The organism is Jiangella endophytica (assembly GCF_003427025.1).
Classification (GTDB): domain Bacteria; phylum Actinomycetota; class Actinomycetes; order Jiangellales; family Jiangellaceae; genus Jiangella; species Jiangella endophytica.
Genome location: NZ_QVAI01000020.1, coordinates 57,672 through 115,078, shown reverse-complemented (window position 1 = coordinate 115,078; position 57,407 = coordinate 57,672). Strand labels below are relative to the sequence as shown.

The window sequence follows — 57,407 nt, the reverse complement described above, 5'->3', positions numbered from 1 at the left end:
GTACGCGTTCGCCGGCGGCGACGGAGCCTACGTCGCCGACCTCGACGGCAACCGGTACCTGGACTACCACGCCGCGTTCGGCGCGATTCTGCTCGGGCACAACTCGCCCGTGGTCGACGACCCGGTCCGCGCCGCCGTCGGCACCGTCGACCTGTTCGGCCTCGGCGTCACCGAGCTGGAGGTCGCGCTGGCCAACAGGGTCACCGAGGCGATCCCGTCGGCCGAGATGATGATCGCCACGATGAGCGGGTCCGAGGCGACCGCTCAGGCGGTCCGGCTCGCCCGCGCGGCGACCGGCCGGCAGCTGCTGGTGAAGTTCCAGGGCGGCTTCCACGGCTGGCACGACGCCGTCGCCCGCAACGTCATCTCCCGCCCGGAACTGGCCTACGGCCACGACCCGCTGTCGGCCGGCATCCTCGACTCCGTCCTCGAGTCGACGCTGATCGCCGAGTTCAACGACCTCGACTCCGTGCGGGCGCTGTTCGAGCAGTACCCGGAGCGGATCGCCGCGGTCATCATGGAGCCGATTCCGCACAACGTCGGCGCCCTCGTGCCCACCCAGGAGTTCGTCGAGGGCCTGCGTGAGCTGACGTCCACCGAGGGCGCGCTGCTCATCTTCGACGAGGTCATCACCGGCTTCCGGCACGCACTGGGCGGCTACCAGGAGGTGTGCGGCGTCCGGCCCGACCTCACCACGTTCGGCAAGGGCATGGCCAACGGCTACCCGATCGGCGGGCTGGCCGGGACGCGCTCGCTCATGGAGCGGTTCGACGGCCAGAAGGGCGACGTGCTGCTGGCGGGGACGTTCAACGGCTACGCCCTCGGCGCGACGGCGGCGATCGCGACCATCGACTACCTGCGCGACAACCCGGACTTCTACACCCGCACCCACGCGCTGGGTGCCCGGCTGCGCGACGGGCTGGCGTCGATCGCGTCCGAACTGGGTATCGAGGCGACGGTGGCCGGCTTCGGCGGCGTGTTCTCGCTCTACTTCGCCGCCGGGCCGATCCGCGGGTACCGCGACCTCATGCGCAACGACGACCAGGCCTACGCCGCCTTCCACCGGCGCATGACCGACAAGGGCTTCCTGATGATCCCGATGTCGCTCAAGCGCAATCACGTCTCCGGCGCCCACACCGAGCAGGACGTGGACCGGACGCTCGAGGCGGCCCGCGACGTCATCGCCTCCATGAAGGCCGACGGCACAGCGCGCTAGAACGATCTCGCGGCGCCGGCAACCGTTCGCGGCCGGCGCCGCGGCCGCTCCCGATTCCGCCGCCTGCCGGTTGCGGCTACCACTCGCATAAGACAGGAAGCCTAGGGAGAATGGCTGGGGAGGTGCTCCGGTCGCTCCGGCCACCGCCACGGCGTCCGCCACCAGCCGCGGTCGGGGAACCACGCAAGCACCCCCTGCGAGCTGAACGGGCTGGCAACCCAGAGATGGGTGACCCCCTGTGGAAGTTCCGGATTCGTCCCGGGAAGTCCCTGACCTCGATTCTCCAAGGCGAGCTGAACCGAATTCTCCGTTCGCATGCCGATCCATAGGAACGCATGACCGTGCTCGGTCGGGTGAGCCGCGAGTTTCCGCGGAACATCAGCGTGCTGCTCGAACATCTTTCGAAGCCATCGATCCAGAGACTCGTCCTCTGCTGACCCGCTCCAAGGCTCTGTCATGAGGCGCACCTGCGGGCTGTCCGACTCGCTCAGCCTCGACTCAACGATCCGGAAAATCCCGATCCCGGTGAACTCGTCGGGGACCACGCTGGGCTTGCGGATGATCAAATCACCGCGCTCGACCTGCCGCAGCAGTCCCGGCAGCTTCAGTCGAACTCGCCTGACATCAGCGGTTCGACGCAGCCAAACAAGCCAGTCGTGTGTCAGGCCGGGCACATCGAGCACGCGACCGAACTTGTCCAGCGCGGCCGATTGCCGTCGCTCGTCCGGTGACTCGTCACTGACCACCTCCATCCCCGCAGGGCAAGACGGAAACATGATCTGGGCGTCGACCAGCGAAGGGCGCCGGCCATCGTCGTGACGTCTGACCTCAAGCTCGAGAACGTGACTTACGACCATTCTGGCGAGCGTTTCGCTACGTCGTTCCGCTGGCACGACGTCATTCAAGCACCGACCACCGACATCGATGACCCGCTCCTGCCCTACTGCCCAGGCCACCGCCGATCAGGACTGCTCGACGTCGTCGATGAGGAAGTGGTCGTACTGGCTGGACGTGCCGCTGGAGGAGAACTGGTGGCCGGTCAGCGCGGTCAGGCCGGGCGTCGACGGGCGGACGGTGCCGAGTGAGCGGTCGCCCAGGAAGACCTCCGCGCCGTCGAGGGTGGCCTCGACGCGCAGCTCGTGCCAGACCCGCTGTGGCGCCGTCCCCGCCGGCGCGATCTTCGTCCAGACGCCGGTCTCGTAGGAGTACCAGCCGATGCTGCCGTCGGCGCCGACGTTGAGGTGGTAGGCGGGCACGTCGGCCGCGCCGGACGTGGAGCCCATCGTGGTGAAGGCGAAGCCGCGCGCGTAGCCGATCGAGTTCACCCGGAACGACAGCGTCTGCGCGTCCGCCGGGTCCGACACCCACCGCGCGGTCGCGATCTTGTCGATCCAGGCGTCGGCCAGCCGCATGACGTGGCGGGAGTCGTCGACGTCGAAGTCGGTGACCGTGGCGCCGATCGCGTCGGTGTAGCCACGCGGCACCTGGCCGACGGGGTCGTTCTCGAACGAGTCGACGGTGGAGTAGAGCTCGAGCTCGCCGAGGAACTCCGGGCCCTGGGGATCGGCATCGGCCACGGTGACCCGCACCTGGCTGGCCCGCACGTCGGGCACCGGGTAGTAGCTCTGCGTGTACGACGTGACCGTGCCGGTGTCGACGACTTCGGTCCAGGTGGCGCCGTCCGTCGAGACCTCGACGCGGGCCGCGCCGGGCACGCCGTACTGCAGCGCCAGCCCGACCTGGTCGAGGGTGTACTCGCGGTCCAGGCGCACCGTGTAGACGCCCTCACCACGGGCGGGCCGGAAGACCGCCGCCGACGCCCAGTCCGTGCTGCCGTCGATGGCGCCGAGCCGGTTCGTCTCCGGCAGCCGCGGCGTGGTGTGCGTCATGGTCGTGTCGACGGTGACGGTGCCGGCCTCGACCTTGCCGAGCAGGTCGATCTTGCCGACGTTGGGACGCACGATGTCGACGAACTTCTTCCAGACCCGGTACTCGCCGTCGACGGTGAAGCCGGCGTCGGTCTCGGGGCAACCCCAGCTGGGTGCGCAGTTGTCGCCGACCACCAGGACGCGGTTCGCCCCGACCACCGCGTGGGCGCCGTTGCCGGACGAGCCGTGGTTGCGCTGGAACGCCGCGTTGACCCGCGGGTGGTTCACGTAGGTCGTCTGCGCCTGCTCGAAGCTGTGGCCGAGGCCGTCGGGCGAGATCGCGATCCAGTTGTCCGGGCGGCCGAACGTGAGCGTCATGATGCCGTTGGGCAGCAGCCGCAGCACGGGCATCACACCGGTCGCCGGCGCGGGCTCACCGGACGCGGTCGTCAGCCGCAGCGGCTCCGGGCGCGTCCAGGTGCGGCCGTCGTCGCTGGAGCGGTTGACGTACAGCGGGCCGAAGTTCGCACCGCCGGGGGTGCCGGTGCGGTGGACGGCGACGAGGTCGCCGTTGGCGGCCCGCTCGATGCCCGACTCCCCCATCACCCGGCCGTCGGTGAACGAGGCGACCGTGGCGTAGCGCTGCCAGGTCGCGCCGCCGTCGGTGCTGCGCGCCAGCTCGGTCCGGTAGCCGGGGTCGCCGGTGTAGGTCGTGTAGTACGTCATCAGCAGCGCGCCGTCGCTCGCGTAGAAGATGTCGCGGTGCACGCGGATGCCGCGGTCGAACTTCGTGGGGTCGAAGGTCAGGTCGGTGGTGAACGTCGAGGGCAGGTCCTTCCACGTGCTGCCGTTGTCGGTGGAGCGGCGGGCGATCAGCTCGACGCTGTGCTCGTCGATCACCCGCTCCGGGATGAACTCCACGCCGATGATCGACCCGTCGCGCAGCTTGGCGAACCAGCCGGCTCCGGTGTCGGCGTTGACCCCGCTGGGGAAGGTATAGCCGCCGTCGTCGGACAGCACCATCGACGCCTCGCTGTCGGCGGCCGCGACGTCCTCGTTGGACTGCCAGGTCATCTGCGCGCGGCGTACCGGCAGGCCGTCCTCGTCGACGGCGTCGAACGCCTCGACGGTGGCGTTGCCGCCGATGACGCCGGGCGGCGGCTCGAACACGGTGGTGGGGTCCTGCTGGGCGACGACGTAGCCGTTCGGGTCACCGCCGTCGGTGGGGACGTCGACGTCGCGGGCGGACGGGGCGGTGGCGGGGATCAGCGCGGCGGCGACGCCGGCGAGGGTGGCGCCCGCGGTGAGCAGGAGCGGCCGGGACACACGCATGGTCTGCCTCCAGGAGTCGGTGGCTGCAGGAAGACACAGAAGGTCATTCCATGTCAAGCGCGGCATTGCCGTGCTTCCAGGCCATTGACATGGAATGCCGTTCTGGGTTTCCTCTGTGGCACTGACTCGGCGTCGGAGGTGTGGTCATGAATCGACTCGGTCCACGCAGGTCCTTCTCGCTCGTCGCCGGACTGGCGGCGATCCTCGCGGTCGTCCTCGCCGGGCTCCCGGCGACCGCGGACACCACCACCTCGGCCAAGGCCGCCGACGGCATGGCGCCGGCCGCGATCGTCGAGTCGGTGGCCGTGCCCGGCGGCCCGTGCGGCGACCCGATCCTGGGCACCACCTGCCGAGCGTACTTCCCCGATCTGGTGAAGGACCCGTTCGGCGACACCGACGACCTGCTCATGGTCTACCGCTGGTCCAGCGCCCACCAGCGCATGCCCAGCCAGCTGCGGATGATGCGCAGCCGCGACGGCGGCGCCACCTGGCAGCAGGCCACCCCATTCGTCGTGGCGGCGTTCGAGGACTACGACTACCGGGACCCGTCGCTCGCGGTGATCACGCTGCCCGGCGGCGCGAAGCGGCTGCTGCTGTCGTACTTCACCGCCGACGGCCAGACCGGCGCGTTCGTCCAGACCCAGGTGAAGCGCCGCGACGCCGACGACGTGCCGTTCTCGGCCCCGGTGCAGGTGTTCTCCAGCACGATGGCGGCGCCGATCAACAGCGCCAAGATCGCCCAGATGTCGAACGGGCAACTGCTGATCCCGCTCTACGGCACGCCCAGCGGCGCGAGCACGCACGCGTCAATCGTCGTCGCCAGCACCGACTACGGCGTCACCTGGGACGGCCGGGTCACCGGCCGGCAGAAGACGATCGCCAGCAGCCCCACGGTGCACTACCAGGAGCCGGCCATCACGCAGATCGAGCCCGGCCACGTCCGCGCGGTCATCCGCACCGCGTCGACATCGGGCGCCAGCACCGCCGGCGTGCAGAGCGACTCGTACGACAACACCTACATGACGACGTGGACGGCGCCGACGTCGCTGGGAGTGGCGATGCACGGGCCGGAGGTCGAGTTCATCCCCGGCACGAACCTGGTGCCGACGCTGTGGAGCCAGCCGAACGCGAACACGTCGCCGACCAACCGGCCGACCGTGATCGCACTGCGGCGCACCAACGTGCTCTGGGCCGACACCCCGAAGCACGTGCTCTACAACCCGGGGTCGAACTGGGACTCCGGCTACCCGGGCACGGCCGCCATCGGCACGACCCGGCTGGTCACCGTGGTCTACGACACCGCCCGCAACGCGGCCATCGCGCTGCGGTACAACACCACCGACGTCGACTAGCGAGGATAGGGACGGCGCAGCGGCCGGTCCGGGTTCAGGCGCACACCGAACCCGGGCCGGTCCAGCTCGGAGACCCGGAGCCGGCCGTTCACCGGCACCGGCTCGTCCACCAGCAGCGGCGAGAACATCGGCACCACCTCGGTGCCGTCCGGGTGCATCATGAGGAACTCCGCGAACGGGCTGTGCTGCCGGGTCGCGACGAAGTGGTACGAGTACACGCTGGACCCGTGCGGCACGACCATGGCGCCGTGGGCCTCGGCCAGCGCGGAGATGCGCAGCAGTTCGGTCAGCCCGCCGCACCAGCCGACGTCGGGCTGGACGAGGTCGACCTTGCCGAACTCGAGCAGCGCGCGGAAGCCGTACCGCGTCGACTCGTGCTCGCCGCTGCTGAGCAGCATGCCGGCCGGCATCCGGGAGCGCAGCGTGGCGTGCGACCAGTAGTCGTCGGGCAGCAGCGGCTCCTCCAGCCACCGCAGTCCGACCTCGTCGAGCGCGTGCGACAGCCGGACCGCGTGGTCGAGGGTCAGCGACATCCAGCAGTCGAGCATGAGCCAGAAGCCGTCGCCGACGGCCGCGCGAGCCGTGGCCAGCCGCTCGGCCGTCGCCGCGATGCCCTCCTCGCCCTCGGCCGGCCCGTGCCGCAGCGGGAGCTTGCCGCCGATGAAGCCGAGCTTCTGGGCGACGTCGGGACGCGGGCCGGTGGCGTAGAAGACGATCTCGTCGCGGACGGCGCCGCCGATCATCGCGTGCACGGGCTCGCCGCGCACCTTGCCGAGCAGGTCCCAGAGCGCGAGGTCGACGCCGCTGATGGCGTTGACGACGAGACCCTTGCGGCCGTAGTAGAGCGTGGAGAGGTACATCTGGTCCCAGAGCCGCTCCAGGTCGGTCACCGGCGCGCCCTCGACCAGCCGGGTCAGGTGGTTCTCGATGATCCAGGCGGCCGGCTCGCCGCCGGTGGTGGGCGCGAACCCGACGGTGCCGTCGGACGCCTCGACCTCGACGACGACGGTGCCCAGCAGGCTCAGCCCGAAGGAGCGCCGGCTGGCGCGGTACTGCGGGTACTTGGCCATGGGGCTGGAGATGTGGTCGTCGATCCAGTGACCGTCGCGCTGGGCGTGGTAGTCGGCGCCGCCGGTGGTATCCGGCACGTACGCCCGCAGCGCGGTGATGGTCGGCGTCGTCATGCGGCTCCCTTCGGGCAGACGAGCACCTTGCTGGACTGGTCCTCGCCCCGGGCCAGCGCCGCGAAGGCGTCCGGCCCGCCGTCGAGCCCGACCCGGCGTTCGACCAGGCGGTCCAGCGGCGCGGTGGTCGCGCCGATCCAGGCGGCGGTCTCGCGGAACTCCTGCGCGGTGTAGCAGAAGCTGCCGACGACGGTGCGTTCGGCGACGGAGACGTCGTACGCGGCGAGCGCGAGGTCGGGGCTGCCCATGCCGACGAGGACGACGGTGCTGCCCGGCGGCGTGGCGGCCAGGGCGGTGGCCAGGGTGACGGAGAGGCCGACGGCGTCGACGGCGATGGTGGGCGGTCCGCCGAGCGCGTCGGCGACCGCCGCGGCGAGCCCGGCGCCGTCGGCCGCGGCCGGGTCGGCCACCGTCGCGCCGAGGTCCTCGACCAGCGCCCGCCGGTGCTCCATCGGTTCAGTGACCACGACACCGTCGGCGCCCAGCCGTTGCGCGGCGAGCACGCACGCCTGGCCGATCGGCCCGCCGCCGAGCACGAGCACGCGGTCGCCGGCGCCGCACGCGCCGCGGCGCAGCGCGTGGTACCCGACGGCCAGCGGCTCGACCAGCGCGCCCAGTTCGACGGGGACGCCGCTGGGCAGCGGGACGACGTTGGCGGCGGGCGCGAGCATGAGCTCGGCGAACGCCGAGACGATGGACGGCGTGACGCCGATGACGCTCTTCGTGGGGCAGGACTGCTCCTGCCCGGCGGCGCAACGGTCGCAGTGGCCGCAGGCGAGGACCGGGTTGACGGTGACCTCGCGGCCGGGCGCCAGTCCCGTGACACCCGGGCCGACGGCGCGGACGTGGCCGGCGGTCTCGTGACCCATCACCTGGCCGGGCCGCCGCCGGCCGTTCTCGCCCGTGTAGCCGTGCAGGTCGGATCCGCAGATGCCGGTGGCGGCGATCTCGACGAGTACCTCGCCCGGCCCCGGCGCGGGGTCGGGGAGCTGCTGGACTTCGAGGTTCCACCAGTCGCGGAGCACCATGGCGCGCATGTCAGTCCTCGCTTCGTCGGGCCGGCGCGGCGTCCTCGATGCGATACACGCGCCGAGCGGTCCCGGCGAACAAGGCCGTCCGCTCACCGGTGGTGAAGCCCGAGGTGATCGTCTCGAACGCCGCGTAGAGCTCGGTGTACGTCGAGTAGAGGGAGTCGACCGGGAAGTTGCTGGCGAACATGGCGCGGTCGACGCCGAACGCCTCGATCGCCTCCAGCACCAGCGGCCGCAGCGAGCCGACCGTCCAGTGGTGGTCGGTCATCCCCAGCCCGCAGATCTTGACCGACGTGTTCGGCTGCTCGGCCAGCAGGTCCAGGCCCTTGCGCCAGGCGCGCAACGTGTCGAGGTCGCGCCCGAGCGGCATGCCTGCGTGGTCGAGGACGACCGGCGTGTCCGGGTGGGCCGCCGCGAGCCGGGCGCCGTCGGCCAGCTGGTCCGGGTAGACCTGCAGGTCGAACGAGAGCCCGAGCGGAGCCAGCCGGGCGAACCCGCGCAGCCAGGCCGGGTCGGTGACGAGGTCCGGCCGGTCGGTGTACGTGAGCGACGGGTCCGGGTGCCAGTTGAGGTTGTGCCGCACCCCGCGCACCCGGGGCAGTTCGGCCAGCGCGGCGAGCCGGTCGGCGACGCCGTCGTCGTGCAGCGCGGCACCGGCGACGATCACCAGCGCGACGTCGGACTCGTCGGCCAGCCGCTGCAGCCACCGCGCCTCCTCGAGGGCGTCCGCGGCGCCGGCATCCACGTGCACGGCCCCCGCCAGCCGCAACGGCGCGACGTCGGCGAGGTAGTCGGCCAGCAGGTAGTCGCGCCGGATCGCGGTGTCGTCGCCGTGCACCTGCAACCGCCCGGCCGCCTCCTGCAGCCACGGGTACGGCTGCGAGAGGTCCCAGAGATGGTGGTGGGCGTCGACGATGTCGAGGTCGAGCACGCGAACTCCTTCGGGTCGGTGGTCAGCTGCCGCTGATGCGGACGTCGTCGAGGAACCAGGTGGTGTTGGTGACGCCGGTGCCGGCGGAGGTGAACGACATGCCGGCGAGGGCCGTGGCCGCCTGGTATGTCGTCGCGGTGGTGAACGTCTGGCCGCCGATCGTGACGGTGGCGCTGTTCAGCGTCGCGTCGACGGTGACGGTGCGCCACGTGTGCGGGTGGATCGGCTCGTCCAGCGTGCCGACGGGCAGCCAGCGCGAGCCGTTCCACGCCTGCAGCGTCGGCTTCGCCGGTGTCCCGCCCGCGCCGGGTTGCGGGTAGGCACCGGGCGTGAGCAGGAAGTGCCAGCGGACGGTGCTGCTGCCGCCGGAGCGGCCCACGACGTCGAAGACGAACTGGCCGCGGTAGTTCCACTCGGAGCTGCCCAGCGCGAACGTCGCCACCTGGCGGTCCCGGTCCGGCGCCGGCCGGGTGATCTTCGCGACCTGGTCGGTGTAGTTGTCGAACAGCCGCAGGGACCGCCGGCTCTCGAAGCCGCCGAGGTCGACGTCGGTGGTCGTGACGTTGAGCGCGTCGGTCCAGCCGCGTGGGACGCCGAACACCGGGTCGTTCTCGAACGTGTCGACGTCGGCGGCGTAGAGCTCCAGCTCGGTGACCGGGGTGTCGGTGCCGGCCACGCCGGTGACCCGCACGTACCGGGCCCGCTGCGGCTCGATGTCGGTGTAGCGCAGGGCGTGGTCGCGGGTCCGGGTGGCCCGCACGACCGGCTCGCTCCAGCGCCGTCCGTCCTCCGACAGCTGGATACTCGCGCTGGACGGCCGGTCGCCGCCGAGCATCAGGCCGATGCGGTTCAGCAGGTACGGGCGGTCCAGCGTCAGGACCAGCGACGGCGGGCCGCCGCCGGCCGCGCGCAGCACCGCGGCGGCGTGCCGCTCGGAGCTGCCGTCGACGGCGCCCTCGAGCCGGGTCTCCGGGAAGACCGGGTCGGCGGGGACGACGTCGCCGCTGATGGTGGCGCTGCCGGTGCGGAGCTTCGTCGCGACGTCGATCTTCCCGGCGCCGGGTGTGACGGCGTCGACGTAGGCGCCCCAGATGCTGTACTGCTCGTTGTACGGCTTGCAGAGGTTGTTGCTGTGGCAGCGGTCGTAGAAGACGATCGACCGGTTCGCCTCGACGGTCGTCAGGCCGGTGTTGCCGCTGGAGCCCATGTCCCGCGCGGGTCCGCCGGTGGCGGGCGCGTTGCCGAACACGAACGTGTGTTGGGTCCACTCGGTACCCGTGCCGTCCGTGCTGACCAGCAGGTTGTTGTCCGGGCGGCCGTAGCTGAGCAGCAGCATGCCGTTCGGCTGCAGCGTCAGCACCGGGCTGACGCTGCCGACCGGGCCGTTCGGGCCGGTCACCACCCGCGGCGCCGACCACGTCAGCCCGTCGTCGTCGGAGAACGCCTGGCGCAGGTGGTACGGCTGCGCGGTGTCGGGGCGCAGGACGGCGGTCAGCCGGCCGTCGGTGGTGTAGGAGAGGCCGACCTCGTTGGTCCCGAGATCGGTGGTGGGCGGCACGATCGTCGATCGCAGCGTCCACGTCGCGCCGAGGTCGCCGGTCTGCAGGATCAGGCTGGCGTTGCGGGTGTCGCCCGTGTACTCGGTGTAGGCCGGCACGATCACCGTCCCGTCGGACAGCAGGATCGGCCCGCGCCATACCCGCAGGAAGCCCATCGGCTCCGGCGCCGTGTACGCGCCCTGCGTCAGGGTCCACGTCTCGCCCTGGTCGGTGGAGCGCCAGGTGCGGATCGTCACGTGGGTGGAGTCGATCCAGTCCGGGATGAACTCGACCGACAGGAACGACCCGTCGTCGAGGCGGACCATGTTCAGCGCGGTCCACGGTGTCTGCTCCGACGTCAGGAAGCGCTGGCCGGCGTCGTCGGAGGTCGCGGTGTAGAAGACCGACGCCGCGGTCGACACGTCCGGCTGGGCCCCGAAGCTCAGGAAGATGCGCTTCGTCGTCTCGCCGTCGACGACGGTGTCGTAGCCGAACGGCTGCGGCACGGCGGCGATGTGGCCGGGCGCGTACCCGACCATCCCCCACGTCGGGCCGAGTGCGGTGGCCGGCTCCGTCGGATCGGCGCCGTCGCCGGACGGCGCGAGTGCGGCGGCCGGCGCCGGCTCCGGGACGACCGGCGCCGGCTCCGGATGCGCGATCACCGAGGCGGCCACGTACGCCGCCATTGCAGTGGACACGTACGGCAGCAGTTTCCGCGGCGTCGTCGGCATGGTCGTCAGCACAGCGCAGCCGCGCCGCGGGCTCAATGCACGGCACACCGGCGGCGTTGCACGGTCCGCCTAGGCGATGGACGGACGGCCGCGGCGGCGCACCTCGCCGGGGGTGGCGTTCAGCGTGGCCTTGACGTGGCGGCTCAGGTGGCTGGCGGAGTGGTAGCCGCAGCGTTCGGCGACGGAGGCGAGGGTCAGGTCGGACGTCTGCAGCAGCGACACGGCGTGCCGGAGCCGGATGTCGAGCAGCCGGCGTTGCGGCGAGGCGCCCAGTTCCGCGGCGAAGTAGGCCCGCAGCGTCGAGCCTGAGACGCCGACCTCGCGGGCCAGCGCGTCGATGCTCAGGTGCTCGGCGTAGCGCTCCCCCATCAGCTGCTCGACGGCGTTCACGACGGCCCGCGGCACGGAGTCGTGCCGCCGGGAGAGGTCGCGGCGCAGCAGGATGTCGACCTGCCGAACGAGCGCGTCGACCATGGCGCCGGCGTGTTCGTCCGGATCGGCCTTCTCCCGGACCAGCGCCGCGACGATCGCCCCGAGACGCTGCTCGCCGTCGTCGGCGGTGAGCCTCGGCCACGGCTGGTCCGGCCGCGCGTTCACCAGCACGAAGTAGTTCGAGTACGCCGTGTGCGCGACCTCGGCGTGGTCGGCGTGCGGCGGGACGACGAGCACCGACCCGGCGGTCACCGGGTGGGTCACGCAGTCGACCAGTGCATCGATACTCCCGGACCGGTAGTACGCCAGCTTCCAGACCGCGTACCGGTGTGGTGCGGCGTGGCGCAGCCGCGGCGCGGCGTAGGCGCCGGCGGACACGAACATCGGCCGCGGCGGGCTCGGCCACAGCCTCGCCGCCGCTTCTGCCCTGGTCAACGCGGAGCCCGCGAACTGGTCCACCGGTGCGGTGTTCATGGTGCCGCCGGATGCTACCGGCATCGGCGGCCGAACGGAACGGCGCCCGGCTCCGGCCGTTGCCGGGCGAACGACGACGAGGCCGCCGTCGGCGCTGCGTGCAAAGCTCGTCACGGCCGCTGCATTGCCGCCCGATCCGGCAGAGGTGTCCGATGGAGGGCAGCCACGAGCCACCGATCGCAGGAGTCCGTATGACCGCGACCACCGCCCCGACCCTGGAGTCCGCGCTGTCCGACCTCGGCGCGACTCCGGACGCCCTGACCGACGAGCAACGCGCTCGCCTCGACGCCGACGGCTTCCTCGTGCTGCCGGGCCTGTTCGCCGGCGACCGGCTCGAGGCGCTGCGCGCGCGGGTCGAGGAACTGCAGCGGGCCGAGGGCCCCGCGGCCGGGCACGAGGTGGGCCGGCAGACCGGTGCCGCCATGCTGGCCGACCTGATCAACAAGGGCGAGTCGTTCGAGTCCGTCTTCACCGAGCCGGCCGTGCTGGCCGCCGGGCACCACGTCGTCGGCGACCTGCGGGTCAACTCGCTGAACTTCCGCGCCGCGCTGCCCGGCGAGGGCCACCAGCACCTGCACTCCGACTGGGGTCGCCCGGTCGCCGGGGGCGACTACCACCTGTGCAACTCGATGTGGCTGCTCGACGACTTCACTCCCGACAACGGCGCGACCCGGGTGGTCCCCGGATCGCACCGCTGGAATCGCGCCCCCGCCGACGAGCTCACCGACCCCACCGCGGCGCACCCGGACGAACGGCTGCTGCTGGGTGAGGCGGGCACCGTGGTCGTCTTCAACGCTCATCTGTGGCACGGCGGCACCCTCAACCGCACGGACGTCCCGCGGCGCGGCCTCACCATGTCCTACTGCCGTCGCGACGAGCCGCAGCAGACCGACCAGGCCGCCCACGTCCGCAAGGCCGTCTACGACCGGCTCTCCCCCGCGGCCCGCTTCGTCCTGGACGTGTGACAGCGCACCCGGTCAGCCGAACGCGGCGGTCCACCCGCCGTCGACGGCGAGCGACTGGCCGGTGACGTACGCGGCGTCGTCGGACAGCAGGAACGCCACCACCGCCGCCACCTCGTGCGGCTCGGCGATGCGGCCCAGCGGCGGCCCTTCGGCCAGCCCGCGCTCGGTCGCCTCGGGGTCGGCGGAGGACTCGAGGTGCGCCCGCAGGTGCGGCGTGCGCACGCCGCCGGGCGCCACGGCGTTGGCGCGGATACCGGCCGGGCCGTGGCTGACGGCGACGCTGCGGGTCAGGGCGTCCACGCCGCCCTTCGTGAACTCGTAGGCCGCGTGATGCGGATGACTGGCACGGCCGTGGATCGAGCTGACGTTGACGATCGCGCCCGGGCCGCCCTGCGCGATGAACGACTCGACGGCCGCCGCGCAGCCCCAGACGTAGCCGAGCCCGTTGACCTCGACGACGGTGCGGACGACGTCCCGGTCGAGCGCGTCCAGCGGCGTGAGCCTGGTGATACCGGCGTTGTTGACCCAGCCGCCCAGCGGCGCCAGCTCACGGGCCCGCCGCGCGGCCTCGACGTGAGTCGCGTGGTCGGCGGTGTCGCCGGTGACGACGGCGGCGCAGGGACCGGTGCCGAGGGATCGGTCGCGCTCGATGCCGACGACGACCCAGCCGCCGGCGGCCAGTCGCTCCGCGACGGCGAGGCCGATCCCCTGGCCCGATCCGGTGACGACGACGCTGCTCGTCATGACAGCAACTCCGCCAGCACCGAGCCGGCGTGCGACGTCAGCAGGTCCAGCGCGCCGGCCGCCAGCGGCGTCTGCCAGGCCTGGTAGGCGCCGCGCCGATAGGCCTCCCGGGTGGGCAGGTACACGAAGCCCGGCCCGTTCGTGAGGTTGAGCACGAGCACCGGGCGGCCCGGGAACCGCGCCCGCAGGTCGCGCTGGAGCCGCGAGTACGCCTCACCCGGGTGCGCCACCAGCAGTGCGTCGCCGAGTCGCCACGCCCACACGGGATGCGCGACCGTGGCGCCGCCGTCCAGGTAGCCCTCGCGCAGCTGCCGGGCACGACGCAGCCGCTCGTCGCGGCTGCGCGGGTCGATGCCGGCCCACTCGTGCTCCAGTTCGGCCAGGGTGGACAGCGGCCGCACGGGCAGCTCGGCCGCCGACACGTGCGCGGCCAGCGCCGGTGAGGACGCCGACGGCCGCGGCCGCCACACCGCCAGCGGCGCGCCGGACTCCACCACCTCGGTCAGCGTCAGCGCCGTCCCCGCCGGCGGCAGCCCGGCCAGCGCGCTGAGCACGGCGTGCCCGAGGGCGGCGCCGTGCCGGTCGGCCACGGCGACGTCGCCCGTGTACTGCTCGGCCGGCGCCAGCTCGCCGGAGGCGCCCTGCAGGAACAGGCACGGCGCGCCCGTCGCGGTCTCGACCGTCTCGCGCATCGCGCCCACGTAGTCGGGCGAGATCAGCCGGTTCTGCCAGGCCAGCGTGGTGGGGTGGCACGCGTAGTTGACGACGGTGCCGAGCACGCGGCCGCCGGGGACCGCCGTCAGCCGCCCGGCGAGCACGGTGTCGTCGGCGGTCGCCGCGGGGTTGGCGCCGACCACGGCCGTCCCTGCGAGGTCCAGCTCGCGGTCGGCGGCCAGGGAGCAGCGACCCGCCGCCCACTCCAGGACCGCGGGTTCCAGTCCCGCCACGGCCTCCCGCCCGGCGTCCACCGCGGCCGCGGCGAGCCGGTCCAGGTAGGCGGGCACCAGCGCGCCACCATCGAGGCCGTCGTCGTCGGCGCACAGCACCGGGCCGGCGTGGGTGTGCGACAGTGCGACCAGCAGCCGGTCCTCGGGCAGCGCCAGCCCGTCGAGCACCGCCGCTCGCACGCGACGCTCGTCCACGACCCGCCGCCACCACGTGCCGTCGATCGCGATCAGGACCAGCGGTGCCTCCCGGCCGGACGCGAGCGCCAGCGCCGTCAGGGTCAGCGGCCGGTGCACGCCGGCGGCGACGTCGGTGACCGCCGGGCCCCAGTTGCGGGCGCGGATGCCCGGCGGCGGCGTGACGTCGCGCCGGGCCACTGCCGCCAGGCCGGTGAACGCCGCGGCCGGCAGCCGCGTCCCGATCTCGACCGGCTCGGCTGTCATGGGACCTCCCGTGTCCAGGACGCGGCGCGCGCTAGAACCTTCGTGACAACGTCGTTCCATGTCAACGGGCCCGCCGGCGTCGCCGCGCCCGGCCGAGACGTTGACATGGAACGTCTTGCCATGCCTACGCTTCGACCGTGCCAGCAGTCGAGCACCTCACTCGTCACGACGCCTTCCTGCTGCGTGGGGACGGGTTCGCCTACGCGCTCGCCGTCACGCCCGAGGGCGACCTGCGGCACCTGCACTGGGGCGGCCCGATCGCGCCGGACGACGTCGCCACGCTGCTGACCGACGACCCGCGCGAGTTCGGCTCCAACACGTGGTCCAGCCCGCGGGCGCACACCGAGGAGCTGGTCGCGCACGGCGGCCGGCGGCTGGACGAGTCCGCGCTCAAGGTCGAGTTCGCCGACGGCGTCCGCGCGCTCGACCTCGCGGTCGAGTCGTCCGCCGTGAGCGACGACGAGCTGACCATCCGGCTGGCCGACCGGCACTACCCGTTCGCCGCCGACCTGCACTACCGGGTCCGCGGCGGGGCGCTGGAGCGCTGGACGACGCTGGTGAACGACGGCGACGCGGCGGTGGTGCTGGACCGGGCCTACTCCGCGAGCTGGCCGCTGCCGTGGCAGCCGCGCTGGGTCGCGACCTGGCTGGCCGGGGCGTACGCCGCCGAGACCCAGGTGACCCGCCGGCCGCTCGGCCCGGGCCGGCTGGTGCTGGAGTCACGCCGCGGCATCCCCGGGCACGCCGCGCAGCCCTGGCTGGCGCTGGACGCCGGCGACGACGCGCGGACGAACGACGAGGCGGGCTCGGTGTGGAGCGTCGCGCTCGCGTGGAGCGGGTCCTGGCGACTGGCCGCCGAACTGGCCGCAGACGGCCGGCTGCACGTCACCGCCGGCGTCAACGACTTCGACCTGCGGCACCCGCTGGCGCCGGGATCGTCGTGGGACACGCCGGTCACCGTGGGTGTCTACGCGGGCGCCGGCCACGACGAGCTCACCGACCGCTGGCACGCCTACGAGCGCCGGCACGTCGTGCCGCGCCCGGGCGTCGTCCGGCCGGTGCTCTACAACAGCTGGGAGGCCACGTTCTTCGACGTCCGGCCGGAGTCGCAGGTCGAGCTGGCCCGTCGCGCCGCCGCGCTGGGCGCGGAGCTGTTCGTCGTCGACGACGGCTGGTTCGCCGGGCGCGACGACGAGAGCGCCGGCATCGGCGACTGGACGCCGGACCGCGCGGCCTTCCCCGACGGCCTGAAGCCGCTGGCCGACGAGGTGCACGGGCTGGGCATGCGGTTCGGCGTGTGGGTCGAGCCGGAGGCGGTCAGCCCGGACAGCGACCTGTTCCGTGCCCACCCGGACTGGATCTACCAGTGGCCGTCGCGGCCACGCACGCTCGCCCGGCAGACCCACCTGCTGGCGCTGAGCCGCGCCGACGTCCGCGCACACCTCGTCGAGACGCTGGACGCACTGCTGTCGTCGGCGCCGATCGACGCGCTGAAGTGGGACCTCAACCGGCCGCTCACGGAGGTGTCCGACGGCGACGGCGACGGCTCGGTCTGGCTCGGCCACGTGGAGGGGTTCTACGAGGTGCTCGACCGTGTGCGGGCGCTGCACCCCGACGTCTGGATCGAGAGCTGCGCGTCGGGCGGCGGCCGGGCCGACCTCGGCGTGCTGTCGCGCGCCGAGTGGGTCTGGCCCAGCGACAACACCGACGCGCTGGAGCGGCTGGCGATCCAAAACGGCTACGCGTACGCCCACTCGCCGCACACGATGATGGCCTGGGTCACCGACTCCCCGACGTACCTCACCAAGCGGGAGATCCCGCTGCGCTTCCGGTTCCACTCGGCGATGACCGGGCTGCTGGGCATCGGCGGCGACCTGGCGACGTGGACCGACGCCGCGCTGGGCGAGGCCGCGGAGTACGTCGCCCAGTACCGGCGGATCCGCGCGACCGTGCAGTACGGCACGATGCGGCGGCTGACCGGCGCACCGGACGACGTGACGGCGATCGGCTACCTGTCCGCGTCCGGCGACCAGGTCGCCGTGTTCGCGTTCGCGCCGTCGGTGCGGCGGCTGCGGCGCACGGTGCTGCTGCGGCTGCGCGGCCTCGACCCGGCGGCGGCGTACGTCGACGCCGCGACCGGGACGCGCTACAGCGGCGCGCTGCTCCACCACCACGGCCTGCGGGTCGCCCTCACCGGCGACTACGCCAGCGAGCTCATCGTCCTCGACCGCGACTGACCACCCGGAGACCCCCATGAAGATCATGACGATCTACGCCCACCCGGCCGACACGATCACCAACTGCGGCGGCACGCTGGCGCTGCATGCCGAGCGCGGCGACGAGGTCGTCGCGCTGATCGTCAGCCACGGCGGGCGCATCCACGCCAACAAGTACGCCGAGGAGTGGCGCAAGGACGACCCGGACGACACCGTCGCGACCGCGGACCTGGACGACATCGTCGCCAACAAGAAGGACGAGCTCGAACGGGCCGCGGGCATCATCGGCATCAGCAAGATCATCACGCTGGACCACGAGGACACCTACGCGACCGTCCAGGAGGACATGGTCGAGCAGATCGCCGAGCAGATCGCGGCCGAGCAGCCGGAGATCGTCATCGCCGACCACCCGCGCAACCCGGCGTACTTCGACCCGCACGCCGTCGCGACCGGGATGGCGCTGGCCGCGCTCGCCCGGGCCGGCACCTACCTGCGCAATCTCGACGGCCGCGACGAGGTGCCGGTGCGGCAGGTGTTCCTCACCGGGCTGCCGGTGTACAACCTCGACGCGCTCAGCCTGAACGGTCTGCGCAACGACTGCTACGTCGACATCACCGACGTCGTCGGGACCAAGCTGGCCGCGATGGACCAGTTCGTCAGCCAGGGCTACCACGGCGTGTTCGCGCGCAAGCTGGTGGAGTCGTACAACGGCGAGGCCGGCCGGGCCGCCGGGGTGAACTTCGCCGAGGCGTTCGTCCGGCTCTACAACGAGACGCACCAGCACCTGCCCGTCACCGACGCCGCCCTGGCGACCGACCCGCTGACCAGGCATATCGCCTACTCCTCGGTCAACCTGCGGGGCACCTACCCGGTACCGTGACGCTCGTGACGCCTTCGATCATCGGCCGGTCCGTCCACGAGCTGCCCACGCCGATCGCCGTCCTCGACGACTCCGCCCTGGAGCACAACCTCACCACGATGGCGGGCTGGTGCCGCGAGCACGGCGTCGAGCTGCAGCCGCACGGCAAGACGACCATGGCGCCGGCGCTGTTCGACCGCCAGCTGGCCGCCGGCGCCACGGGCATCACCGCCGCGACGCCGGCCCAGGTGCGGGTCATGCGCGAGCACGGCGTGCCGGATGTGCAGCTGGCCAACGAGCTGGTGCAGCCCGGCGAGGCGGCCTGGGTGGCCGGCGAGGTCGCCGCCGGGTTCGGGTTCCGCTGCTGGGTGGACTCCCCCGACGGAGTGGAGATCATGCAGGCGGCCGCCGCGCCCACCGGCGCCGTCGTCGACGTGCTGTTGGAGGTCGGCTCGCCGGGCGGGCGTACCGGCACCCGCGCGGCGGCCGCCCGCGACGCCGTCCGTGCCGCGATCGGGCGGGCGCCGAACGTCCGGCTCACCGGTGTCGCGGGCTACGAGGGCTCGATGGCCGGCGACCGCACGCCGCCGTCGATGGCCGCCGTCCGCGCCTACCTGGAGACCCTGCGCGCGGCCGGTGAGGAGCTGGCGCCGGACGTCGACGGCGAGGTCGTGCTGTCGGCCGGAGGGAGCATGTTCTACGACGTCGTCGCCGACGTGCTGACCGGCGGCGGCCGGGTGATCCTGCGCAGCGGCTGCTACGTCACGCACGACTCCGGCATGTTCCGCCGCAACTCCCCGCTCGACGGCCCGGACGCGCCGGCCCGGCTGCGGGCCGCGCTCACCGTCTGGGGCACGGTCGTGTCGGCGCCGGAGCCCGGCCGCGCCTTCCTCGACGTCGGCCGCCGCGACGCCTCGTTCGACCAGGGGCTGCCGGTCCCGCTCGCCGTCCTCCCCCGCGGCGAGCGCGAGCCGCGCCCGCTGGACGGCGCCGAGATCACCGCGCTGAACGACCAGCACGCGTTCGTGGCGCTGCCCGTGGACGCCGCGCTGGCCGTCGGCGACCGCGTGCAGCTCGGCATCTCGCACCCCTGCACGACGTTCGACAAGTGGCGGTGGATCGCGCTGGCCGGACCCGGCGGCGTCGTCGCCGATGTCGTCGAGACCCGGTTCTGACCTGCGGAGGCACCCGTATGAGTGACTGGGTCGATCAGTCGCGCGTGATCCGGTTCGAAGGGCCGTCGGCGTTCTCGCCGCGATTCGTGGCGCCGCCGGTGCTGCGGTGGGCGCCGGTGCCGTCGGCGACGCGGTTCGAGATCGCGGTCGCCGACCGCCGGCGCGTCGTCTGGACCGGCGCGGCCGCCACCGAGTCCGCGGACCTCGCCGAGGCCTGGCCGCTGCTCCCGCTCGGCCCCGTCGACGTGCTGGTCCGCGGCTTCGACGGCGACCGCGAGGTGGCCGTCCGCAAGCACCGTCAGTTCTGGAAGGTGCCCGGGTTCGACGGCCTGCGGCCCGATCCCGCCGACTGGACCGGCGCCGTCCACCACGCCGTCGGCTACCTGCTCCGGCCCGCCCGCGACGAGATCCTCGATCACGAGGACGGCTACCCGCGCAGCGCGTGGAGCTCGTTCGAGGACAGCGTGACCGGGCTGCGCGGGCGGCTGGCGTTCCCGGCGCAGCACCATGCCAGCTACATCCACGCCTACCTGACCTACGCCGGGCGCTTCCCGGATCATCCGCAGGCCGCCGAGGCGGACCGGCAGGCCCTCGCCTACGGGCGGTGGCTGCTCGAGCACCACCTGCCGGACGACTGGCGGCTGGGCGGGCTGGCGCCCTCGACGGTGCTCGAGGGCAAGTTCGGCGGCTGGGTCGAAGGCGACCACATCACCGTCTTCCGGGCCGCGCGCGTCGGCGAGGTCATGCTGCGGCTGTTCGAGCGTACGGGCGAGCCGCGCTACCTCGAGCGCGCCGCCCGCATCGGCGACGTCATGGTGGACCTGCAGAACCCGGACGGCTCCTGGCCGTTCCGCGTCGACCCGCGCACGGGTGAACCGAGCATCGGCTACACCTCCGCCGTCGTGTCCCCGATCTGGCTGCTCACGCTGCTCGGCGAGGCCGACGCGCCCGGGACGGCGGCGCAGCGGGCCGCCCGCGCCGCCGCCGCGGCGAAGGGCGAGGCGTGGCTGCTGGCCGGCCCGGTGACCGACGGGCGGTGGGAGGGGATGTACGAGGACATCCCGGAGACGCCGCCGTGGAGCAACCTGCAGCATTGGGACACCAACGAGACCATCCGCTACCTGCTCTCGGACCACTGCGACGTGCCGTCGCGGGTGGAGCTGGCGGCACGGCTGAACGCCTACGTCGAGGACCAGTTCGTGGTGTGGGCGCCGGAGGAGTCGCCGGTGCCGCCGCACTGCCCGACGCCGACGGTGCTCGAGCAGTACCGCTGTTACTGGCCCATGGAGGTGCACACGGGGCACTGGCTGACGTCGCTGCTCGCGCTGCACCGGGCGACCGGTGAGGAGCACTACCTCGCGAAGGGTGTCGCCGCCGCCAACGCCATCGTCGCCGGCCAGGACGACCAGGGCTCGCTGTCGACGTGGGGGCTCGACACCCGGTTCGGCACCCGCCTGGTGACCATGGACTGGCCCGGCTGCAACGCCGTCGCCGTCAGTGCCCTGCTGCACTGGTCGGCTCACCACGAGGCCCTCGCCGGCCCGGGCGCCGGGTTCCCGCCCGCCGCCGAACGTCTCTGATCGGTGCTACGCCCCGGCTGAGCGCAGGGCGGGGAACACGTGATCTCGGAGCAGGGGCGCGACGGCGACCACGGCAGCGGCGGGGTGCAGCCAGCGCAGCTCGGCGATCTCGCGGGCCGCGACCGGCGCGGCCGGCAGGCCGGCGGTGTAGACGGTCGCGGTGACGGACGCGCCCGGCTCGTTGGCCGCCGGCGCGGTCCAGACGCCCAGCCGGGTGAGGTCGGCGGGGCGCAGCGCGACGCCGATCTCCTCGTCGACCTCGCGCAGCGCGGCCGCCGCGGCGTCCTCGCCGGGCTCGAGCTTGCCGCCGGGCAGCATGAACGCGTCGGTGTCGCGCTTGCGGACGGTCAGCACCCGCGCCTGAGCGTCGAGGAAGCACACCGCCGCGACGACGAAGTGGGGCGAGAGCACGCGCCCCACCGTACCTGCCGACTCCATCAGTGCGGCGCCGCCGCGGCCTCGGGCGACAGCGGCGCGAGCCCGGCCTCCGACTCGGCCTCCGGCGGCGTCCCCGTCCCGCCGGTCTCCGCCAGCGCGATGCCGGCCAGCACCACCAGCCCGCCGACGACCTGGGCCGCGGAGAGGCTCTGCCCGAGCCACACCCACGCGACCACCGCCGACCCGACCGGCTCGGACATCCCGATGACGCCACAGGCGGTCGGCGAGATGTGCCGCAGCGCGGCGAGGTTCAGCCCGTACGCGATGATCGTCCCGAACACGACGATCCACAACACCGTCGACCACGCCGGCACCGACACCGTGTCGAACGCGCCCAGCAGCGACGTGTCACGGCTCAGCGGCGCGAAGTCGACCGTCCACCACGGCTGCGCGACGGCCCAGAAGAGCGCCGCGAACGCGAACATCCAGAACGTCAGCGACAGCGAGTCGCGGTGCCCGGACATCCGCGAGCCGACCAGGTAGTAGCTGGCCAGGCACGCGCCCGCGCCGAAGCCGGCCAGCACGCCGACGGTGTCGAGCCCGATGTCGGTCCACACCTGGGCGACCAGCGCCAGCCCGAGCAGCGCCACGCCGATGCCCAGCCACGTCTGCCGGCGGATCCGCTGCCGCAGAACCGCCCAGCTGAACAGCGCGACGATGGCCGGCGCGGTGAACTCCAGCAGCAGCGCGATGCCCACCGGGAGCCGGTCGATCGCCATGAAGTACAGCCACTGCACCAGCGCGCCGCCGGCCACGCCGAGCGCGACCAGGAACGGCAGCTCACGCAGCCCGATGCGCAGCCGGCCGGGCGCGACCACCACGACCACGACCAGCAGGATCGACGCGGCGCCGGTCGAGCGCAGCGCGGCCAGCACCGACGGCTCCACCCCGGCCTCGAGCGCGACCTTCGACATCGACGCGTTGACGGAGAAGAACACCGCGGCGAGGACGACATAGACGACGCCGCGCGTCGGGTTCGGACGAGTCACCCGAGCGACAGTAGTCAACTACCAGTTTGCTCCTCAAGAGCGTTCTCACCAGGTGATCCGTCGTCAAGCTCGGCGAGCCGCGAGCGCAGATCGGCGGCCTCCGGCCGGGCGAGCACGTCGAAGACCTCGACGGCGCGCCGCCAGTGCTCCCGGGCGCCGGACCGGTCGCCGCGCTCCGCGCTCAGCTCGCCCAGCTCCTGCAGCGCGATGGCCCTGAGCGCGGTGTCGGCGTCGCCCGCCACCGCGACGACCTCGGCGTAGGCACGAACCGCGTCGTCGGTCTCGCCGAACGCGCGGCGGGTCCGTCCCAGTCCCACGAGCACCAGTGGCCGCAGCACCCGCGCCCGAGGCTGGTCGGCGACGCGGAGCGCCGCCTCGTGGTGGTCGAAGGCGCGGACGCGGTCGCCGAGCTCGCCGTAGGCCACGCCGACGTCGGACAGCGCGGCGCCCTCCAGCCGGGTCACCCCGTTCTCGCGGGCGGCCGCCAGCGCGTTCAGGCCATGCTCCAGGGCCTGCTCGTACCGGCCGGTCGCGCGGGCCAGCGCACCGAGATCGAGGAGGATGTGAGCGCGCGAGACCCGTTCCCCGGTGCGCTCCGAGATGGCCAGCGACCGCTCCATGCAGGCCTTCGCCTCGTCATAGCGCCGGGCGACGAGGTAGAAGCGACCCAGGTTGTTCAGCGGCCGGGACGCCAGCGACTCCTCGCCGAGTTCGTCGTACAGCGCGATGGCCCGCCGCAGGTGAGCGATGGCGGCCTCGGCCCGGCCCTGGACATGGGTGACGGCGGCCAGGTAGTTCAGGGTGGTCGCCAGGCTCTTCCGCCGGCCGTGCCGCTCGTGCAGGACGATCGCGGCGGTGAGCAGCGCCTCCGCGTCGGGATCGCCGAGCCGCAGACAGGTCAGGCCGAGCCCGGTCAGTGCCCAGCCCTCGGCGATCTCGTCGCCGGCGTCGCGGGCCGCCGTGAGCGCACGGCCGTGGAGCCGCCGCGCCTCCTCCAGGTACAGGCGCTGATCGAGGTGGGACCACAGGATCGCCGACAGTTCCGCCGCGTAGGCGGCCGGGTCGCCGGCGGCGATCACGAGCAGGGTGTCCAGCTCGGCGTCGAGCCAGCGGACCGCGGCGTCGGGGCCGAACGGCCCGGCCGGCACGTCCGGTGCCGGGACGGCCGGCTCGGCCGCGGTGCCGGGAGCGACGGCGGCCACCGCCCCCGCGGCCGCGTGCAGGTACCAGCGACCCAGCCGTGCCGACGCTTCGGCGCAGGCGGACTCGCCGTCCTCGACCGGCGCCAGCTCGGCCGCGTAGGTGCGGAGCAGGTCGTGCATCTGGTAGCGGCCGCCGGTCTCGTCGACGAGGCGGGCCCGTACCAGCGCGTCCAGGCGGCGCCGGGCGGCCCGCCGGTCGCGCTCGCCGGTGAGCGCGCAGACGGCGAACACGTCGAAGTCGCTGCCCGGGTGCAGCCCGCAGAGCCGGAAGGTGCGCGCGACGTCCGGCGCCAGAGCGCGGTACGACCAGGAGAACACCGAGCGCACGGAGGCCTGCGGGTCGTCGCCGACCTCCAGGAGGTCGAGCCGGTCCTGCTCGTCGGCGAGGCCCGCGGCCAGATCGGTGAGGTCGCCGCCCCGGCGCTCCCGGATCCGCTCGGCCGCGATGCGCAGGGCCAGCGGCAGCCCGGCACAGCGCTGGACGATCCGCTCGACGTCGCCGCCCAGCGGCTCGCCCAGCAGCTCGTCCATGAGCCGGGACGCGTCGGCGCCGGTCAGGCGGTTCAGGTCGATGCGCTGCGCGTCGTCGCGTGCCGCCAGCCCGCTTAGAGCATCGCGGCTGGTCACGACGACGAAGCAGGAGGTGGATCCGGGCAGGATGGGCCGGACGTGCTCGGCCGCCAGCGCGTTGTCGAGCACCAGCAGCAGCCGCTTGCCATCGACGAGGGTGCGGAACTGCGCCGCCCGCTCGTCCGGGTCGGCCGCGATGGCCGGGCCGTCGACGCCCATGGCGCGCAGCAGCCGCGCGAGCGCCTCGTCGACCGCGACCGGCGGGCCGGGCCCGAATCCGCGCAGGTCGACGTAGAGCTGACCGTCGGGGAACCGCTCCACGGCCAGCCGCCCCCAGCGGACCGCCAGCGTCGTCTTGCCGACACCTCCCGTGCCGGTGACGGCCACGATGCGCGCCGCGCCGTCAGGCCGGTCGGCGATGCGGGACAGCTCGTCGAGCTCGGCATCGCGCCCCACGAAGACGCCGGCGCCGGGCGGCAGCTCGGCGGGTGCCGGCGCCTGGGGCCGCGCCGAGGACGGCGCCGGGCACGGCTCACCGGAGAGGATCCGTCGTTCGAGGTCGCGCAGCTCCGTCCCGGGCTCCAGCCCGAGCTCGTCGACCAGCGCCTGCCGGACGTCGCGGTAGACGGCGAGCGCGTCGGCCTGGCGCCCACCGGCCCAGAGGGCGGTCATGAGCAGCGCGTGCGCTCGTTCGCGCAGCGGATGCACGCGCACGAGGTCGGTCAGCTGGGCGATCGCGGCGGTGGTGCGGCCGCGGGCCAGCTCGGCCGCCGCCAACCGCTCGCGCGCGACCAGCCGCAGCTCCGTCAGCCGCTGGACCTCGCCGGCCAGCGCGGGCAGGTCGAGGCCCTGGTAGGGGTCGCCGCGCCAGAGCGCCAGCGCGTCGCCGAGCAGGCCCGCGGCGCGATCGGGATCGGCGCCGGCGACGGTCTCCGCCTCGGCCACCATGGACGCGAACCGCTCCGCGTCGAGCTCGCCCGCCCCGACCCGCAGCCGGTACGCCCCCGCGTCGTGGGACAGGCGGTCCGGGGTGTCGAGCAACCGACGCAGCTTGTGCACGTGCAGCTGCAGCTTCGAGCCGCCGGCCCCCGCCGCGCCGCCCCAGAGCGCGTCGACGAGCGCGTCGGCGGACACGGGATGGCCCGCGTGGGCGAGCAGCAGGGCCAGGACGCCCTGGCGCAGTGAACCGGAGACGACGACGGGGTCGGACTCACACCGCACCCGCAGCGGGCCCAGGACCTCGAAACGCACGTACCGCCCATCATCCGATTGCCCGGACCTTATCGCACTGCATTGCGACCGATCAGCGTTGTCTCGCGATGCAGGAAAGTCGCGGGAAAGTGCGCCGCAAGCGGGTGTCCGAAGAATCGGGACGGCCATGACGGGGGACGTCTGGGGGACGATCATGCCGACGACGGATCAATGGATGGTGTTCCTGGGAACGGCGGTGATATTCGCCGTGACGCCGGGGCCCGCGATGCTCTACGTCCTGGCCCGGACGCTGCACGGCGGGCGGGGGCCGGGGCTGCTGTCGGCGCTGGGCAACGCCATCGGCACGGTCGTCCACGTATGCGCGGCCGCCGCCGGGCTGGCCGCGTTGCTTGCGGCCAGCCCGGCGGCGTACGCGCTGGTCAAGTACGTCGGCGCCGGCTACCTGGCGGTGCTCGGCGTCCAGGCCATCCGGCGGCGGCGACTCGACGGGTTCGCGGCCGGCGACGGCGCCTACTCGCGGTCCCCACTGGCGCAGGGGGTGGTCGTCGAGACGCTGAACCCGAAGACGGCGCTGTACTTCATGGCGCTGCTGCCGCAGTTCGTGCACCCCGATCGGGCGCAGCCGGCGGTGGTCCTGATGGTGCTCGGGCTGATCGTGGTGGTGGTCGTGCTGGCGGCCGACGTCGCCGTGGCGTTCGCCGCCGACCGGCTGCACGCCCGCCTCGCGCGCAGCGAGCGCTGGCAGGTGCGCCAGCGGGCGAGCAGCGGGGTGCTGATGATCGGGCTCGGCACGTTCGTCGCGGTCAGCTGACCGGAGCGAGGTCGAGGCCGGCCGCGACCGCCGCCTCGCGGTAGGCCGCCGCCAGGCTGTCCGGGGTCTCGTGCGCATTGAGCCCGCTCGGGTTCGGCAGCACCCACAGCTGCGCGCCGCCGAGGGTCTGCGGCTGCCGGCCGGCCACCGCTCCCGGCCGGCGGAAGGCGGCCCGGTACGCGGTGATGCCGAGGACGGCCACCACCGCCGGAGCGAGCCGGGCCACCTTCTCCTCGAGGACGGCGGCGCCGGCCGCCAGCTCCGCGGCGCTCAGCTCGTCGGCGCGCGCGGTCGCCCGGGCCACCAGGTTGGTGATGCCCAGCCCGCGGCCCGTCAGGTACGCGTCGTCCGCGGCGGAGGTTCCGCCGGCGACGTCGATCGGCCGGTCGATGATGCCGGCCCGCAGCAGCGCCGGGTAGAACCTGTTGCCGGGCCGGCCGAAGTGGGTCTGCACGGCCACCGTCATGAGGCCCGGGTTGATGCCGACGAACAGCAGCCGGGGGTCCGGCCCGACGAGGTCCGGCAGCGTCGCGTCGCGGAAGGCCTCCAGCTCCGCCCGCGTGAATCCCATCGAGGCAGCGTAGACGCAGTGCGGGGCACCACCGCCGGCCGGCGGTGGTGCCCCGCGAGATGAGCGTCCGTCAGAGCCCGGAGCACTCCCCGGTCGCGACGCCGCGGAGCTCGTTCGCCGCGCCGAAGTCGCTCACCGGCGCGCTGCTGCCGGAGCAGCTGAGCCGCCCGGCGAACGAGTTGCCCGCCAGGATCGGCCCGTACTCCTCGCCGTACCGCGTGTACCGTTCCTCCGACTGGTTGCCCGGGATCCGGCCGTTGCCGGTCAGCGCGACCGAGCCACGGAACGTCGACCCCGCCGCGGTGACGCCGTCGACGGTGCCCGTGACGCGCACCTGGCCGGCGAGCGTCGAGCCGAGCAGCTGCACCTCGGTGGCGCCGTCGGCCAGCAGGCTGCCGGTGACGGTGCTGTTCCGCACCACCAGCGACGCGCCGGAGCGCACCGTGACGGTGCCGGCCACCCGGGCATCGTCGATGCAGGTGACGCCGCTGGTCACCAGCAGCGCGCCGGCCTGCTGGCCGGTGATCGTGCGGGTGCACTCGAGCTGCGCGCCGGGCAGCACCGTCGCGGTGTACGACTCCGCCTCGCCGATGTTGCCGGCCGGGTCGACGGCGCGGTGCTCGACGGTGTGCGTGCCGTAGCCGGGCACGAACGGGCCGTTCGGGTCGTCGGGCCCGTAGTTCTGCTCGAACGCGGCCTTCGACAGCCCGCCGGTGCCCAGGTTGCCGTAGGTCAGCGCCTTGACGACCTGGCCGGAGTGGCGGAACTCGAACGGCGACTCGGGCATCGGCTGCTCCGGGAACCCGAAGTAGTTGAACCAGCCGTCGCCGTTGAGCCGCAGCTCGCCGACGACGTACGGCTCGCCCTCGTAGCCGGTGCGGTCGTCCTGCGGCTGCAGCCACATGTCCCAGCCGTCGAAGTAGACGCCGTGCTCGGCGTCCGACGTCACCGTGGTGAGCGGCTCGGACAGGGTCCGCGGCGCCGTCGGCAGGGCGTTGTCGACGGTCCAGGCGACGGAGTCCGAGGCGCCCGGCGCGGCCGGGTCGGTCAGCGTCGCCGTCAGCTCGTGCGTGCCGGCCGGCAGGTCCAGCGCGCCGAGGTCGAGTGTCCGGCCGTCACCGGTGGCGGCGACCGCCGCGCCGTTCAGCGTCCACGCGACGTCGAGGACGCGGTCGGCCGGGTGGGTGGTCTCGACGAAGACGACCTCGTCGCCGGACACCGGGCGGATCGTGGGCGTCGAGCCGGTGATCTCCGGCGCGACGGCGTCCGGCGCGGCCGTCGTGTCGCCGACCGTCCAGGTGCGGGTCTGCACGAATCGCGGGCCGTTGTAGCCGGAGTCGGTCGCCGTGTTGTTCGTCGACGGGTTGCGGACCCAGTCGATGCCGTCCGGGCCGACCGGGTCACGGACCTCGACGTGCACGACGGTGCCGGGCGCGAGGCCCAGCTCCGCCAGGTCGAGGTTGCGGGTGCCGGTCGCGAGGACCGGGCCGTCCGGGCCGCCGCTGCGCCACGTCACCTGCAGGTCGTGGAAGCGCGGATGGGTGGTCTCCAGCCAGAGCACGCCGTCGCGGGCGACGGTGCCGGCGGGCGTGTGCAACAGGCTCATCTGGCCCTTGTCGCGCTGGCCGGTGACCCGGGCGACCATGTGCTCGAGGCCGACCTGGTCGAAGTAGAAGCCGATCCAGCGCATCATCGAGTGCGAGCTCGGCCGCCAGACGTTCGAGCCGTTGTAGGTGCCGCTCTCGTAGCCGTCGTCGTCGGCGGCGCGGATCGGGCCGCCGGACAGGCTCTCCTCGCCCAGCCAGCGCCACCACTTGGCCTGGTTGGCGGTCAGCTGCTCCGACGTCTGCCGCGTGTGGTGGAACGAGCTGGGCTCGTTGTTGCCGTGCGGCGGGCCGGGGGTCGGCCGGTCGGAGTAGGGGTACTCGTCGGCCAGCGTGCCCAGCGAGTGGCCCAACTCGTGCAGCGAGATCAGCGGCGACTGCGGGCTGCCGCCGGACGCCGTCGCGTCGCGGCCGCCGATGCCGCCGTAGGTGAAGGTGTTCGAGATCGCCAGCGTCTGCACGTTCTGCGGGCCTGAGGTCGAGCCGCCGGTCGGCCGGAACACGCCCGGCTCCAGCCCCAGCGCCGGCGCGACGTAGGAGTTCAGGTACATGGCCCGCTGCTGGTTGCCGCTGCAGCGGGTGTCGCCGAGGATGCCGGGCGCCAGCGGGTAGGTGGGGTTCGCGCTGCCCGACGGGTGGCCGGGGCAGCCGCCCGGGTCCAGCGCCGAGCCGTACGTGATGCCGCGGGCCAGCGGGTTCGTCAGCCCGTCGGAGTACCAGAGCCGCAGCGGCGTGTTCTTGCGGTCCCTGACCTCGTTGGAGGCGTCCTCCTCCGGGTCGCGGCGCACGCCGGAGTCCGGCGACACGATCTGCAGCAGGTAGACGTTGATGTAGTCGCGGTAGGTGCGGAACGGCTCCACACCCCACTGGATGGCCTGGTTGCGGTCGACGTCCTGCTCGCACCGGTCGATCTCGTCGGCCTGGTAGCCGTCACAGATGACGATCAGGTTGAGGCGCTCGCCCGGCGAGCCCGTCTCCTGGAGCGGGACGACCCGCGCACTGCCCACCTCCGGCCATTGCGGCAGGGCCTCGTTGGCCGACGGAACGCCCGCCATGGGCACCGTCAAGAGGCCTGCCGACAATGCCGCCGGCGCGAGCGCGGCGACGATCTTCTTCATGCGGTCTCCGTCTCACCGTGCACGTGCCTCATCGCGGGCCGGAGCCGGTCCGGTCCGTGATGAGAATGGTGCTCAGCGACGGTACCGGCTACCCGGTGACATGGCACCCGACAGATGACGGAAGCTCGGCTCCGCCGCTTCGACCTCCGTCGAATCGCGGGTCGGGCCGGATGACGGCGCGTCCGACCCGGTGCACGTCGCGCGCATCACCAGGGGTTCTCCCGCTCCACCAGGTATGCATGCCTGGTGGAGCGGTGAGACCCCTACTCAACGTGATCACTTCAGTGGTGATGGTCGCCGTGGCCGTGGTGCCCGCAGTGAGCGGACGGGGTGACCGGCACGTCCAGCGTCGGGTTGCGGTCGAAGAAACCGACCGGCCGGAGCGTGAAGCCGCTGTACTCCACCGGCATGACCGGCCAGTCCTCCGGCCGCGGGTAGTGCACGGCGCCGAAGGTGTGCCACAGGACGATGTCCTGGTCCTCGATGGCGCGGTCGGCCGCGACGTACGCCGGCAGGCCCGCACCGCCCGGGTGCTGGTTGATGTGGTCGCCGGCCGGGAACCGCTCGTCGGGGTCGTAGCGGGTGACCCAGAGCGACTTGGTGGCGAACGCCGCCCGGTTCGCCGTCGCCGAGGCCGGGTCGGCGAGCAGCAGCGGCCGGCCCTCGGGACGCAGCTCGTACGCGACGGGGCGGCCGAGCCGGTTCGTCGAGTCGGAGCTGGAGATCCGCCACGTGCGCCCGGCCAGCGGGTCGGCCGCCCGTGCGCCCTCCGCCTCGGTGCGCAGCCGGGTGGAGCGCCGGGAGAACGCGTTGCCGTTGGGGTTGGCCGGGCCGATGGGCAGCGGCTGGACCTCCAGCTCGTCGACGGCGTTGTCGAGGCCGTCGACCATCATGTCCAGCCGGGCACAGTAGAGGTGCTGGTGGTAGGGCGCGCCGAGGCCGGGCGCCACCTCCGAGGCGTAGGCGCTGTCGGGCTTGTACGACGACGTCGCCACGACGCCGGTGGCCTTGACCTCCAGCTGGATCGTCCCGTCGAGGTACAGGTACCAGTAGAAGCCGTAGTCGTAGTTGCCGACGGTGACGAAGAACGAGATGACCAGCCGCCGCTGCCGCCGGGTCTCGGCCGACTCGGTGAAGATGTCGGTGTGCTTCCAGAGCACGCCGTAGTCCTCTTCGTGCAGGCAGACGGCGTTGCGGACCTCGCGCGGCACGCCGTCGCCGTCGGCCAGGACGGCGTCGAAGTAGTGGATCTCGCCGAGGCAGTCGCAGCCCAGCTCCAGCGAGTTGACCTGCTGGCCGAGCAGGTACTCGCCGACGTCGAAGTAGCTCTGCCAGAACCGCACGGGGCTGGGGTCGGCGTACGGGACCACCATCTCGGCCAGCGAGGCGCGGTAGACGACCGGGCGCACACGGTCGCCGTCGCGCCAGGAGAGCTGGTGCAGGACCAGCCCCTCACGCGGGTCGAAGCCGACTCGGAAGGTCCAGTTCTCCCAGGTGACGACGTCGTCCTCGACGGTGAAACTCGGCCCCTCGGGCTGGGTGATCTCGATCGGCCTCAGCGTGGTGCGCGGCGGCCCGGTGTAGGCGGGGTCGTCGTGGTTCGCCTCCTCCTCCGGGACCGGGAGGACGGCGTCGTCGATGAGCTCGAGGACCTTCTTCTCGATGGTGTCGACATAGGCGACGACGCCGTCGATCGGGTGCGCCCACGCGTGGTCCTCGGGCCGGTTCTGCAGGAACGACAGCACGTGCAGCACCCGGCGGCCACGCTCGCTGGGGATGCCGAAGTTGCCGGCCGACAGCGGGCAGGGGCGGACGAGGTCGAGGTCGGTGATGCCGCGGCGGGCCATCGCCTCGCGCCAGCCGGCGTCGGCCTTGACGATCTCGTCGACGGTGACCAGTTCCTCGAGCAGGATCGGCGGCTGGCCGTCGGTGACCGGGTCGATCGCCTCGACGGAGTCGACGACCCCGCGGGTCAGCGACGCGATGACGGTGCGCGCGGCGCCGGTCTCGAGGTCGAGCAGGACCGCACGGACCCGGCGGTCGACCGGGTCGCCCTCACGGTGACCGAGCACCGTGAGCTTGTCCGGTTCGTCCAGGCCGAGCAGGGCGAACTTCGTCGCCCCGGTGACCAGGCCGTTGTCGTCGATGAGAGCGCGTGCCGCGCGGATCTCGTCCGCGGACAGGCGCTGGAGCGGGTGCGTGCGCACGGGCGTGACCGTCACAACGGCATAGACTTCCCGCCCGGTACCGATGTCGTCAAGACATTGCGCCGCAAAGCGACTATGTAAGGCGTCACGGACCTCCTACGCATTACCGATGAAATTGCCTCTTGTCTCAGCGGACAAAGGCAGACAAACTACCGGGCGTGAATCGGAACCCGGCACCGCGAGCACCGTTACCGGTCCGAAACGTGCGTCTCATGGGTGGGAGCGCGCCTGTCCCTGTCGCGTATGGCCCCGGCTGTCCCGTCCCATCCCGGTCCTCGCATCCGGGGTGGAGGTGCTGGCGGAGTGCTACTGGCCAATGACTTCTTCCACATCGTTCACGACGTCGGCAGCGGCAAGCTCCGGCTGAACCCACGAGCCGCAGGGCTCGGGCTGGCCGGCGCGCTGCTCGGCGAGCTGATCCTCAACAACAACCTGCACGTCGCGTCGGGGACGCTGTCACTGACCGGCGCCCAGCCGCCGGCCGATGACCTGGGGTACCGCATCGTCCGCCAGCTCACAGCCGACCAGCAGACCCGGTCGCTGCGTACCTGGCTGGCGTTCCTGTCCCAGAGCGCGCTCGAGCGGGTCGCGGTCCGCCTGACCCGCGAGGGTGAGATCGAACCGGTCAAGTCCCGCAAGCTGTTCGGGAGCTCCGTCCGGTACCTGCCGGTCGACCCGAAGGTCGCCGCCTGGCCCAGCGACCGGCTGTACGGACTGGTCAACCGCGGCGACCCACTCGACTTCCACGACGCCATGCTCGCCGGACTGGTCGCGGTGACCGGCTTCACCAAGGGGGTGTGGTGGGACGGCGACGCCGTCACGTTGCGCCACATCGCCGCCGCGGTCGGATCGATGCCCATGTCGATGCGCGAGGTCCTGGCCCATACCGAAGCAGCTGTGGGTGACGCCACCCTCAGCCCCAGATAGCAGACCTCCGGCGCGACCTCGACCCCCAACGACGGAGATCCGCAGATCCGATCAAGGAGAGTCCCCCGTGTCCCATTCGAGCCGCCTGGGCGCCGACCGCGTATCGCGGACGCTCGCCAGCAACAGGCTCGGCGTCCCCGCCGTCGTGTTCTTCGTCCTCAGCGCCGCGACACCGCTCACGGTCGTCGCCGGCGTCGTCACCACCGGCTTCGCGGTCACCGGCATCATCGGCCTGCCCATCGCGTTCGCCGCCATCGCCGCGCTGCTGGCGCTGTTCAGCGTCGGCTACGTCGCGATGTCGCGGCACATCACCAACGCCGGCGCGTTCTACACCTACGTCACCCACGGCCTGGGCCGGCCAGCCGGCGTCGCCGCCGCGTACATGGCGCTGCTGGCGTACAACCTGCTGCAGGTCGGCCTCTACGGCATCATCGGCGTCGCCGCCTCCCCGCAGCTGGACGCCTGGTTCGGCATCACCCTCGAGTGGTGGGTGATCGCGCTGATCGCCTGGGCGATCGTCGGATTCCTCGGCGTGCTGCGCATCGACGTCAACGGCACGGTCCTCGCGGTGCTGCTGCTCGCCGAGATGGCGATCATCATCATCTACTCGATCGCCAGCGTCGGGAACCCGGCCGACGGCGAGGTGTCCTTCGACACGCTGCAGATCGGCAACCTGTTCGAGTCCGGCGCCGGCGCGATCCTGGTGCTCGCGGTGCTCGGCTTCGTCGGCTTCGAGGCGTCGGTCGTGTACTCGGAGGAGTCGCGCGACCCGAAGCGGACCATCGCGCTGGCCACGTACATCTCGATCGTGGTCGTCGCCGCGGTGTACGTGCTCGCGTCGTGGGCGATGTCGGTGGCGACCGGCCCGGACAACATCGTCGCGTTCTCCCAGCAGAACGCCGACCAGACCATCTTCGTGCTGGCCGGCGAGTTCCTCGGCAGCACGTGGGTGGACATCGGCTCGGCGCTGTTCATCACCTCGGTCCTCGCCGCGATGATCTCGTTCCACAACACCGTCGCCCGGTACGTCTTCGCGCTCGGCCGCGAGCGCGTGCTGCCCAGCGCGCTCGGCCGCACGTCGGCGTCGTCGGGCGCCCCGGTGGCCGCGTCGATCGTGCAGAGCGTCATCGGCCTGGTCGTCATCCTGGTCTACGTGTTCTTCGACCTCGACCCGCTGGTGCAGCTGTTCTTCTACCTCGGCACCACGGGCGGGTTCGGCGTGCTGACGCTGGTGACGGTGACCGCCGTGGGCGTGCTCGCGTTCTTCGCCCGGCACCCGTCCGGTGAGAACGCGTGGCGACGGGTCATCGCTCCGGTGCTGGCGCTGATCCTGCTGGTGATCGTCGTGATCCTGGCGATCGCGAACTACGACATCCTCATCGGGGTCGCGCCGAGCGCGCCGGAGCGGTGGATCCTCCCCGGCCTGTTCGTCGTCGCCGCGCTCATCGGCGTGCTCTGGGCCCGGTTCCTCAAGTCGTCGCGTCCGGAGGTCTACGACGCGATCGGCCGCGGCGCGAACGCGGCGACCGGCATCTCGGTCCTCGAGCTGTCGGCGCAGGAGGAGGACGAGCCGGGCCAGCCGTCGCTGCGCTGACCACTCGGTTCCACCGTGCCCCGCCGCACCTCCTCGGTGCGGCGGGGCACGTCGTCGTTCAGGCGGGGCACTCCACGCCCCAGTCGAGGGGGACGGTGATGGCGTTGCTCGGCGCCGACGCGTTGCCGGCCCGATCGACCGCGACGACCGTGACGACGTTGTCGCCGCGCACGTCGGTGTAGCTGATCCAGTCACCGTGGACGCGGTCACACCGTCGACCGGGCGGCCGAACAGGCCTGCGCTTTGAAGGTGTACGACGTGCTCGGGTGCAGGCCGGTGACCTGCGCCGTCGTCTGCGAGGCGGCGGTGACGCGCAGGTTCGCCGGCGCGGTGGGCGGCTTGGTGTCGCGGGGCGTCCACCCGGCGTGGGCGAGCCCGGTCGCGCCCGCCGCGAGGGCCAGCGCGAGCGCGCGGCTCGCCAGCGGGCGGGTCCATCGTGCCTCCTCCTCGGGAAACGTCCTGAGGACGGAGTACGGCTCATGAGCCCCGACGGCTTGCGCCACGGTGATCTGTCTCACAGTACGGACATCAGAGCCCGTCCTGGTCGTGCCAGTGCCGCTGCCAGCGCCAGTCGATCGGATCGCCGGCCCGCTGGTACCGGATGTCGGTCGACAGCCGGTAGTCGTCGTCGACGTTGTCCAGCGCGGCGTGCACGACGTAGGCGGAGTGCACGACCATGTCGCCGGCCCGGTAGTCCGCGACCAGCCAGCGCGCGTCGTGCTCGTCGGCGAGGCCGGGCAGGTCCGCGGTGAGCGACGTGGCCGGGTGCCGCAAGGACCTCGCCCGCTCCCGCGCCAGGACCCAGTGGTGGCTGCCCTCCAGGTAGATGAGACCGCCGCGCGGCACCGGGCAGTCGCCCAGCGGGATCCACGACGACAGCACCCGGTCGGTGCCCTCACGCAGGTAGACCAGGTCGTAGTGGGCCTGCGTGGCGGTGCCGACGCCGGACTCCCCCGGCCGTACGTGGCGCAGCAGCCTGCGCCGGTGCAGGAACGTCTCGCCGCCCAGGAACCACGCGTACCAGTCGCGGACGGCCGGCTGGGTGCAGAACGCCGCATACTCCGGACCCGGCACGACCTCGCGGAACAGCAGCCGCCGGAACTCGGCGCGGTCCTCGGCTCCGGTCCACACGCCCGACGGCGCCAGCGCGCGGTGGTAATAATCGCGGAACCTCTCGACGACCTCGGGATCGAGGGCGCCGCGCAGGAACAGGTAGCCGTCGTGCCGCAGGCGCTCCCACAGCGCGTCGCGATCGTGCCGCTCCGCGTCGGGGACGGCGGACAGCTCGCCCAGCCGCGCGGCGGACTCGTCGAGGACGTGGCCGTTCGAGGTCAGCATGCCGCCACTCTCCCCGGCGATCGCGCGCCCGGCCATGGACCGACCCGGCCTGATCCCTGGACTTTTCGGCGCAGCGGCACGGCGCTCTACGCTCTGCGCCATGAGCGGCGTCGCCTCGTGGGCGCGGTACCTCACGCCGGATGCGCGGCACCGGCGGCTCGGCCTGGTCTGCCTCGGCGCCGGCACCAGCTCCGGCCACGTGGCGACGCTGCCCGCGCGCACGCTGGACTGCTACGCCGTCGTGTTCCTGTCGAGGGGCGCCGGACGGCTGCGGTGGGGCGGGCGGGAGCTGCCGCTCGTCGCGCCGGCGCTGTTCTGGCTGCTCCCCGGCGTCGAGCACGGATACGGCCCGGACGCCGGCGGCTGGGACGAGTGGTGGGCGCTGTTCGACGGCCCGGCGGCCCGCGCCTACCAGGACCTCGGCCACGTCCCGCGGGACGAACCGGTCGCGCCGGTCGCCGACGCGGCCGGGCTGCAGGTGGCGTTCGGCGCGCTGGCCCGGGTCTGCCGGCCCGACGACCCCTCGGCCGACGTCGCCGCGGCGGCGGCGCTGCACCAGCTGATCGTCACGACCCGCCGCGCGACCGCCCCGGACCCGGCCGCCGACCCCGTCCTCGCCGCGCTGTCGCGCGACGCCTGCCGCCCGATCACCGTCGCGGCGCATGCGCGGACGCTCGGCCTGACCGAGGCGGCGCTGCGCGAGGCGACCCGGCGGGCGGCCGGCTGCAGCCCCAAGGAGTTCGTGCTACGGACCCGGCTCACCCGCGCGAAGGAGCTGCTGGCCACCACCGACCTGCCGGTCGTCGCCGTCGCCGCCCGCACCGGCTACGACGACCCCGGCTACTTCACCCGCGTCTTCACCCGCCAGGTCGGCGTGCCGCCCACCCGCTTCCGCGAGCAGGAACGCCGCGGGCCGCTCCGCTGACCGACAGCGTGTTTCAGGCGACGCCATCCGGGTATCCGCCAATCGGCGGGATCGAGAAAGGGGGCACTCCCATGACTCACCACGAAGGCACGGAGTCGCCGGGCGACCCGACCACTCCGCCTGGGCGCGGCTCGGAGTCGCCGGGCGTCCCGGTCACTCCACCGGAGCGCGGCTCGGAATCGCCGGGCGACCCGACCACTCCACCCGGGTACGGCACGGAGTCGCCGGGCATCCCGCCCGAGGAGGAGGACGAGGAGGAGGAGGATTAGGACGCGGCGGCCGCGGGTTCGGCCTCGCGGGCGGCGAGGATCGCCGGCAGGTGCCGTTCGATCCAGCCGACCAGTCCGACGACGTGGGCGGCGACCTGGTCGCCGGTCTCCGTCAGCCGGTAGCTGACCCGCGGCGGCGCCGCCGGGATGACGGTCCGCTCGACGAAGCCGTCGGCGGCCAGGGCACGCAGCGTCTGGGCGAGCATCTTCTGGCTCACCCCGCCGATGCGGCGGTGCAGTTCGCCGAAGCGCAGTTCGCGCTCGCCCAGCGCCGCCAGGACGAGGACGCCCCACCGGCTGGTGACGTGCTCCAGCACACCCCGCGACGGGCAGTTGACGTCGAACACGTCACCCTGCAGAGCCTGCAGCCCGCTGCTGACCTCGGTGCTCACGCCTGCCTCCGTTGGTTACCTCAAGGTACGTACTTTCGCATGGTGAGTCTCCACCGTAACGTCGGGATCGTCGCGAGAACAGACCCCCAGTGAACGGAGACAGCGATGATCGTGGTGACCGGAGCGACCGGGCGGTTCGGGACCGTCGTGGTCGAGGACCTGATCGCGAGGGTGCCGGCCGGTGAGGTCGCCGTCGTCGCGCGGGACCCGGAGAAGGCGCGGCGGTTCGCCGAGCGCGGCGTGGACGTACGGCGGGGCGACTACGACGACCGGGCGAGCCTGGAGCGCGCGTTCGCCGGCGCCGACCGGCTGCTGTTCGTGTCGGCGTCGGACACGACGCCGGGCGTGCGGCCGCGCCAGCACTCCGCCATCGTCGCCGCGGCGGCGGCCGCCGGCGTCGGGCACGTCGTCTACACGAGCGCCATCACCGCCGAGGACGGCGCGAGTTTCCTGGCCGACCACACGACGACCGAGCGGGCGATCCGCGACGCCGGCCTCACGCACACGTTCCTGCGCAACACGTTCTACACCGAGGAGCTGGTGCCGGCCGACCTGGTCGCGGCCGCGGTGAAGACCGGCGAGCTGGCCGCGCCGGCGATCGGGCAGCCGCTGGTCACGGCGCCGATCGCGGACCTCGCCCTGGCCGCGAGCGCCGTCCTGACCGGCGCCGGCCACGAGAACGCCGTCTACGAGCTGCGCGGGCCCGGCTGGACGTACCCGGAGCTGGCGGCGGTCCTGAGCGAGGCGTCCGGTACCCCGGTGAGCTACCGCGAGCTGGCCGACGACGACGCGGGCGGCATGGCCTTCATCCTGCCGCTGCTGCGACTGCCGCAGTTCGGCACGCCGACGCCTGACCTGCAGCGGCTGCTCGGCCGCCAGGTCACCCCGCTCGAGGAGTTCGTCCGCGGGCTGCTGCCCGCCTGATGGCACGCGCGGCCGTCGTCGGCGAAGATGGGGGGATGACCGACGGCGACGGCCGCCGCGGCAGCGCCGCGCCGATCCTCGAGCTGCGTGGCGTCACGAAGCGCTACGGACGGCTGCGCGCACTCGACGGCGTCTCGCTGAGCGTGCGCGGCGGCGAGATCGTCGCCGTCGTCGGCGAGAACGGCGCCGGCAAGTCGACCCTGGTGCGCTGCATCGCCGGCGACACCGACGCCGACGAGGGCCAGGTCGAGGTGCTGGCCTCCGCCGGCCGGCCGCCGGTCTCGGTGGTCTGGCAGGATCTCGGGCTCTGCGACGACCTCGACGTCGTGGCGAACATCTTCCTGGGGCGCGAGCACTCCCGGGGGCTGCTGGCCGAGGGCCGCATGGCCTCCGACGCCCGGCAGGCGCTGGAACGGTTCGGCTCGCAGCTCACCGACGTCCGGGCCCGGGTCGACACCCTCTCGCGCGGCCAGCGCCAGGAGGTGGCGCTGGCCCGGGCGCTGTCCACCGGCGCCGACCTGCTCGTGCTCGACGAGCCCACGGCCTCGCTGAGCGTGCTGCGCCGCGCCGAGATCATGCGGGTGCTGAGCGATCTGCGCGACGCCGGCCGGGCGATCGTGCTGGTCAGCCACGACCTCGACGAGGTCTTCGCACTGGCCGACCGCATCGTGGTGCTCCGGCACGGCCGCATCGTCGCCGGGGTGTCGCCCGCCGAGGTGCACTCCGACGACGTCGCGGCGCTGATGTCGGGCATCGAGACGGAGTCGGCGGCGCGCCGCCAGCTGAACCGCCTGAAGAGCCTGGTCGAGCAGCTCTCCGCCGCCGACCCCGCCGCGTCGCTCCCGCTCGTCGTGTCCGCCACGGCGGCCGCCCTCGACCAGGACATGCTCTGCGTGCACCTGCTCGACCACGCACCGCGCGGGCCGCTGCTGCGCCGCACGGCCGCCATCGGCCTGCCGCCGGCCCTGGCCGACGACACCGCACTGGTGCCGGTCGGGACCGCGGGCGGGCTGGTCGGCACGGCCGCGGCGCTCGGCCAGCTCGCCGTCACCGACGACCTCAGCGACGAGTCGGCCTGGACGGGCTACCTCGAGCAGGCCTCCGCCGCCGGCGTGCGCAGTGCGTGGTCCGCGCCCATCGTCGGCTCCGCCGGGGTGCTGGGCACCATCACCGGGTTCAGCGCGTCCGCCGGCCGGCTCGACGCCGACCGCCGCGAGCTGGTCTCGCTCTACGCCGGGCACGCCGCCAGCGCCATCGAGCGCGAGCGGCTCATCGACGAGGTCAGCCGGCGCAACGAGATCCTCGAGTCGCTGCGGGCGATGCTCGAGACGCTGGCCGGCCCGGACCGCGTCGACGGCGGCCTGTCCGCCGCGCTGCTCGCACTCTGCCGCGGCCTGGGCGCCCGGTCCGCGGGCATGCTGCTGACCGGTGTCACCGAGATCACCGGCGGCGAGCCCCGGTGGGTGCACATCGACATCAGCGAGTCGGCCGAGTCCGACCTGTATGAACTTCGTGGGCTGGCCGAGACCGCGCCCGCCGGCATCGACCGGCCGCGGCGCCTCGGCGACGGCCTCGCCATCGCCGGGCTGCCGATCCCCGGTGGCACCGGGCTGCTGCTCGCCCGCTGGGACGACCCCGCCGAGCCCGGCCGCGACGCCGTCGAACTGCTCGACGACGCGAGCCGGTCGCTGGCGCTCGCCCTCGAGCGGGAGATGCTCGAACGCGCGCGGCGCGAGGCGGCGGCCGCGCGACGCTCGCAGCAGCTGCAGCGCGAGGTGCTGCAGCACCTCAGCCACGAGCTGCGCACGCCGCTGACCGCGATCCACGGGTACGCCTCCACGCTCCAGCAGCCCGACCTCGTCTGGGACCCGGAATCCATCGAGCGGTTCCTCGCCGCCATCACGACGGAGTCCGCGCGCATGGAGCGTCTCGTCGGTGACCTGCTCGACTCCTCCGCCATCGAGTCCGGCCTGCTGCGGCTGCGTCCCGACTGGACCGACGTGCACCTGGTCCTCGAGGCGGCCCGCAGTTGCGTGCCGCATCCCGACCGCGTCAAGGTCGGCGTCGCCGCGGACCTCCCGCCGATCTGGGCCGACCACGACCGCCTGGAGCAGGTGTTCGTCAACCTGCTGGAGAACGCGGTCCGCCACGGCGGGCCGGACGGCGGGGTCCGCGTCACCGCCGCGGCCGTCGACGGCGGAGCGTCGGTCGAGGTGCTGGTCAGCGACGACGGCCCGGGCATCCCGCCCGCGGTCGCCGAGAAGATCTTCGAGCCGCGGGTGCGCGGCGAGGGCAGCACCGGCGCGGGGCTGGGGCTGGCCATCGTCCGTGGCATCGCCGAGGCGCACGGCGGCCGGGTCGAGCTGGTGGCCGGGCCGGAGTCGAGCTTCCGAGTCATACTGCCCGTGGAACCCGCCGACGGCGAGGAGAACGATGGCTGAGGCGCCCGGCGTCCTCATCGTCGAGGACGACCGCATCATCGTCGACGTCCTGCGATCGAACCTGACCGCCCGCGGCTACCGGGTCGTGGTCTCCATCGACGGCTCCGACGTACTCCGGCTGCTCGACGAGGCCGCGCCCGACGTCGTCCTGCTCGACCTCATGCTGCCCGGCCGCGACGGCTTCGACCTGTGCTGGGCGGTGCGCGACCGCTCCGACGTCGGCATCATCGTGCTGTCGGCGCGCCGTGGCGAGACCGACAAGGTGCGGGCGCTGAACCTGGGCGCCGACGACTACCTCACCAAGCCGTTCGGCATCGAAGAGCTGCTGGCCCGCGTCAACGCGATGCTGCGCCGGGCCCGCCCCGCCGAGCCGCGCCTGGTGGCGCCGCAGGTGCGGGTCGGCGACGTCCGCATCGACTTCGACGCCCAGCTGGTCACCAAGGGCGGCAAGCGGGTCCACCTCACCCGCACCGAGTACGCGCTGCTGCGCGAGCTGGCGATGCACCCCGGCCGGCTGCTCTCGCACGCCGAGCTGCTGCGCCGGGTGTGGGGGCCGGGCTACGAGACGCAGACCGAGTACACGCGCGTGTACGTCGGCCGGCTCCGGGCCAAGCTGGAAGGCCCCGACGGCACGGAGCTGATCGTCACCGAGCCGCGCGCGGGCTACCGCTTCACGACGGACGGGTGATGGGCCGCCGCCTGCTCGCCGCCGCCCTGCCCACGGTGTTCGCCCTGGCGCTGGGGGCCTCGGCCTGCGGTAGCGCCGACGCGGGCGGGTCCGGCGAGCTGCAGATCGCCCTGCTGCTGCCGGAGAACAAGACGGCCCGGTACGAGTCGCACGACCGCCCGGCCTTCGTCGACCGCGTCCACGAGGTGTGCTCGGAGTGCGAGACGCTGGTCAGCAACGCCGACCAGGACGCGGCCCACCAGCAGGCGCAGGCCGAGGCGGCGCTCACCAACGGCGCCGACGTGCTCGTGCTCGACCCCGTCGATTCCCGGTCGGCGTCGGTCATCGTCCGTCAGGCGCACGCCGCCGGCGTCCCGGTGGTCAGCTACGACCGCCTGGTGCTCGACGCCCCGGTCGACTTCCACGTCACCTTCGACAACGAGCAGGTCGGTCAGCTGCAGGCCGAGGTCCTGCTGGCCGCGGTCGGCGACACCGCCGGCGAGCTGGTGGTGCTCAACGGCTCGCCCACCGACGACAACTCCGCGCTGTTCCGCCGCGGCGCGCACAGCATCCTCGACGCCGCCGGTGTCGCCGTCGGGGCCGAGGTCGACGTGCCGGACTGGTCCCCCGACCAGGCCCAGGAGGCGATGGAGCGGGCCCTGACGACGCTGGGCCGCGACCGCGTCGCCGGCGTCTACGCGGCCAACGACGGCATGGCCGGCGGCGCCATCGCCGCGATGAAGGCGGCCGGGCTCGACCCGCTGCCGCCGGTGACGGGGCAGGACGCCGAGCTGGCGGCGGTGCGCCGGATCCTCACCGGCGAGCAGTACATGACGGTCTACAAGGCGGTGCGCACGCAGGCCCGCATGGCCGCCGACATCGCCGTGAGCCTGGCCCGCACCGGCGAGCCGCCCGGCGGCCTGCGGACCAGCTGGGTCGACAACGGGCACGGGCGGATCCCCGCGCTGATGCTGGAGCCGGTCGCCGTCACGCGCGACACCATCGCCGCGACGGTGGTCGCCGACGGGTTCTGGTCGGCCGACGAGATCTGCGAAGGGCTGGAGCAGCAGTGCGCCGCCGCCGGCCTGAGCGAGGGCGCGCCGTGAGCGGGTCGGTCTCGCCGGCGCGTCTGGGCCGCTGGGCGCCGCCGGCCGCGCTGGCCGTCATCTGGCTGGTCATGAGCCTGAGCAACCCGCGCTTCCTGTCGGCGGTGAACCTCACCAACCTCATGCTGCAGATCGTCGCGGTGGGCGCCGTCGCGGTGGCCGTCGTCCTCGTGCTGCTGATCGGCGAGATCGACCTGTCGGTCGGCGCGGTGTCCGGGTTCGGAGCCGCCGTCACCGCGGTGCTCAGCGTGAAGCAGGACTGGCCGGCCGTGCTGGCCATCCTCGCCGGGCTGCTGACCGGCGCCGTCGTCGGGCTGCTGCACGCCACCATGGTCACGCGCGTCGGGGTGCCGTCGTTCGTGGTGACGCTCGCCGGGCTGCTGACGTGGCAGGGCGCGCTGCTGCTGGTCCTCGGCGACACCGGCACCGTCAACATCGACGACCCGCAGCTGGTGGCCATCGCCGGGACGTTCCTGCCGCCGGCGCTCGGGTGGCTGCTGGCCGCGACGGTGAGCGGCGTCGCCGTCGTGGCGATCGTCGGGTACCTGCGCGGTGAGCGGCTGCGGCCGGCCCGGCGGGTCTGGCCGTGGGTGCTGGCCGGCGTGGGCGCTCCGGTGGCGGTCGCGGTGTTCAACGCCGACCGCGGGGTGCCGCTGGCCGTCGTGGTGTTCCTGCTGCTGCTGGCCGGGGGCGACCTCATGGTGCGCCGGACCAAGCTCGGCCGCCACGCCGTCGCCACCGGGAGCAACGCGTCGGGGGCGCGCCGGGCCGGCATCGCGGTCGACCGGATCCGCCTGGTCGTGTTCACCCTCGCCTCCGTGCTGGCCGTCACCGGCGGCATCCTGGCCGCGTCGCGGCTGCTCGCGGTGAACCAGTCGTCGGGCAGCACCGACCTGATGCTGACCGCGGTGGCGGCGGCGGCCATCGGCGGCACGAGCCTGTTCGGCGGCCGCGGCACGGTGTGGTCGGCCCTGCTGGGCGCGCTGGTCGTCGGCTCGCTGGCCAACGGCCTGGACCTGATGGGCGCGTCGTCGGCCATCCGGCTGATCGCGACCGGGCTGGTGCTCGCCGTCGCCGTCGGGCTGGACACCTTGGCGCACCGCGCGGAGGTCCGGCCGTTCCGCGAGCATTCGCGGCCCGGGCCCTAGGCCCCACGCGACAGCCTGCGGCCGGGTTGCGGCGACGGTGTAGCGTTCACGCCATGACGTCAAGGGGCAGACACCCCCTGGTTCCCACGTAGTCCCCCGCCGACGGAGGTGAGCCACCGTGCCTGACGCCACCGGCCCCGGGTCGCTGTCCGCACTGCGGCTGGCGAACCGGCAGCGGCTGCTGCTCGCGCTGACCCCCGGGCAGCAGATCAGCCAGGCCGAGCTCGCCCGGCTGACCGGGCTCGCGCCGGCGACCATCTCGGGGCTGGTGCGCGACCTCGTCGACGAGGGCCAGCTGCTCGTCCGGCAGGGCGTCGCCAACGGCAGGCGCAGCCGGCTGGTCGAGCGCGCGCCGACGCGGCAGCGCTACGGCATCGGCATCGACCTGGGCCGCACCCATGTCCGGGTCGTCGCCGGCGTGGAACCCGGCGAGGTGCTCGCCGACGCCGCGGCCGTGCTCACCGACGGCCTGACCCCGGACACCGTGGTCGCGGCCATCGGCAAGCTCACGGCGCAGGTCTGCGACGAGGCGGGCCTGCGCACAGGTCAGGTCACCGGCATCGCGGTGGGCGTCCCGGCGCCGGTCGACGCCGTCACGGGCGTCGTCACGGAGACCGCCATCCTGCCCTCCCTGGTCGGCTTCCCGCTGCGCGACGAGGTGTCGGCGCTGCTGGGCCGGCCGGTGGTGGTCGAGAACGACGCGAACCTCGGCGCGCTCGCGCTGGCCCGGCGGGCGGGTGCCCCGCGGTCGGTGGTGTTCGTCAAGGTCGGCTCCGGCATCGGCGCGGGTGTCGCCGTCGCCGGGCAGCTGCTGCGCGGCGACTTCGGCAGCGCCGGCGAGATCGGCCACCTCGCCCTCGATCCGGGCCTGTCGGTGGTGTGCCGCTGCGGCCGCCGCGGCTGCCTCGAGACCGTCGGCTCGGCCGAATCGGTCCGGACCGCGCTGAGCTCGGCGCTGCAGCACGACCTGAGCCTCGCCGAGGTGCTCGGGCTGATCGGCGACGGCCATCCCGTGGCGGTGCACGTGCTCGAGGACGCCGGCGAGCTGCTCGGTCGCGGCCTGGGCTGGCTGGCGATGATCCTCAACCCGGCCGAGATCGCCCTCGGCGGCCCGCTGATCGCCGCCGGCGACGCCTGGCTGCGCCCGGTCCGGCAGGGCTTCCGACGGGCCGTCCTCCCCGGAGTGGCGGCCCGGACCGGCATCATCATCTCCCCGCTCGGCGAGGCCACCGAGGCCGCGGGCGCGCTGATCGCCGGCCTGTCGGCCGCCGATTGACCCCTCACCAGCCATATCAGCATATTGCGGTCGAAAAGCGAACGCATAAACAAGATGTAAACGCGTAATGTATTTGAGCCTTGACGGCAACGCGCGCACGGTTCCACACTCTCCACACCCGGCCGACGCGATCGGCCGGCTCAGCGCGAACCCAAAGGAGGGTTTCACCGTGCATCAGCCCAATCGACGGGCTGCCGTCTTCGCAGTCCTCGCCCTGGCGGCCGGCGCACTCGCCGCCTGCGGCGCCAACGACGACAACGGTGGCGGCGGCGACGGGACCGCGAGCGGCGACAGCACCGGTAGCGGCAGCGCCGCCACCATCGCCCTGCTCCTGCCGGAGTCGGCGACCGCCCGCTACGAGGCGTTCGACCGCCCGCTGTTCGAGGCCAAGGTCGCTGACCTGTGTCCCGACTGCACGATCAACTACTTCAACGCCGACCAGGACGAGACCAAGCAGGCCGAGCAGGTCGACACCGCCATCTCGCAGAACGTCGACGTCATGGTGCTGGACCCGGTGAACGGCGCCTCCGCGGCGTCGCTGGTCGCCGACGCCCAGGCCGCCGAGATCCCGGTCATCGCCTACGACCGCTTCATCGAGGGCGCCGACTACTACACCTCGTTCGACAACGAGAAGGTCGGCGAACTGCAGGGCCAGGCGCTGGTCGATGCGGTCGGCGGTGCGGGCGACGTGCTCATGCTGAACGGCTCGCCCGACGACCCGAACGCGGCCCAGTTCAAGTCCGGCGCGCACAGCGTCATCGACGCCAGCGAGCTCACCGTCATCGGCGAGTACGACAACCCGGACTGGAGCCCGGACAACGCGCAGGCGTGGACCACGGACCAACTCGACACCATCGACCCCGCCTCGCTGGCCGGCGTCTACGCCGCCAACGACGGCCAGGCCGGCGGCGTCATCGCGGCGCTGACGGGTGCCGGTCTGGCGGCCGACGCGCTGCCGCCGGTGACCGGGCAGGACGCCGAGCTCGCCGCGATCCAGCGCATCGTCGCCGGCGAGCAGTACATGACGATCTACAAGCCGATCAAGGGCGAGGCCGAGGGCGCCGCCGAGATGGCCATCGCGATCGTCAACGGCGAGGAGGTCGCCGACACCACCGACTTCCAGGGCGTGCCGTCGCTGATCCTCGACCCGATCGTGGTCACGGCCGACAACGTCGGAGACACCGTCGTGGCCGACGACTTCTGGACCGTCGACGACATCTGCACCGATGAGTACGCGGACGCCTGCACGGCGGCCGGACTCAGCTGATCCTTCGAATACCTGACGAGGGTGGCGCGCCGGAGCTCCTCCGACGTGCCACCCTCGATGACGAGGAGATGGTGCCGATGAGCGTCGCCACACACGAGAGCGGGTCTCCCGCCAGTACCACCGAACCGGTCCTGGAGCTCACCGGGATCGGCAAGCACTTCGGCGCCGTACAGGCGCTGGCCGGGGTCGACTTCCAGGTCCGCGCCGGCGAGGTGGTCGCCTTGGTCGGCGACAACGGCGCGGGCAAGTCGACCCTGGTCAAGATCATGTCGGGCGTGTACCAGGCCGACTCCGGCTCGATGCAGGTCGAAGGCCGCCAGGTGCACATCCACAGCCCGAGCGCCGCGCAGTCGCTGGGCATCGCGACGGTCTTCCAGGACCTCGCGCTCTGCGACAACCTCGACGTCGTCGCCAACCTGTTCCTCGGCAGCGAGCTGGGCACGAAGGCGTGGATGGACGAGGTCGCCATGGAGAAGGAGTCCTGGCGGCTGCTGCGCGAGCTGGGCGCGAAGATCCCGACGGTGCGCATCCCGGTGGCCAGCCTCTCCGGTGGCCAGCGGCAGACCGTCGCGATCGCCCGCAGCCTGGTCGGCAACCCCAAGGTCGTCATGCTGGACGAGCCGACCGCCGCCCTGGGCGTCGCGCAGACCGCCGAGGTGCTCAACCTCGTCGAGCGGCTGCGCGAGCAGCGCCTCGGTGTGATCCTCGTCAGCCACAACATGGCCGACGTGCAGGCCGTCGCTGACCGCATCGTGGTGCTGCGGCTGGGCCGCAACGAGGCCGAGTTCCGCACCGTCGACGTCACGACCGAACAGCTCGTCGCCGCCATCACCGGCGCGTCGGACAACGTCGTGGCCGAACGCAACGCCCGCCGCGAGGCACCAGGGGGGCAGTCATGAGCAGGACCAGGACGCCTCAGGCCGACGACACGGCGGCCCGGGCCGACCTGATCGACGAGCGGCTCGCCCAGGACACCGGGCTGCGCGGCGCCGTCGACGCGTTCCGGCGCCGGATCCGCGACGGCGACCTCGGCCTGCTGCCGGTGGTGATCGGGCTGCTCGTGATCGGCCTGGTCTTCTACCTGCAGGACGTCACGTACCTGTCGTCGAGCAACCTGGTGAACATCACGCTGAACGCGGTGCCTTACGGCATCATCGCGGTCGGCATCGTGCTGGTGCTGCTGCTCGGCGAGATCGACCTGTCCGTCGGCTCGATCAGCGGCCTCGCGGCGTCGATCACCGCGGTGATGGTGGTCAACAACGACCAGCCGCTGGTGCTGGGCATCCTGGCCGGCGCCGGCACCGGTGCGGTCATCGGCATCGCCTACGGACTGATCTTCACCAAGATCGGCGTGCCGAGCTTCGTCATCACGCTGGCCGGCCTGCTCGGCTTCGTCGGCGTGCAGTATCTCGTGCTGGGCGACCAGGGCACCATCAACCTGCCGCGGACGTCGGCGCTGGCGCAGTTCGCCCGCGAGGACTTCCTCAGCCCGGTGGTCTCCTACGTCGTCGTAGCGGCGATCGTGGCGCTGTACGCGCTGGTCAGCATCATCGGCATCCGGCGGCGGACCGCGGCCGGGCTGCCGGCGCAGTCGCTGACGCTGGTGCTGGTGAAGTCGGCGATCCTGCTCGGCGGGCTGGGCTTCCTGACGTACTACCTGAACATCGACCGCGGCTGGGGCTACGCGGTGGTGTTCTTCATCGGGCTGGTCGTCCTGCTGGACCTGGTGCTGCGCAAGTCCACCTGGGGCCGGCACCTGTACGCCGTCGGCGGCAACGTCGAGGCGGCCCGCCGGTCCGGCATCAACGTCAACTGGATCTACATCTCGGCGTTCTCGCTGACCGGCACGCTGGCCGCGACGGGTGGCCTGATGTTCCTCGCCCGGCTGACGTCGGTGTCGCAGGCCAGCGGCAGCAACGACGTCAACCTGACGGCGATCGCGGCGGCGGTCATCGGCGGCACCAGCCTGTTCGGCGGCCGCGGCTCGGCCTACTCCGCGCTGCTCGGCGTCCTGGTGCTGACCGCGATCACCAGCGGTCTCAACCGCATCGGCGTCGACTCGTCGGTCCGCTACATCGTCACCGGCGCCGTTCTGCTGCTCGCGGTCTCGATCGACGCGATCGCGCGGCGGGCCCGCGCCAGCAGCGGCCGAGGTTGACTCCGGGCCGTCCGGCGGCGCGTGCGTGCGCGCCGCCGGACGGCCGGATCGCCAGGGCGTGCGGCGAGAACGCGGTGCGGTGCCCGCCCGGGCGTCGCGCGGCAGGCCATGGACCCGGGAGACATGCCCTAGCATCGCGGGCATGTCCCTGGACCTGTTCCCCGTCGTCCCGGTCACCGATTTCGCAGCCGCGACCGCCTGGTACGAGCGGCTGTTCGGCGCGGAGTTCACGTTCCGCGCCCACGACACCGAGGTGGTGTGGGAGCTGGCCGAGCACCGGTACGTCGCCGTCCACGAGGCGCCCGAGCACGCCGGCCACACCCATGTCACGGTGTTCGTCGACGACCTCGACATGCTGGTCGAGGGCATCTCGGCGCGTGGCATCGAGCCGGCGCTGCGTGAGACGTACGGCAACGGCGTCCGCAAGCTCACCTACCGCGACCCCGACGGCAACGAGATCGGCTACGGCGGCGCGCCGGTCGCGGATGCGACCGGCACCCCCTAGCCCCGGCAGCCGCGCGGCTCGTACTGGCTCAGGTCGGTGATGTGCGCCCGGCCCGGCGGCGACGGGATGCCGCCGGAGCGCTGGATCGGGCGCACCCCCAGTGGCTTCATGAAGAAGTTGATCACGGAGGCGACGAAGGCCGGCACCGTGTAGCCCACGCTGTACGTGGCGTCGACGGCCAGCGTGGCCCCACGGCATTTCAGCTTGGTTCCCTCCACCGGTTTCAGCGGCGCGAAGTCCGCCAGGTCGGAGCCGACCGTGACCCCGGCCGACACCACGAGACCGGCATTGAGGCCGGTCATGAAGCCGAAGGCGCCGATCCCGATGGTGAACGTGGTCTTGAACGCCAGCACGATCCCCTGCACGCCGACGTTGATGCCGTCGATCGAGTCGAGCAGGCTGCTGCGCATCGCGGGCGCCGTCGGCAGGTGCACGCCCCACGAGCCGCCGCGGTAGCCGAAACCGAGCTCGCCGCCGATGACGTACTCGCCGCGGGCGCTGATGTTGCCGTTCTTCGCGCTGAACGCGGTCGTGATCTGGATCTCCTGCCGCGCGGTCAGCGTGAACGGCAGCCCGAGGACGTGCCCGACCGGGACGCTGAAGTCGATCGGGATCGGGAACGTCTTGTCCAGCTGCCGGTCGGTGCCGACGGCGCTGGCGGCGGTGAGGTCCAGCCGCACGCCGCCGGCTCCGTGGACGGCCAGTTCGGCCACCCGGATCCGCCCGCCGGAGATCTCCAGGTGGAACCGCGCCGACGGCTTCTCCATGACGAGGGTGACGGTGCCGGCGAACCGGATCCCGCCGTCGTCGTAGGTGAGGTGCGCGCCGACGCCGCCGTGGCAGCACATCGGGGTGACGCGGAAGCCGCGGGTGCTGACCGGCCTGGGCGCGCCGACCACCGGCCGCGGCTGCTCCACCCGCGGTGGCGCGCCGCCCTGGGAGCGGACGTGGGAGCTGCGGACGATCGCCGTCTGCTCGGGCGCCGGCTCCAGCTCGGCGCCGGCCGGAGCGTCCTCCGCCCACATCCCGCCCTCACCGAGGTAGGCGGCCGCGCCGCCGAGGTCGATCGGCGCGTCGCCGCGGAACGTGCCGTCGCGGATCACCTCGGTCAGCTCCACGGGCGCGAGCGTGACGGCGAGGTCGTCGCCCGCGGGCCGGACGTCGACGATCCGGCCGACGCCGCGCGACGTCGCGAACAGGACGGCGCCGGGCTCGAGCCGGTCGGCGCCCTCGGCGTCGCCGTCGATCGTCCACGTGACGCCGTCGGCGGTGACGGAGACGACCGCGTCGGCGCCGGCCGGCAGCAGGACGACGTCGGGCTGGTAGGTCACCGCGTCGTCCGGGACCGGCGCCTGCCCGTAGCGCAGCTCGGCCTCGGTCAGCGGCTGCCCGTTGACCTCGGCGACGGTCTCCCCCGGCGGCGCGGCGCCGGACTCGCCGGACCCGCCGCCGCAGCTCGCGGCCGTCAACAGGGCCAGCGCCAGCAGCCCCGCCAGCGTCCCGCGGCCCATCGTCCGCGCCGACGTTCGCGTCGGCTGTCGGTGCCCGCCCGTAGGGTGGGACTCCCTCCCAGCCGGGCGGGCCACGTCCTCGGCGCACAGCTTTCGGCGAACCATGTCCGTCAGGACGGAATCGCGTCGAGCAGCGCCTGCAGGGCGGCCTCCAGGCCGTCCGCGCCGCCGCCCAGACTGCTGACGTTGATCGTGTAGCTGCCCGACGGCTGGATCAGCACGGCCTCGCCCTCGACGTCGCCCACGCCCAGGTAGCCCAGGTCGCCGCGGTCGAGGTCGGCGACCCGGTCGAAGCGCTGGCCGGCCTGCTCGCGCGAGTAGTCGTAGGTGACGCTGCCGGCGGCCTGCGACGACATGGTCGCCTGGACGATCGCGACCCCGTCGATGAAGTAGCAGGGACCGTCCGCCTCCAGCGGGGTGCCGACGATGTCCGAGACCTGCTCCGCGGTGAACGGGCAGTCCGGGACGTCGTCGTTGCCGAGCACGGCGAGTTCGCCGCCCTCGTCGTCGGCCACCGGCGCGGCGTCGCCGGACGTCTCGCCGTCGTCGTCGGAGCCGCCGCAGGCCGTGAGGGCGCCGAGCAGCGCGAGGCCGAGCAGCAGTCGGGCGGTGGGTCGCATCGGAAGGTCTCCTCTGGTGTCGGGGTCAGATCCGGTCCGCGACGATGCGGGCGGTCTCTTCCAGTGGCCCGGCGAACAGCGCCGGGTCGTCGAGCCGGACCAGGCGGACGCCGATCCAGGTGCCGTCGACGAGGACGAAGACCATGCCGTCCTCGAGGTGTGCCTCGTCGCCGATGCCGGGCAGCTCGGTGAACACGTGGCCGAGCTGGCGGTCGATGTCGAGGATCTTCAGGGCGCCGTCGCCGACGTACACCTCGACCTGAGCGGTCGGGCCGGTGACCGGGCCGGTCCACGTGCACGAGGCCAGGCCGGCCACCGGCGGGTCCAGCGGGGTGGCGGCCAGCGTCTCGGCCTCGGCCTGGGTGAGCAGCGCGCACGCGTCGACGGTCTCCGGCGCGGGCGGCGGAGTGGTCTCGACGGGGGCCGGCGGCGGTGCGGCCGGCGGGTCGGTGAAGATCGAGCCGGCGGTGGCGTCGTCGCTCGCCGCGATCGGCTCGTCGTCGCCGCACCCGGCGAGCAGCACCAGCACGAGCGACACGGCGGCCGCCATCGGTCGGTTCCTCATGGGCGTCGTCCTTCCGCGAGGGTGTCGTCGGCGACCGGGTGCCACGCGGCCGGGCCGATCCGGTCCACCCGCCAGCCGGCGGCGGCCGCCGCGGCGACGACCGTCGGCTCGTCCGGGCCCTCGACCAGCGCCAGCACGACCTCGTCGGCGGGCAGCCGGACCGCCAGCCGCAGCCGGACGTCCTCCGGCAGCGCCGGCACCGGCTCGGCCGTGTCGTCGGGGCCCGTGTAGTGCTCCAGGGCGTACAACCGCCTGTTCACGGCACTGACGTTAGGGAGCGAGACCCCCGCGGGAATCGGGTGTTTCCCTATCCTTCGACGACGCGGCGGGCCATCGCGGCGCCCAGTTCGGCGCGGCTGGCGATGCCCAGCTTCCGGTAGACGCGGGCGAGGTTGGCCTCGACGGTCTTCGGGCTGACGAACAGCTCGTCGGCGATCAGCCGGTTGGTCCGGCCCGCGGCGGCCAGCCGGGCGACCCTCTCCTCGGTGGGTGTGAGAGCGAGCGGCGCGGCCGGGCGGCTCCCGACGCGGGCCAGCTCGTCGCGCGCCCGCCGTTCGAACGCGGCGGCGCCGAGTGCGGCGAACTCGGCCGCCGCTTCGGTCAGCGCGGTGCGGGCGTCGCGGCGGCGCCTGGCCCGGCGCAGTGCGACGCCCGCGACGAGCAGGCAGCGGGCGCGGTCCAACGGGACGGTCTCCGGCGCGATCTCCGCGCGGGCGGCGGCGAGGTCGGCCAACGCGCCGTCGAGGCCGTCGCCGGTCGCGCCGCTGAGCAGGACGGCGCTGCGGACCAGGCCGAGGCGTGTCCAAGGCCGCGGCAGCCGGGCGTGCCGCTCGGCCAGCCGGTCCAGCACGGCCGAGGCACCGTCGAGGTCGCCGACCGCCACGCAGGCCTCGATCCAGTCCGGTTCGAACCGCTGCGCCAGCGGCTCCACCAGCCCGGTGTCGCGCAACAGCTCGGACATGTCGCGGTAGTGCGTGACGGCGTCGGCGGACCGGCCGGCGCACAGCGCGGCGAACGCGGCCAGCCCGAGGTGGATGCGCCGGGCCCAGCTGTCGCCGCCGGCCTGGCGCAGGCCCGTCTCGGCCGCCGTCGCCGCCTCGGCCAGCCGGCCGCGGTGCGCGTCGAGCGTCGCGGCCAGCCAGGCCTCGCCGACCAGCCCGGTGCCCAGCTGTTCGCCCAGGTCACGGGCGGCGGCGATGTGCGCGGCCGCCGCAGCGAACCGGCCGGCCGACAGCTCCGCCTCGGCCAGGTGCATGAGCGCCTCGTGCTGCCCCGGCTCGTCGCCGACGGCCTGGGCGCGGCCCAGCATCGTGGTGAGGCGGTCGCGGGCACGGCCGTGGTCGTCGACGGACTTCCACCAGATGGCCGGGATGGTGCCGGACAACCAGGACGGGCCGTCGTCCTCCAGCGCCAGCGCGTCGTCGAGCAGCTCGGTGCGGGCCGGCCGGCCGGAGCGCACCTCCTGGAAGAACAGCTGCAGCAGCGACGCGGAGAGCAGAGCGCGGTCGTCGCCGGTGGCGCCGGCCAGCAGGGTGCACGCGGCCCGGGCGTGCGGGATCGCGTCGGCCGGCGAGTCGTGGAACATGCTGAGGTGCGCGTGCACCCGGCCGGCGACGGCGGAGTCCGGCGGCACCGAGGCCAGCGCGTCGCGGGCGGCGGCCGCGGCCGGCGCCCCGGCGTCCTCGACGTTCCAGGCGACGGCGGCGCACAGCAGCAGCGCCTCGGCCCGCAACTCGCCCGTCGCGACCTCGGCCAGTGCCAGCGCCCCGGTGCGGGTGGCCTCGTAGGCTCCGGCGTCGAACCGGCAGCGCAGCGCGGTCAGCCGGCGCGACTGCCCACTCTCCCCCGTCGTCGGCGGGGTCAGCTCGGCCGCGCGGTCGAACAACTCCGCCGCCAGTTCGGGCGCTCCGCGCCGGCGCAGCCGCCCGGCCGCCTCGGCCAGCTCGCCCGCCACCTCCTCGTCAGGGCCGACGGTGCAGCGGGCCAGGTGCCGGGCCCGCTCGTCGGGGTCGCCGACCACCTCGGCCAGCACGCCGTGCAGCCGCCGCCGCACGCCGGACGGCGTCTCGGCCCGCACGACCGACGCGTAGAGCGGGTGGGCGAACGCGACCGCCGCATCGGCGACGGTCACCAGCCCGGCCTCCTCCGCCGGGTCGAGATCGGCCGGCCCGACGCCCGCGGCGGCGAGGTCGGCCGGCCGCGGCACCGCCAGCAGGGCGGCCAGCCGCAGCGCGTCGCGCCCGCTCTCCGGCAGCGCCGCCAGCGATCCCGACAGCAGCTCGCGCATGGACGCCACGACCGGCAGCTCCTCGCTCGGCCGCGGCGGGTGCGGCAACCGGGTCGCCGCCCGGGCCAGCTCGATGGCCAGCAGCGGGACGCCGCCGGCCTCGCGTGCGACGCGGGTGAGCAGCGGCCGGCTCAGCGTGGTGCCGAGCCGCTCGCGCAGCACCCGGTGCAACGCGCCCACGCCGAGCGGCGTCACCTCGATGCGGGTGAGGCGGGCGTCGTCGCGGTCCAGGCCGAGCGGGGCCGGCGCCGGTGCCGTCGTCCGCCGGCTGACCAGTGTCGGCACGCCCGGAACGCGGCGCAGCGCGAACCGCAGCGCCCGCTCGCTGGGCGGGTCCAGCCACGGCGCGTCGTCGACCGCCACGACGACCGGCGCCCCGCCGGCGACCGCGCCGTCCAGCAGGGTCCGGACGGCGGCGCCCAGCGCCCGCTCGTCCATCGTGTCGTCGGGCGGACGCTCCAGCAGGACGGCCTCGGCCGCCCGCCGCTGCGGGCCGGGCAGGTCCGGCACCGCGCCGGAGAGCGGGCCGAGCAGGTCGGCCAGGCCGGCCAGCGGCAGCGCCGCCTCGGTCTCCGTCGGCGCGGCGGCCAGCACGAGGACGCCGTCGTCGCGCAGCCGGGCGACCAGCGCACGCCACACCGCCGTCTTGCCGATGCCGGCGGGTCCCTCCAGCAGCACGGACCCGCCCGCGGCGAGTGCCCGGCAGGCGCGCTCGAACTCGTCGTCGCGCCCCACGATGTTCCCCACGACCTGCCCCACCCCGGTCACGCGGTCATGATCGCAGATACGGTGCGAGGGTGTCGTACGACGTCGTGGTGGTCGGCGCGGGCGCCACCGGCGCACCGCTGGCCGCGCGGCTGAGCGAGGACCCGGCCCGGCGGGTGCTGCTGCTCGAGGCCGGATCCGCCGACGTCCCGGCAGCCCTGCTGGACCCCTGCACGATGCCCGCGGCGGCGCCAGACCACCCGGCGGCCTGGGCGTTCCCGGTCCGGCTGACCCCTGACGTGACGGCGGTCGTGCCGCGCGGCCGGATCCTCGGCGGGTCGACGGCGGTGAACGGCGGCTACTTCGTCCGCGGGGCGCCGCACGACTTCGATCGGTGGGCGGCGCTGGGGAACCCGGCGTGGTCGTGGGAGCGGGTGCGGCCGTTCTTCGTGGCGCTGGAGGACGACCGCGACTACGGCGACCGGCCGGGGCACGGGCGCGGCGGGCCGGTCCCGGTGCTGCGCGACCGGCCACTTCATCCCCTGACGTCGGCGTTCTTCGCGGCCTGCGCCGAGCTGGGCTTCCCGGCACAGCCGGACCAGAACGACGGCGGGCCGCCCGGCTACGGACCGGTCCCGCTCTCGGTCGCCGACGGGGTCCGGCACAGCACGGCGCGCACCTACCTGGCGGCGGCCGCCGGGCGGCCGAACCTCACCGTGCTGGGTGACGCGCTGGTGCGGCGGGTGCTGTTCACGGGGACGCGAGCGACCGGGGTGGTCGTCTCGCTCGGCGGGCGGCTCGCGGAGCTGCGGGCCGGCGAGGTGATCCTGTCCGCCGGGGCGGTGCTGTCACCGCAGCTGCTCATGGTCTCCGGCGTCGGCCCGCCCGCGAGGCTGGCGGCGCTGGGCGTGCCGGTGATCGCCGGCCTGCCGGGCGTCGGCCGCGGGACCACGGACCACCCGGAGATCACCGTCGGGTACCGAGGGCCGGCGCCGGATCCGTCGGCCGCGCTGCCGTTGCAGGGACGGCTGGCGTTCACCGCGACCGGGTCGCCGTACGAGGGCGACCTCGAGATCCTGTGCTGGACCCGGCCGCTCGGCCACGTCGTCCCCGGCGCCGGCGACGACCTCTCGCTGCGGGTCGCACTGCAACAGGAGACCAGCCGCGGCATCGTCGAGCTGGTCTCGGCCGACCCGGCGGTGCCGCCGCGGCTGGACTACCGGTACCTCTCGACGCCGGAGGACCGGGCCCGGCTGCGCGAGGGCGTGCGGGTGGCGGTGCAGCTGCTGTCGGCGGAGGCGTTCCGGCCGCTGGTGGCCACGCGCACCGGACCGCCGGACGAGGTGCTGGCCGATGACGCGGCGCTGGATCGCTGGCTTCTCGGGCACGTGGGAACGGCGATCCACCTGAGCGGCGGCTGCGCGATGGGCCCGGACGGCGTCGTCGACCAGCACGGCCGCGTCCACGGCGTCACCGGCCTGCGGGTCGCCGACACGTCGATCTTCCCGGCGGTGACGTCGAGCGGGCCGGCCGCGACCGCCGTCATGGCAGGCATCCGTCTGGCGGCGCTGATCGAGACGGAGTAGCAATGGTTGCTGTAGAGTAACCGTTGCCCATGAGTAACCAATCAGCGGATGCGGCGTTCGACGCCCTCGGCGAGCCCGTGCGGCGGCGCATCCTCGAGCTCCTGCGCGACGGCCCGACGCCCGTCGGCAAGCTGGCCGAGCGGCTGCCGGTCGGCCGCCCCGCCGTGAGCAAGCACCTGCGGGTGCTCAGCGGCGCCGGGCTGATCGAGCACCGCAGCGCCGGCACCAGGAACCTCTACGCGCTGGCGCCCGGCGGTCTGGCGGCCGTGCAGCAGTGGCTGGCCCGCACCTGGGACGAGGTGCTGGACGCCTACGCCGCGGAGGTCGCCCGCGTCACCGAATCGGAGGTGGACCCGTGAGTCCCGTACCGCCCCTGCGTCGCGAGATCGTGGTCGACGCCGCCCCCGCGGTGGCGTTCGACGTGTTCACCGCCGGCATCGGCCGCTGGTGGCCGCTCGCCGAGCTGAGCGTCCACCGCGACCGCTCCGCGTCCGTCGCCTTCGAGGACGGCATCATCGTCGAACACTCCACCTCTGGTGAGGAGGCGATCTGGGGGACGGTGACCCGGTGGGAGCCGCCGGCGCTGGTCGCGTTCACCTGGCACCCGGGCCGGCCGGCCGACGTGGCCGGGCTGGTCGAGGTCTCCTTCGCCACCGTCGACGGCGGCACTCTGGTCACCCTGCGCCACGGCGGCTGGGAGACGTACGCCGACCCGGCCGCGACCCGCTCCGAGTACGACCGCGGCTGGCCGATGGTGCTGGGCCATTACGGCGACGAGGCCGCGCGGGCGTCAGGCCGGGCCTGAGCCCACGAGCTCGGCGCCCTTGACGACCCGGCCGCCCTTGACGATCGCGACGAACGTCTCGTCGGGCCGGCCGATGAGCGAGATGTCGGCGAGTGGGTCGCCGTCGACCAGCACGAGGTCCGCGAGCGCCCCCTCGGCGACGACACCGAGTCGCCCGGGGTAGGGGTGCCGCTCGCCCGACATCGCCAGCAGCTCCGCGTTGCGGATCGTGGCGAGCTGCAGGACCTCGGCGGGCGAGTACCAGCGGGTGAGCTTGGCCAGCATCGCGCCCTGCCGCTCGGCGAGGCGCGCGTCGAACAGGACGTCCGTGCCGAAGGCGACCTTGACCCCGTGCGTGATCGCCAGCTCGTAGGCCCGGTCGGTGCCGGCGACCATGCGCAGGTACTTGTCGCGGTTCGGCTCGGGGACGGGCGCGGCGTCGGCGTCGTCGAGGAACGGCTGCAGGCTCCACCACACCCCGTGCTCGGCCATCATGGCGGCGGTGTCGTCGTCGAGCAGCTGCCCGTGTTCGATGCAGGCCACCCCCGCGTCGACAGCGGTGCGCACGGCCCGCGGGGTGTAGGCGTGCACGGTGACGTACGTGCCCCAGTTCTCGGCGGCCTCGACCGCGGCGCGGAACTCCGCCTCGGTGTACTGCGACACGTCGATCGGGT

49 protein-coding genes (2 of these 49 cut by a window edge) are annotated in these 57,407 nt (G+C 73.5%); 25 read left to right on the top strand and 24 right to left on the bottom strand.

Going from position 1 to position 57,407, the window contains the following annotated elements; translation table 11 throughout:
- Positions 1-1,216: the 3' portion of an aspartate aminotransferase family protein gene (locus tag DZA62_RS29805; protein WP_116952588.1), read on the top strand. Its footprint begins 137 nt before the window's first position; the window shows 1,216 of its 1,353 coding nt (coding positions 138-1,353); the start codon falls outside the window, past its left edge; it ends in the stop codon at positions 1,214-1,216.
- A 101-nt stretch (positions 1,217-1,317) separates the two neighbouring features.
- On the opposite strand, the gene DZA62_RS29800 is transcribed toward DZA62_RS29805, so the two are convergent.
- Both DZA62_RS29800 and DZA62_RS29795 read right to left on the bottom strand, forming a co-directional pair.
- A complete protein-coding gene (locus tag DZA62_RS29800; protein ID WP_157987991.1) occupies positions 1,318-2,121 on the bottom strand; it encodes a hypothetical protein in 804 nt (267 codons plus the stop codon).
- A gap of 57 nt (positions 2,122-2,178) precedes the next feature.
- On the bottom strand, positions 2,179-4,416 hold the full coding sequence (locus DZA62_RS29795) for a discoidin domain-containing protein (RefSeq protein WP_157987990.1): 2,238 nt from the start codon (positions 4,414-4,416) through the stop codon (positions 2,179-2,181).
- Positions 4,417-4,562: 146 nt separating this feature from the next.
- Between DZA62_RS29795 and DZA62_RS29790 the strand changes: the two genes are divergently transcribed.
- Complete coding sequence (locus DZA62_RS29790; RefSeq protein WP_157987989.1) at positions 4,563-5,768, top strand: sialidase family protein; 1,206 nt, start codon at positions 4,563-4,565, stop codon at positions 5,766-5,768.
- On the opposite strand, the gene rhmD is transcribed toward DZA62_RS29790, so the two are convergent.
- From rhmD to DZA62_RS29765, 5 genes are all read right to left on the bottom strand, one after another.
- Positions 5,765-6,952, bottom strand: a complete 1,188-nt coding sequence (gene rhmD, locus DZA62_RS29785; protein ID WP_116952584.1) for an L-rhamnonate dehydratase — start codon at positions 6,950-6,952, stop codon at positions 5,765-5,767. The genes DZA62_RS29790 and rhmD overlap by 4 nt on opposite strands.
- Entirely contained in the window at positions 6,949-7,989 is a 1,041-nt protein-coding gene (locus DZA62_RS29780) for a zinc-dependent alcohol dehydrogenase (RefSeq protein WP_116952583.1), read from the bottom strand. The genes rhmD and DZA62_RS29780 overlap by 4 nt, the downstream gene beginning before the upstream one ends.
- Before the next feature lies 1 nt (position 7,990).
- Positions 7,991-8,914, bottom strand: coding sequence for an amidohydrolase family protein (locus tag DZA62_RS29775; protein WP_116952582.1), 924 nt, complete (start codon positions 8,912-8,914; stop codon positions 7,991-7,993).
- Between the two features lie 22 nt (positions 8,915-8,936).
- Positions 8,937-11,183: an exo-alpha-sialidase gene (locus tag DZA62_RS29770; protein ID WP_157987988.1), complete on the bottom strand. Its 2,247-nt coding sequence runs from the start codon at positions 11,181-11,183 to the stop codon at positions 8,937-8,939.
- 69 nt (positions 11,184-11,252) lie between these two features.
- Positions 11,253-12,089 (bottom strand): AraC family transcriptional regulator, encoded by an 837-nt coding sequence (locus DZA62_RS29765; RefSeq protein ID WP_157987987.1) that lies wholly within the window; start codon positions 12,087-12,089, stop codon positions 11,253-11,255.
- Positions 12,090-12,280: 191 nt separating this feature from the next.
- Between DZA62_RS29765 and DZA62_RS29760 the strand changes: the two genes are divergently transcribed.
- Complete coding sequence (locus DZA62_RS29760; RefSeq protein ID WP_116952579.1) at positions 12,281-13,054, top strand: phytanoyl-CoA dioxygenase family protein; 774 nt, start codon at positions 12,281-12,283, stop codon at positions 13,052-13,054.
- 12 nt (positions 13,055-13,066) lie between these two features.
- Here the strand turns inward: DZA62_RS29760 and DZA62_RS29755 are convergent, their stop codons facing one another.
- Together DZA62_RS29755 and DZA62_RS29750 are read right to left on the bottom strand one after the other, a co-directional pair.
- Positions 13,067-13,798: an SDR family NAD(P)-dependent oxidoreductase gene (locus DZA62_RS29755; RefSeq protein WP_116952578.1), complete on the bottom strand. Its 732-nt coding sequence runs from the start codon at positions 13,796-13,798 to the stop codon at positions 13,067-13,069.
- A complete protein-coding gene (locus DZA62_RS29750; protein ID WP_116952577.1) occupies positions 13,795-15,186 on the bottom strand; it encodes a hypothetical protein in 1,392 nt (463 codons plus the stop codon). Before DZA62_RS29750 ends, DZA62_RS29755 begins: the two co-directional genes overlap by 4 nt.
- A 137-nt stretch (positions 15,187-15,323) precedes the next feature.
- Between DZA62_RS29750 and DZA62_RS29745 the strand changes: the two genes are divergently transcribed.
- The 4 genes from DZA62_RS29745 to DZA62_RS29730 are packed head-to-tail and all read left to right on the top strand — an operon-like array spanning position 15,324 to position 21,016.
- Positions 15,324-17,423 (top strand): alpha-galactosidase, encoded by a 2,100-nt coding sequence (locus tag DZA62_RS29745; RefSeq protein WP_116952576.1) that lies wholly within the window; start codon positions 15,324-15,326, stop codon positions 17,421-17,423.
- A 16-nt stretch (positions 17,424-17,439) separates the two neighbouring features.
- Positions 17,440-18,282, top strand: coding sequence for a PIG-L deacetylase family protein (locus DZA62_RS29740; RefSeq protein WP_116952575.1), 843 nt, complete (start codon positions 17,440-17,442; stop codon positions 18,280-18,282).
- Positions 18,283-18,287: 5 nt separating this feature from the next.
- Positions 18,288-19,436 (top strand): alanine racemase, encoded by a 1,149-nt coding sequence (locus DZA62_RS29735; protein ID WP_157987986.1) that lies wholly within the window; start codon positions 18,288-18,290, stop codon positions 19,434-19,436.
- Positions 19,437-19,453: 17 nt separating this feature from the next.
- Entirely contained in the window at positions 19,454-21,016 is a 1,563-nt protein-coding gene (locus DZA62_RS29730; protein WP_116952573.1) for a hypothetical protein, read from the top strand.
- A 6-nt stretch (positions 21,017-21,022) separates the two neighbouring features.
- On the opposite strand, the gene DZA62_RS29725 is transcribed toward DZA62_RS29730, so the two are convergent.
- From DZA62_RS29725 to DZA62_RS29715, 3 genes are read right to left on the bottom strand one after another with little or no spacing between them, the layout of a single operon-like run.
- Positions 21,023-21,427 carry an NUDIX hydrolase gene (locus DZA62_RS29725; RefSeq protein WP_232827640.1) on the bottom strand — a complete coding sequence of 135 codons (405 nt, stop codon included), beginning with the start codon at positions 21,425-21,427 and terminating at the stop codon, positions 21,023-21,025.
- 26 nt (positions 21,428-21,453) lie between these two features.
- Positions 21,454-22,443: an EamA family transporter gene (locus tag DZA62_RS29720; RefSeq protein WP_198664350.1), complete on the bottom strand. Its 990-nt coding sequence runs from the start codon at positions 22,441-22,443 to the stop codon at positions 21,454-21,456.
- A 14-nt stretch (positions 22,444-22,457) separates the two neighbouring features.
- The gene (locus DZA62_RS29715; protein WP_198664349.1) at positions 22,458-25,466 is read right to left on the bottom strand and encodes an AfsR/SARP family transcriptional regulator; all 3,009 of its coding nucleotides are present in this window, start codon (positions 25,464-25,466) and stop codon (positions 22,458-22,460) included.
- Between the two features lie 127 nt (positions 25,467-25,593).
- Between DZA62_RS29715 and DZA62_RS29710 the strand changes: the two genes are divergently transcribed.
- Positions 25,594-26,238 (top strand): LysE family translocator, encoded by a 645-nt coding sequence (locus DZA62_RS29710; RefSeq protein ID WP_198664348.1) that lies wholly within the window; start codon positions 25,594-25,596, stop codon positions 26,236-26,238.
- On the opposite strand, the gene DZA62_RS29705 is transcribed toward DZA62_RS29710, so the two are convergent.
- From DZA62_RS29705 to DZA62_RS29695, 3 genes are all read right to left on the bottom strand, one after another.
- The gene (locus DZA62_RS29705; protein ID WP_116952569.1) at positions 26,231-26,809 is read right to left on the bottom strand and encodes a mismatch-specific DNA-glycosylase; all 579 of its coding nucleotides are present in this window, start codon (positions 26,807-26,809) and stop codon (positions 26,231-26,233) included. The genes DZA62_RS29710 and DZA62_RS29705 overlap by 8 nt on opposite strands.
- A gap of 70 nt (positions 26,810-26,879) precedes the next feature.
- Entirely contained in the window at positions 26,880-29,531 is a 2,652-nt protein-coding gene (locus DZA62_RS29700) for a M64 family metallopeptidase (protein WP_116952568.1), read from the bottom strand.
- Between the two features lie 281 nt (positions 29,532-29,812).
- Entirely contained in the window at positions 29,813-31,738 is a 1,926-nt protein-coding gene (locus DZA62_RS29695; RefSeq protein WP_116952622.1) for a primary-amine oxidase, read from the bottom strand.
- Positions 31,739-32,041: 303 nt separating this feature from the next.
- Between DZA62_RS29695 and DZA62_RS29690 the strand changes: the two genes are divergently transcribed.
- Positions 32,042-32,665, top strand: a complete 624-nt coding sequence (locus tag DZA62_RS29690) for a GOLPH3/VPS74 family protein (RefSeq protein WP_157987985.1) — start codon at positions 32,042-32,044, stop codon at positions 32,663-32,665.
- Between the two features lie 67 nt (positions 32,666-32,732).
- Entirely contained in the window at positions 32,733-34,259 is a 1,527-nt protein-coding gene (locus DZA62_RS29685; protein ID WP_116952566.1) for an APC family permease, read from the top strand.
- A gap of 206 nt (positions 34,260-34,465) precedes the next feature.
- Here DZA62_RS29685 and DZA62_RS29680 read toward each other — a convergent pair whose 3' ends face one another.
- Together DZA62_RS29680 and DZA62_RS29675 are read right to left on the bottom strand one after the other, a co-directional pair.
- Complete coding sequence (locus DZA62_RS29680) at positions 34,466-34,777, bottom strand: hypothetical protein (protein WP_116952565.1); 312 nt, start codon at positions 34,775-34,777, stop codon at positions 34,466-34,468.
- Positions 34,778-34,787: 10 nt separating this feature from the next.
- Complete coding sequence (locus DZA62_RS29675) at positions 34,788-35,597, bottom strand: phytanoyl-CoA dioxygenase family protein (protein ID WP_116952564.1); 810 nt, start codon at positions 35,595-35,597, stop codon at positions 34,788-34,790.
- Between the two features lie 100 nt (positions 35,598-35,697).
- Here DZA62_RS29675 and DZA62_RS29670 point away from each other — a divergent pair, with 100 nt between their 5' ends.
- On the top strand, positions 35,698-36,522 hold the full coding sequence (locus DZA62_RS29670; protein WP_198664347.1) for a helix-turn-helix transcriptional regulator: 825 nt from the start codon (positions 35,698-35,700) through the stop codon (positions 36,520-36,522).
- A 71-nt stretch (positions 36,523-36,593) separates the two neighbouring features.
- The gene (locus DZA62_RS29665; protein ID WP_116952562.1) at positions 36,594-36,791 is read left to right on the top strand and encodes a hypothetical protein; all 198 of its coding nucleotides are present in this window, start codon (positions 36,594-36,596) and stop codon (positions 36,789-36,791) included.
- Here DZA62_RS29665 and DZA62_RS29660 read toward each other — a convergent pair.
- Entirely contained in the window at positions 36,788-37,183 is a 396-nt protein-coding gene (locus tag DZA62_RS29660; RefSeq protein ID WP_116952561.1) for a winged helix-turn-helix transcriptional regulator, read from the bottom strand. The genes DZA62_RS29665 and DZA62_RS29660 overlap by 4 nt on opposite strands.
- A 105-nt stretch (positions 37,184-37,288) precedes the next feature.
- Here DZA62_RS29660 and DZA62_RS29655 point away from each other — a divergent pair, with 105 nt between their 5' ends.
- From DZA62_RS29655 to DZA62_RS29610, 10 genes are all read left to right on the top strand, one after another.
- The gene (locus DZA62_RS29655; RefSeq protein ID WP_116952560.1) at positions 37,289-38,107 is read left to right on the top strand and encodes an NmrA family NAD(P)-binding protein; all 819 of its coding nucleotides are present in this window, start codon (positions 37,289-37,291) and stop codon (positions 38,105-38,107) included.
- Positions 38,108-38,142: 35 nt separating this feature from the next.
- A complete protein-coding gene (locus DZA62_RS29650; RefSeq protein ID WP_198664346.1) occupies positions 38,143-40,548 on the top strand; it encodes an ATP-binding cassette domain-containing protein in 2,406 nt (801 codons plus the stop codon).
- Positions 40,541-41,236 carry a response regulator transcription factor gene (locus DZA62_RS29645; RefSeq protein ID WP_116952558.1) on the top strand — a complete coding sequence of 232 codons (696 nt, stop codon included), beginning with the start codon at positions 40,541-40,543 and terminating at the stop codon, positions 41,234-41,236. Before DZA62_RS29650 ends, DZA62_RS29645 begins: the two co-directional genes overlap by 8 nt.
- The gene (locus DZA62_RS29640) at positions 41,236-42,321 is read left to right on the top strand and encodes a sugar ABC transporter substrate-binding protein (protein WP_116952557.1); all 1,086 of its coding nucleotides are present in this window, start codon (positions 41,236-41,238) and stop codon (positions 42,319-42,321) included. The genes DZA62_RS29645 and DZA62_RS29640 overlap by 1 nt, the downstream gene beginning before the upstream one ends.
- Positions 42,318-43,469, top strand: coding sequence for a sugar ABC transporter permease (locus DZA62_RS29635; RefSeq protein ID WP_157987984.1), 1,152 nt, complete (start codon positions 42,318-42,320; stop codon positions 43,467-43,469). The genes DZA62_RS29640 and DZA62_RS29635 overlap by 4 nt, the downstream gene beginning before the upstream one ends.
- 118 nt (positions 43,470-43,587) lie before the next feature.
- Complete coding sequence (locus DZA62_RS29630) at positions 43,588-44,745, top strand: ROK family transcriptional regulator (protein WP_116952555.1); 1,158 nt, start codon at positions 43,588-43,590, stop codon at positions 44,743-44,745.
- Between the two features lie 169 nt (positions 44,746-44,914).
- Positions 44,915-46,012 (top strand): sugar ABC transporter substrate-binding protein, encoded by a 1,098-nt coding sequence (locus DZA62_RS29625; protein ID WP_198664345.1) that lies wholly within the window; start codon positions 44,915-44,917, stop codon positions 46,010-46,012.
- A gap of 77 nt (positions 46,013-46,089) precedes the next feature.
- The gene (locus tag DZA62_RS29620; protein WP_116952621.1) at positions 46,090-46,911 is read left to right on the top strand and encodes an ATP-binding cassette domain-containing protein; all 822 of its coding nucleotides are present in this window, start codon (positions 46,090-46,092) and stop codon (positions 46,909-46,911) included.
- On the top strand, positions 46,908-48,170 hold the full coding sequence (locus tag DZA62_RS29615) for a sugar ABC transporter permease (RefSeq protein ID WP_116952553.1): 1,263 nt from the start codon (positions 46,908-46,910) through the stop codon (positions 48,168-48,170). Before DZA62_RS29620 ends, DZA62_RS29615 begins: the two co-directional genes overlap by 4 nt.
- Positions 48,171-48,312: 142 nt before the next feature.
- A complete protein-coding gene (locus DZA62_RS29610; protein WP_116952552.1) occupies positions 48,313-48,675 on the top strand; it encodes a VOC family protein in 363 nt (120 codons plus the stop codon).
- Here the strand turns inward: DZA62_RS29610 and DZA62_RS29605 are convergent.
- The 5 genes from DZA62_RS29605 to DZA62_RS29585 all read right to left on the bottom strand — a co-directional run bounded on the left by DZA62_RS29605 (position 48,672) and on the right by DZA62_RS29585 (position 54,426).
- Positions 48,672-50,186: a hypothetical protein gene (locus DZA62_RS29605; protein WP_116952551.1), complete on the bottom strand. Its 1,515-nt coding sequence runs from the start codon at positions 50,184-50,186 to the stop codon at positions 48,672-48,674. The genes DZA62_RS29610 and DZA62_RS29605 overlap by 4 nt on opposite strands.
- 110 nt (positions 50,187-50,296) lie before the next feature.
- Positions 50,297-50,806, bottom strand: coding sequence for a hypothetical protein (locus DZA62_RS29600; protein ID WP_116952550.1), 510 nt, complete (start codon positions 50,804-50,806; stop codon positions 50,297-50,299).
- 25 nt (positions 50,807-50,831) lie between these two features.
- Positions 50,832-51,371, bottom strand: coding sequence for a hypothetical protein (locus tag DZA62_RS29595; protein ID WP_116952549.1), 540 nt, complete (start codon positions 51,369-51,371; stop codon positions 50,832-50,834).
- Positions 51,368-51,631 carry a hypothetical protein gene (locus tag DZA62_RS29590; protein ID WP_116952548.1) on the bottom strand — a complete coding sequence of 88 codons (264 nt, stop codon included), beginning with the start codon at positions 51,629-51,631 and terminating at the stop codon, positions 51,368-51,370. Before DZA62_RS29590 ends, DZA62_RS29595 begins: the two co-directional genes overlap by 4 nt.
- Before the next feature lie 47 nt (positions 51,632-51,678).
- On the bottom strand, positions 51,679-54,426 hold the full coding sequence (locus tag DZA62_RS29585) for an AAA family ATPase (protein WP_198664344.1): 2,748 nt from the start codon (positions 54,424-54,426) through the stop codon (positions 51,679-51,681).
- 29 nt (positions 54,427-54,455) lie between these two features.
- Here DZA62_RS29585 and mftG point away from each other — a divergent pair, with 29 nt between their 5' ends.
- Genes mftG through DZA62_RS29570 form a run of 3 tightly spaced genes read left to right on the top strand, consistent with a single transcriptional unit; the run spans position 54,456 to position 56,754 of the window.
- Complete coding sequence (gene mftG, locus DZA62_RS29580; RefSeq protein WP_116952547.1) at positions 54,456-55,949, top strand: mycofactocin dehydrogenase MftG; 1,494 nt, start codon at positions 54,456-54,458, stop codon at positions 55,947-55,949.
- Positions 55,950-55,978: 29 nt separating this feature from the next.
- Positions 55,979-56,308, top strand: a complete 330-nt coding sequence (locus tag DZA62_RS29575; protein ID WP_116952546.1) for an ArsR/SmtB family transcription factor — start codon at positions 55,979-55,981, stop codon at positions 56,306-56,308.
- Positions 56,305-56,754 (top strand): SRPBCC domain-containing protein, encoded by a 450-nt coding sequence (locus DZA62_RS29570; RefSeq protein ID WP_116952545.1) that lies wholly within the window; start codon positions 56,305-56,307, stop codon positions 56,752-56,754. The genes DZA62_RS29575 and DZA62_RS29570 overlap by 4 nt, the downstream gene beginning before the upstream one ends.
- Here the strand turns inward: DZA62_RS29570 and DZA62_RS29565 are convergent.
- Positions 56,740-57,407 carry the 3' portion of a metal-dependent hydrolase family protein gene (locus tag DZA62_RS29565; protein WP_116952544.1) on the bottom strand. Its footprint extends 616 nt past the window's final position, so the window shows 668 of its 1,284 coding nt (coding positions 617-1,284); its start codon lies beyond the right edge, outside the window — the gene reads right to left on this strand; it ends in the stop codon at positions 56,740-56,742. The genes DZA62_RS29570 and DZA62_RS29565 overlap by 15 nt on opposite strands.

What these genes read in the sequence shown, in the direction of transcription:
- DZA62_RS29750 (WP_116952577.1), bottom strand. Translation starts at nt 15,186, where the DNA reads ATGACAGCCGAGCCGGTCGAGATCGGGACGCGGCTGCCGGCCGCGGCG.
- DZA62_RS29700 (WP_116952568.1), bottom strand. Translation starts at nt 29,531, where the DNA reads ATGAAGAAGATCGTCGCCGCGCTCGCGCCGGCGGCATTGTCGGCAGGC.
- DZA62_RS29645 (WP_116952558.1), top strand. Translation starts at nt 40,541, where the DNA reads ATGGCTGAGGCGCCCGGCGTCCTCATCGTCGAGGACGACCGCATCATC.
- DZA62_RS29770 (WP_157987988.1), bottom strand. Translation starts at nt 11,183, where the DNA reads ATGCCGACGACGCCGCGGAAACTGCTGCCGTACGTGTCCACTGCAATG.
- DZA62_RS29655 (WP_116952560.1), top strand. Translation starts at nt 37,289, where the DNA reads ATGATCGTGGTGACCGGAGCGACCGGGCGGTTCGGGACCGTCGTGGTC.
- DZA62_RS29760 (WP_116952579.1), top strand. Translation starts at nt 12,281, where the DNA reads ATGACCGCGACCACCGCCCCGACCCTGGAGTCCGCGCTGTCCGACCTC.
- DZA62_RS29665 (WP_116952562.1), top strand. Translation starts at nt 36,594, where the DNA reads ATGACTCACCACGAAGGCACGGAGTCGCCGGGCGACCCGACCACTCCG.
- DZA62_RS29640 (WP_116952557.1), top strand. Translation starts at nt 41,236, where the DNA reads ATGGGCCGCCGCCTGCTCGCCGCCGCCCTGCCCACGGTGTTCGCCCTG.
- DZA62_RS29605 (WP_116952551.1), bottom strand. Translation starts at nt 50,186, where the DNA reads ATGGGCCGCGGGACGCTGGCGGGGCTGCTGGCGCTGGCCCTGTTGACG.
- DZA62_RS29650 (WP_198664346.1), top strand. Translation starts at nt 38,143, where the DNA reads ATGACCGACGGCGACGGCCGCCGCGGCAGCGCCGCGCCGATCCTCGAG.
- DZA62_RS29740 (WP_116952575.1), top strand. Translation starts at nt 17,440, where the DNA reads ATGAAGATCATGACGATCTACGCCCACCCGGCCGACACGATCACCAAC.
- DZA62_RS29610 (WP_116952552.1), top strand. Translation starts at nt 48,313, where the DNA reads ATGTCCCTGGACCTGTTCCCCGTCGTCCCGGTCACCGATTTCGCAGCC.
- DZA62_RS29790 (WP_157987989.1), top strand. Translation starts at nt 4,563, where the DNA reads ATGAATCGACTCGGTCCACGCAGGTCCTTCTCGCTCGTCGCCGGACTG.
- DZA62_RS29705 (WP_116952569.1), bottom strand. Translation starts at nt 26,809, where the DNA reads ATGGGATTCACGCGGGCGGAGCTGGAGGCCTTCCGCGACGCGACGCTG.
- DZA62_RS29595 (WP_116952549.1), bottom strand. Translation starts at nt 51,371, where the DNA reads ATGAGGAACCGACCGATGGCGGCCGCCGTGTCGCTCGTGCTGGTGCTG.
- DZA62_RS29670 (WP_198664347.1), top strand. Translation starts at nt 35,698, where the DNA reads ATGAGCGGCGTCGCCTCGTGGGCGCGGTACCTCACGCCGGATGCGCGG.
- DZA62_RS29780 (WP_116952583.1), bottom strand. Translation starts at nt 7,989, where the DNA reads ATGCGCGCCATGGTGCTCCGCGACTGGTGGAACCTCGAAGTCCAGCAG.
- rhmD (WP_116952584.1), bottom strand. Translation starts at nt 6,952, where the DNA reads ATGACGACGCCGACCATCACCGCGCTGCGGGCGTACGTGCCGGATACC.
- DZA62_RS29730 (WP_116952573.1), top strand. Translation starts at nt 19,454, where the DNA reads ATGAGTGACTGGGTCGATCAGTCGCGCGTGATCCGGTTCGAAGGGCCG.
- DZA62_RS29755 (WP_116952578.1), bottom strand. Translation starts at nt 13,798, where the DNA reads ATGACGAGCAGCGTCGTCGTCACCGGATCGGGCCAGGGGATCGGCCTC.
- DZA62_RS29710 (WP_198664348.1), top strand. Translation starts at nt 25,594, where the DNA reads ATGACGGGGGACGTCTGGGGGACGATCATGCCGACGACGGATCAATGG.
- DZA62_RS29615 (WP_116952553.1), top strand. Translation starts at nt 46,908, where the DNA reads ATGAGCAGGACCAGGACGCCTCAGGCCGACGACACGGCGGCCCGGGCC.
- DZA62_RS29600 (WP_116952550.1), bottom strand. Translation starts at nt 50,806, where the DNA reads ATGCGACCCACCGCCCGACTGCTGCTCGGCCTCGCGCTGCTCGGCGCC.
- DZA62_RS29620 (WP_116952621.1), top strand. Translation starts at nt 46,090, where the DNA reads ATGAGCGTCGCCACACACGAGAGCGGGTCTCCCGCCAGTACCACCGAA.
- DZA62_RS29675 (WP_116952564.1), bottom strand. Translation starts at nt 35,597, where the DNA reads ATGCTGACCTCGAACGGCCACGTCCTCGACGAGTCCGCCGCGCGGCTG.
- DZA62_RS29575 (WP_116952546.1), top strand. Translation starts at nt 55,979, where the DNA reads ATGAGTAACCAATCAGCGGATGCGGCGTTCGACGCCCTCGGCGAGCCC.
- DZA62_RS29795 (WP_157987990.1), bottom strand. Translation starts at nt 4,416, where the DNA reads ATGCGTGTGTCCCGGCCGCTCCTGCTCACCGCGGGCGCCACCCTCGCC.
- DZA62_RS29765 (WP_157987987.1), bottom strand. Translation starts at nt 12,089, where the DNA reads ATGAACACCGCACCGGTGGACCAGTTCGCGGGCTCCGCGTTGACCAGG.